The 57,671-nt window shown below is 42.2% G+C and carries 48 protein-coding genes and 1 CRISPR repeat array (1 of these 49 running past the window's edge); of the genes, 29 read left to right on the top strand and 19 right to left on the bottom strand.

The window, feature by feature from the left end; all coding sequences use genetic code 11:
- Both ACEW80_RS18515 and ACEW80_RS18510 read left to right on the top strand, forming a co-directional pair.
- Positions 1-595: the 3' portion of a pirin family protein gene (locus tag ACEW80_RS18515; protein ID WP_373527997.1), read on the top strand. It extends 281 nt beyond the left edge of the window; 595 of the gene's 876 nt are visible here — the last part of the coding sequence; its start codon lies off the left edge, out of view; the stop codon is at positions 593-595.
- A 121-nt stretch (positions 596-716) separates the two neighbouring features.
- On the top strand, positions 717-1,148 hold the full coding sequence (locus ACEW80_RS18510; RefSeq protein WP_373527996.1) for a hypothetical protein: 432 nt from the start codon (positions 717-719) through the stop codon (positions 1,146-1,148).
- A 296-nt stretch (positions 1,149-1,444) separates the two neighbouring features.
- Here the strand turns inward: ACEW80_RS18510 and ACEW80_RS18505 are convergent, their stop codons facing one another.
- Entirely contained in the window at positions 1,445-2,611 is a 1,167-nt protein-coding gene (locus tag ACEW80_RS18505; RefSeq protein WP_373527995.1) for an AI-2E family transporter, read from the bottom strand.
- A gap of 199 nt (positions 2,612-2,810) precedes the next feature.
- Between ACEW80_RS18505 and ACEW80_RS18500 the strand changes: the two genes are divergently transcribed.
- From ACEW80_RS18500 to ACEW80_RS18490, 3 genes are all read left to right on the top strand, one after another.
- Positions 2,811-3,152 carry a hypothetical protein gene (locus tag ACEW80_RS18500; RefSeq protein ID WP_373528005.1) on the top strand — a complete coding sequence of 114 codons (342 nt, stop codon included), beginning with the start codon at positions 2,811-2,813 and terminating at the stop codon, positions 3,150-3,152.
- Between the two features lie 284 nt (positions 3,153-3,436).
- Positions 3,437-4,858, top strand: a complete 1,422-nt coding sequence (locus ACEW80_RS18495; RefSeq protein ID WP_373527994.1) for an LCP family protein — start codon at positions 3,437-3,439, stop codon at positions 4,856-4,858.
- 297 nt (positions 4,859-5,155) lie between these two features.
- Entirely contained in the window at positions 5,156-6,775 is a 1,620-nt protein-coding gene (locus ACEW80_RS18490) for an MHYT domain-containing protein (RefSeq protein ID WP_373527993.1), read from the top strand.
- Positions 6,776-6,807: 32 nt separating this feature from the next.
- Here the strand turns inward: ACEW80_RS18490 and ACEW80_RS18485 are convergent, their stop codons facing one another.
- The 7 genes from ACEW80_RS18485 to ACEW80_RS18455 all read right to left on the bottom strand — a co-directional run bounded on the left by ACEW80_RS18485 (position 6,808) and on the right by ACEW80_RS18455 (position 12,839).
- The gene (locus ACEW80_RS18485) at positions 6,808-7,860 is read right to left on the bottom strand and encodes an anthranilate phosphoribosyltransferase family protein (protein WP_373527992.1); all 1,053 of its coding nucleotides are present in this window, start codon (positions 7,858-7,860) and stop codon (positions 6,808-6,810) included.
- 412 nt (positions 7,861-8,272) lie between these two features.
- Entirely contained in the window at positions 8,273-9,220 is a 948-nt protein-coding gene (locus tag ACEW80_RS18480) for a LysR family transcriptional regulator (protein WP_373527991.1), read from the bottom strand.
- A gap of 506 nt (positions 9,221-9,726) precedes the next feature.
- Positions 9,727-9,945, bottom strand: a complete 219-nt coding sequence (locus ACEW80_RS18475; RefSeq protein WP_373527990.1) for a hypothetical protein — start codon at positions 9,943-9,945, stop codon at positions 9,727-9,729.
- A gap of 118 nt (positions 9,946-10,063) precedes the next feature.
- Complete coding sequence (locus ACEW80_RS18470) at positions 10,064-10,273, bottom strand: hypothetical protein (RefSeq protein WP_373527989.1); 210 nt, start codon at positions 10,271-10,273, stop codon at positions 10,064-10,066.
- A gap of 100 nt (positions 10,274-10,373) precedes the next feature.
- The gene (locus ACEW80_RS18465; RefSeq protein WP_373527988.1) at positions 10,374-10,991 is read right to left on the bottom strand and encodes a hypothetical protein; all 618 of its coding nucleotides are present in this window, start codon (positions 10,989-10,991) and stop codon (positions 10,374-10,376) included.
- Between the two features lie 100 nt (positions 10,992-11,091).
- A complete protein-coding gene (locus ACEW80_RS18460; RefSeq protein WP_373528004.1) occupies positions 11,092-12,393 on the bottom strand; it encodes a HEAT repeat domain-containing protein in 1,302 nt (433 codons plus the stop codon).
- A gap of 32 nt (positions 12,394-12,425) precedes the next feature.
- Positions 12,426-12,839, bottom strand: coding sequence for a ubiquinol-cytochrome c reductase iron-sulfur subunit (locus tag ACEW80_RS18455; RefSeq protein ID WP_373527987.1), 414 nt, complete (start codon positions 12,837-12,839; stop codon positions 12,426-12,428).
- Between the two features lie 442 nt (positions 12,840-13,281).
- Between ACEW80_RS18455 and ACEW80_RS18450 the strand changes: the two genes are divergently transcribed.
- The 7 genes from ACEW80_RS18450 to ACEW80_RS18420 all read left to right on the top strand — a co-directional run bounded on the left by ACEW80_RS18450 (position 13,282) and on the right by ACEW80_RS18420 (position 23,025).
- Positions 13,282-14,889, top strand: coding sequence for a ferredoxin--nitrite reductase (locus ACEW80_RS18450; RefSeq protein WP_373527986.1), 1,608 nt, complete (start codon positions 13,282-13,284; stop codon positions 14,887-14,889).
- A gap of 273 nt (positions 14,890-15,162) precedes the next feature.
- Complete coding sequence (locus ACEW80_RS18445; protein WP_373527985.1) at positions 15,163-16,665, top strand: NarK family nitrate/nitrite MFS transporter; 1,503 nt, start codon at positions 15,163-15,165, stop codon at positions 16,663-16,665.
- 132 nt (positions 16,666-16,797) lie between these two features.
- Positions 16,798-19,002, top strand: a complete 2,205-nt coding sequence (locus ACEW80_RS18440) for a molybdopterin oxidoreductase family protein (RefSeq protein ID WP_373527984.1) — start codon at positions 16,798-16,800, stop codon at positions 19,000-19,002.
- A gap of 283 nt (positions 19,003-19,285) precedes the next feature.
- On the top strand, positions 19,286-19,744 hold the full coding sequence (locus ACEW80_RS18435) for a phosphate-starvation-inducible PsiE family protein (RefSeq protein ID WP_373527983.1): 459 nt from the start codon (positions 19,286-19,288) through the stop codon (positions 19,742-19,744).
- 48 nt (positions 19,745-19,792) lie between these two features.
- Positions 19,793-20,245, top strand: a complete 453-nt coding sequence (locus ACEW80_RS18430; RefSeq protein WP_373527982.1) for a nitrate reductase associated protein — start codon at positions 19,793-19,795, stop codon at positions 20,243-20,245.
- 320 nt (positions 20,246-20,565) lie between these two features.
- Entirely contained in the window at positions 20,566-21,168 is a 603-nt protein-coding gene (locus tag ACEW80_RS18425) for a DJ-1/PfpI family protein (RefSeq protein ID WP_373527981.1), read from the top strand.
- 474 nt (positions 21,169-21,642) lie between these two features.
- Entirely contained in the window at positions 21,643-23,025 is a 1,383-nt protein-coding gene (locus ACEW80_RS18420) for a PrsW family glutamic-type intramembrane protease (protein WP_373527980.1), read from the top strand.
- A 220-nt stretch (positions 23,026-23,245) separates the two neighbouring features.
- Here the strand turns inward: ACEW80_RS18420 and ACEW80_RS18415 are convergent, their stop codons facing one another.
- From ACEW80_RS18415 to ACEW80_RS18400, 4 genes are all read right to left on the bottom strand, one after another.
- The gene (locus ACEW80_RS18415) at positions 23,246-23,875 is read right to left on the bottom strand and encodes a hypothetical protein (RefSeq protein ID WP_373527979.1); all 630 of its coding nucleotides are present in this window, start codon (positions 23,873-23,875) and stop codon (positions 23,246-23,248) included.
- Positions 23,876-24,131: 256 nt separating this feature from the next.
- Entirely contained in the window at positions 24,132-25,706 is a 1,575-nt protein-coding gene (locus tag ACEW80_RS18410) for a CHAT domain-containing protein (RefSeq protein ID WP_373527978.1), read from the bottom strand.
- Between the two features lie 645 nt (positions 25,707-26,351).
- Entirely contained in the window at positions 26,352-28,631 is a 2,280-nt protein-coding gene (locus ACEW80_RS18405) for a protein phosphatase 2C domain-containing protein (protein WP_373527977.1), read from the bottom strand.
- Positions 28,632-29,518: 887 nt separating this feature from the next.
- A complete protein-coding gene (locus tag ACEW80_RS18400) occupies positions 29,519-29,902 on the bottom strand; it encodes an NAD(P)H-quinone oxidoreductase subunit M (protein WP_373527976.1) in 384 nt (127 codons plus the stop codon).
- A gap of 890 nt (positions 29,903-30,792) precedes the next feature.
- Here ACEW80_RS18400 and ACEW80_RS18395 point away from each other — a divergent pair.
- On the top strand, positions 30,793-31,077 hold the full coding sequence (locus tag ACEW80_RS18395) for an Npun_R1517 family heterocyst differentiation transcriptional regulator (RefSeq protein WP_373527975.1): 285 nt from the start codon (positions 30,793-30,795) through the stop codon (positions 31,075-31,077).
- A gap of 916 nt (positions 31,078-31,993) precedes the next feature.
- The gene (locus tag ACEW80_RS18390; RefSeq protein ID WP_373527974.1) at positions 31,994-32,437 is read left to right on the top strand and encodes a molybdopterin-binding protein; all 444 of its coding nucleotides are present in this window, start codon (positions 31,994-31,996) and stop codon (positions 32,435-32,437) included.
- Between the two features lie 221 nt (positions 32,438-32,658).
- Here ACEW80_RS18390 and ACEW80_RS18385 read toward each other — a convergent pair whose 3' ends face one another.
- From ACEW80_RS18385 to ACEW80_RS18370, 4 genes are all read right to left on the bottom strand, one after another.
- Positions 32,659-33,096, bottom strand: a complete 438-nt coding sequence (locus ACEW80_RS18385; RefSeq protein WP_373528003.1) for an Rrf2 family transcriptional regulator — start codon at positions 33,094-33,096, stop codon at positions 32,659-32,661.
- 214 nt (positions 33,097-33,310) lie between these two features.
- Positions 33,311-36,253 (bottom strand): beta-phosphoglucomutase, encoded by a 2,943-nt coding sequence (pgmB, locus tag ACEW80_RS18380; protein WP_373527973.1) that lies wholly within the window; start codon positions 36,251-36,253, stop codon positions 33,311-33,313.
- Between the two features lie 314 nt (positions 36,254-36,567).
- Complete coding sequence (locus tag ACEW80_RS18375; RefSeq protein ID WP_373527972.1) at positions 36,568-38,979, bottom strand: sucrose synthase; 2,412 nt, start codon at positions 38,977-38,979, stop codon at positions 36,568-36,570.
- Between the two features lie 367 nt (positions 38,980-39,346).
- On the bottom strand, positions 39,347-39,568 hold the full coding sequence (locus tag ACEW80_RS18370) for a DUF4327 family protein (protein WP_373527971.1): 222 nt from the start codon (positions 39,566-39,568) through the stop codon (positions 39,347-39,349).
- Positions 39,569-39,907: 339 nt separating this feature from the next.
- Here ACEW80_RS18370 and ACEW80_RS18365 point away from each other — a divergent pair, with 339 nt between their 5' ends.
- A complete protein-coding gene (locus tag ACEW80_RS18365) occupies positions 39,908-41,140 on the top strand; it encodes a cysteine desulfurase-like protein (RefSeq protein ID WP_373527970.1) in 1,233 nt (410 codons plus the stop codon).
- On the opposite strand, the gene glp is transcribed toward ACEW80_RS18365, so the two are convergent.
- The 3 genes from glp to ACEW80_RS18350 all read right to left on the bottom strand — a co-directional run bounded on the left by glp (position 41,137) and on the right by ACEW80_RS18350 (position 43,535).
- On the bottom strand, positions 41,137-42,378 hold the full coding sequence (gene glp, locus ACEW80_RS18360) for a gephyrin-like molybdotransferase Glp (RefSeq protein ID WP_373527969.1): 1,242 nt from the start codon (positions 42,376-42,378) through the stop codon (positions 41,137-41,139). The two genes, ACEW80_RS18365 and glp, sit on opposite strands and share 4 nt — an antisense overlap.
- A 97-nt stretch (positions 42,379-42,475) precedes the next feature.
- Positions 42,476-43,093, bottom strand: a complete 618-nt coding sequence (locus ACEW80_RS18355; protein WP_373527968.1) for a cation transporter — start codon at positions 43,091-43,093, stop codon at positions 42,476-42,478.
- 76 nt (positions 43,094-43,169) lie between these two features.
- Entirely contained in the window at positions 43,170-43,535 is a 366-nt protein-coding gene (locus tag ACEW80_RS18350) for an ArsR/SmtB family transcription factor (protein WP_373527967.1), read from the bottom strand.
- Between the two features lie 179 nt (positions 43,536-43,714).
- On the opposite strand from ACEW80_RS18350, the gene ACEW80_RS18345 reads away from it, so the two are divergent.
- From ACEW80_RS18345 to ACEW80_RS18280, 14 genes are all read left to right on the top strand, one after another.
- Positions 43,715-44,272 carry an RDD family protein gene (locus ACEW80_RS18345; RefSeq protein WP_373527966.1) on the top strand — a complete coding sequence of 186 codons (558 nt, stop codon included), beginning with the start codon at positions 43,715-43,717 and terminating at the stop codon, positions 44,270-44,272.
- A 43-nt stretch (positions 44,273-44,315) separates the two neighbouring features.
- Positions 44,316-44,510: a 50S ribosomal protein L33 gene (gene rpmG, locus ACEW80_RS18340; RefSeq protein ID WP_335215440.1), complete on the top strand. Its 195-nt coding sequence runs from the start codon at positions 44,316-44,318 to the stop codon at positions 44,508-44,510.
- A 2-nt stretch (positions 44,511-44,512) separates the two neighbouring features.
- Positions 44,513-44,728 (top strand): 30S ribosomal protein S18, encoded by a 216-nt coding sequence (gene rpsR, locus ACEW80_RS18335; protein ID WP_094333177.1) that lies wholly within the window; start codon positions 44,513-44,515, stop codon positions 44,726-44,728.
- Positions 44,729-44,864: 136 nt separating this feature from the next.
- A complete protein-coding gene (locus tag ACEW80_RS18330; protein WP_373527965.1) occupies positions 44,865-46,925 on the top strand; it encodes a ribonuclease catalytic domain-containing protein in 2,061 nt (686 codons plus the stop codon).
- A gap of 56 nt (positions 46,926-46,981) precedes the next feature.
- Entirely contained in the window at positions 46,982-47,266 is a 285-nt protein-coding gene (locus ACEW80_RS18325) for a type II toxin-antitoxin system ParD family antitoxin (protein ID WP_373527964.1), read from the top strand.
- On the top strand, positions 47,266-47,571 hold the full coding sequence (locus tag ACEW80_RS18320) for a type II toxin-antitoxin system RelE/ParE family toxin (protein ID WP_373527963.1): 306 nt from the start codon (positions 47,266-47,268) through the stop codon (positions 47,569-47,571). Before ACEW80_RS18325 ends, ACEW80_RS18320 begins: the two co-directional genes overlap by 1 nt.
- Positions 47,572-47,610: 39 nt before the next feature.
- Positions 47,611-48,453, top strand: a complete 843-nt coding sequence (locus tag ACEW80_RS18315; protein WP_373527962.1) for a 2-isopropylmalate synthase — start codon at positions 47,611-47,613, stop codon at positions 48,451-48,453.
- Positions 48,454-48,540: 87 nt separating this feature from the next.
- A complete protein-coding gene (locus ACEW80_RS18310; protein ID WP_373527961.1) occupies positions 48,541-49,629 on the top strand; it encodes a hypothetical protein in 1,089 nt (362 codons plus the stop codon).
- A 369-nt stretch (positions 49,630-49,998) separates the two neighbouring features.
- Positions 49,999-50,919: direct repeats of the CRISPR family, unit length 36 nt; unit sequence CTGCCCAAACCTTTGATGCCAATAGGCGTTGAGCAC.
- A 219-nt stretch (positions 50,920-51,138) separates the two neighbouring features.
- Positions 51,139-51,804: a type I-MYXAN CRISPR-associated protein Cas6/Cmx6 gene (gene cas6 / locus ACEW80_RS18305; protein ID WP_373527960.1), complete on the top strand. Its 666-nt coding sequence runs from the start codon at positions 51,139-51,141 to the stop codon at positions 51,802-51,804.
- Positions 51,797-54,217 carry a CRISPR-associated helicase Cas3' gene (gene cas3, locus ACEW80_RS18300; RefSeq protein ID WP_373527959.1) on the top strand — a complete coding sequence of 807 codons (2,421 nt, stop codon included), beginning with the start codon at positions 51,797-51,799 and terminating at the stop codon, positions 54,215-54,217. The genes cas6 and cas3 overlap by 8 nt, the downstream gene beginning before the upstream one ends.
- On the top strand, positions 54,214-55,743 hold the full coding sequence (gene cas8a1 / locus ACEW80_RS18295; protein WP_373527958.1) for a type I-MYXAN CRISPR-associated Cas8a1/Cmx1: 1,530 nt from the start codon (positions 54,214-54,216) through the stop codon (positions 55,741-55,743). The genes cas3 and cas8a1 overlap by 4 nt, the downstream gene beginning before the upstream one ends.
- Before the next feature lie 89 nt (positions 55,744-55,832).
- Positions 55,833-56,753, top strand: coding sequence for a type I-B CRISPR-associated protein Cas7/Cst2/DevR (gene cas7i, locus ACEW80_RS18290; RefSeq protein WP_373527957.1), 921 nt, complete (start codon positions 55,833-55,835; stop codon positions 56,751-56,753).
- Entirely contained in the window at positions 56,750-57,427 is a 678-nt protein-coding gene (gene cas5 / locus ACEW80_RS18285; RefSeq protein ID WP_373527956.1) for a type I-MYXAN CRISPR-associated protein Cas5/Cmx5/DevS, read from the top strand. The genes cas7i and cas5 overlap by 4 nt, the downstream gene beginning before the upstream one ends.
- A gap of 13 nt (positions 57,428-57,440) precedes the next feature.
- Positions 57,441-57,548: a hypothetical protein gene (locus ACEW80_RS18280; protein WP_373527955.1), complete on the top strand. Its 108-nt coding sequence runs from the start codon at positions 57,441-57,443 to the stop codon at positions 57,546-57,548.
- The last annotated feature ends 123 nt before the right edge of the window (positions 57,549-57,671 follow it).

The raw sequence follows: 57,671 nt of genomic DNA, 5'->3' as shown, positions 1-57,671 counted from the left end.
GGGCAAGCAAGGTATTCTTCCACAAGGAGGTGTTGAGTGGATGCGTGCTGGCGGAGGTGTATGGCACAGGGGGGAAGCTGCTCCCGGACTCATGCAGGGCTTTCAACTTTGGATCGCGTTACCCCCTGAGCAAGAGCTTGCTCCTGCACAAAGCGTCTATCTGGCTCCGCATCAGGTAGAAGAATCTGGGGCGGTGCGTGTGGTGTTGGGTCGATACGGTACTGCAAAAAGCCCTATTGCTGCACCGCCATCCATAAACTACCTTGTTGTGCAACTTAAGGATAAGGAACATTGGCACTTTGAACCAGATATGGGTAACACCGTGTGCTGGGTTGCCGTACAGGCTGGAATGCTGCATACCGATGATAATACATTGGCATCTGGGGAGCTTGTGGTTTTTGAGGAATCAGATGCTGCCATTGATTTCTATGCCGAAGGTGACACCACCTTCATGCTTGGTTCCGCCATCAAGCACCCACACGATCTGGTGTTGGGCTACTACTCGGTTCACACCAGCCCAGATGCCTTATATAAAGGCGAAACTGAGATTAAACGCCTCGCTAACAAGCTTCGGAATGAAGGTCGGTTGCACTGAGTATATCCCCCATCTCGTATAAACTGCTCCTGGCTACTTCATTAAGTCAGGAGTTTCTGACGCTTCATGGTAAATTTTTAACAGTGCTGTCTGCTCGCCCCATCTCTTCAATATCCACACTATGAAAATCGACCGATTGCAGGAACTAAAACAAAAACTGACCCATGTTGCAGACTTGTCCCATATCTGGTTATTTTATATGGATCATTTTGCGGATCAGCCGGAATTTACTGAACTGGGTGAGCCTGCCTATAATGAATACCTAAATGCTGCCCTCTACAAAACTTGTCAGCAGATGTTTGGCGGGGAAATAAAGATTACTGACTTTTTGCTGATATACATAGCTCCGGATCATTTATTTCATGGAGCTTTCCAAGTTGGAGGACGTATTGGGGGTGTGATTTATTTCGAGGATATAAAAATTGGGTTACTTGCAGTGTCGGCGGATTATCCGCCTACCGATGCCGTTATGTATTCACGTTTTTCTCAGATGATTCAACTATCGGCACCTAATCGTAACGATGTCTACGACGGGCTACGCCTACGCAATTGAGAGAAGCACGGTATCAATCAAGTGTTGAAACTTCGCACTACAATATCTGGTAATTTATAGAAGATATTAATTTTTGAGTATTATCTAGAAACATTAATTGAGGGATGGTTGAGAGATTTAGCCGACAACTGGAAAACAGATAATCCACCTAAATATCAAGAATTAATACAGATAGGTTTTGTGGTATACCAGTAGTTCAAAATCTATCTCTCGGTTATGCACTGACATAACCGAAGAGTTTTTGGGCGATCGCATGACTCTCCGGGATGGAGTCGCCTAACACCCAACTTGGGTTATTAGGGTAATGTCGCTTCCGAAATATTCAGAGTGTTCTTAGCGTCAGGTTTTAGGGACTCGTTTGCTGCAACGGGTGCAGTTATCTCCCCAGTGGTGCTGTCATTTGTCTCCCTACCAGGACGTAGGGCACTTAAAGCAGTCTTAATCACAACAGCTGTGGGTACTGCCACAATTACACCTAACAGTCCGCCAATTCTTGCCCCTGTCAAGACCGAAATTAAAATCCAAACTGGATTTAAACCAGTAAAGCTGCCTAAAATTCGGGGAGCAATTAAGTTTTCGAGAATTTGCTGTACGATTACTGCTGCTATCAAAACTCTCACACCCATTGAGAAATCTTGCAACGCTACCAGTAGGGTAGTCAGGGCGATGCCCACAGAACCACCAAAGGGAACGAGAGCCATGAGGCCAATAGTTAAACCAAATAGCAGCCCAAATGGCACTTTTAGCCACAAAAAGGTAGGAATAAGAGCTGAGGCCATACAAGTAGATAAAATTAGTTGGGTGATGAAGAAATTTTGGAAGCTCAGGCGGACTGTTTTGGAGAAAGGATCGCGAAATTTATTAGGTAGCCATTCCACTAAACTTTGCCAGAGTTCACCCCCATGCTGTAAAAGATAGAAAGTCAAAACCATCGTCAAGAGAATATCTAGCAGACTGGTAACTGTAACTACCGCCAGATTTAGAACTTGTCCAGCGATCGCTTGCAATTCTCCTTTGACGCGATCGTTTATTTGCACTACCAAAGCATCAAGGTTAATCGGTAAGCCAAAAGTCTCAGCTTTTTCGTTTAATATCATTAACTGAGAGCGTCCAGAGTCGATCAACTCTGGCAAACGAGCTACCAGTTGTTGCGCTTGGGTAAGAGCCAGGGGAATGAGTGTAACACCCAACGCCAATAAAATCGATAAAGCCAAGAGAAATACTAGGATAGCTACTTGCTCTCGCCTAGCACCATGATGCTCCATCCAGCTCACGGGGTAGTTGAGCAGAAATGCTAGTACTGAGGCTCCGACCAGAATGACTATGAGAGAATGGAAATAATTAAAAAATAGCGAAAGTGCCCAACCATTGAGAACTAGCAGCGGAACGAAGAGCGCGATCGCCCCGATTCGCACTATTGGCGTAAATGTTTGCCACCAGTCGAGTAGCTTGCGTGTCTGCATTTTGAGCTGATTGCGGGATACAACTAAATTAAATCTTTCTTTACAGATTATTATCTCTAACTATATGAATCTCATTCATCCTTCTAGTTTAGGAGTTAAACTAACCCCAATGGATAATTTTGAACCAAAACAGACTAGGAAGCAGGGGAGCAAGGGAGTAGGGGAGCAAGGGGACAACAATAATGATGCCCAATGCCCAATGCCCAAAACACAGTTACTTCTATATGTGATTCCGATCATCGGCTTTTTTCCATCCTTGTGGATTCTCTATCGGGGTCAGGGTAGTAGGGAACAACTTGCTATTAGTCGGCTGTCTATTACTTTGGCACTTAGTTGGATGTTTGGATATCTATTATTAGCTAGTACAGCAGCAACTTCAGATTTTTTTACACTACGTCTATTTATCCTCAATAGCTTTCTCACATCGGGTTACTTTTTAGTAAGTATCTGGTTGATTTTGCGCGTGATACAGGGCAAGTCTGGGCGTTTACCAGGGTTTAGTACTTTAGCAGAACGAGTGTTAGGCAAGTACTTATCTTAATTTTTCGGGTGATAAATTATCGGTATTTTTACTTATTTTCTCAAAGATAACGATTGATTCATCTATATATCTAGTCAAATCCAGTTTATTATTGCCATACTTCAATAAAACATCTTCAGATTAGCCAAAACCAGGAAAAAGGCTGCTATAAATGTTGTGGTTGACACTAACTTAAAAAGGTTAGCACTGATAATTAAGAGTTAGCTATTATGGCTTGATTTGTTTCCATATTTTTAGTCTGCAAATTTATCGAATTTGATTAGTGAGTAAGTGTGAGGAAGTCTGTGACCATTCAAAGAAGTTCGGCGGAAGAAAACCAGTCAGGAAAAGCCTCAAAGTCTAGTAACAAAATTTCCCAAAGCTCAAAATCAGGACGTTGGCTGTGGTTTTGGGTGGGTATGAGTGGGATTGCAATGGTGTCAGCAACAGCGGGGGCGCTTTTGGCGGTGTCTTTGACCAGTACCTCTTTGCAACAAGCCCAGCTAAGTGCAAAGGATAAAGCGGTCTTTGATAGCGATCGCATCTCTGGAGGTGGGCTACAATTTTCAGAATTAACTCGCCCTGTCAATCTCTTAGTTTTGGGGATGAGCGTACTGCCGCCAGATGTCCAAAATCCTCCCACCAAAACCCAAAATCTGGGATATTTGCCCCAAGTCAACTCCTTTGATGGTCTTGCCGATGTGATGCTCTTGGTCAAATTTGATCCAGAGACGAAAAAAATGGTCATGCTTTCTATTCCCAGAGACACCCGTACAGAAATAGAGGGGTATGGAATAAAAAAAATTAATGCCGCTAATGTTCAGGGTGGTCCGGCTTTAACTGCCAAGACTGTCAGTAATCTCTTGGGTGGAGCGGGAATTGATCGCTATGTCCGAATTAACGTTCTCGGAGTTGAAAAGCTAGTTGATGCCTTAGGTGGGGTAACAGTTTACGTCCCCAAAGATATGAAGTATAAAGATGAGTCCCAGCACCTGTACATCAATCTTAAAGCTGGTAAGCATCATCTCAACGGCAATCAAGCACTGCAATTGCTGCGCTTTCGCCGTGACGAACTAGGAGATATTGGTCGAATTCAGCGCCAGCAAATGGTCATGCGGGCTTTGATGGAACAAGCCCTGAATTTAGGTACATTGAAGCAATTACCTGAAATTTTCAATGTAGTAAAAGAAAATATCGACACTAACATGACTGGTGAAGAGTTAGCGGCTTTATTACGTTTTGCAAATAACGCTAATCAATCCAAAAAGATTCAGCAGTTACTACTGCCGGGTACCTTTGGCGACCCAAGGAAGTCTAATGCTAGCTACTGGTTGCCTAACCCAGATGGCATTGCCAAGCTGATGGCGCAGCATTTTGATTTGGAATCAGAACAAGGACAGCAAATTGCCGACCCTGCCTCTTTACGTGTAGCAATTCAAGATAGTACGGGTGGCGATCGCTCTAACCTCCAACCATTAATTAGAGCCTTGGAAAAATCTGGATATCGCAACATCTATATCGCCAAGGCATGGGGTGAACCTCTAGAGGTAACTCACATTGTCGCCCAGCAAGGAGATAGTGACACTGCCGAATCAATTCGCAACACTTTGGGATTTGGAGAAGTGCGTGTGGAAAGTACTGGCAACATTGGTTCTGATATCAGTATCCAAGTTGGTCAGGATTGGTTGCAGCAAAAATCTATTTTGGAGGAGTGGCTGAGGAAATAATTCGTAATTAATTAGAAATTACAGCGAATTTCAAGTTGTTTACACCGTTGAAGAGGCAGGTAAACGCCCACAAGCCTAATTTATTTTCATTTGCTAAGAGTAGGTATCCAGAAAAAATCGGTTTAATAATTAGTTAGACCGCCAGAGAGTTTGGGAATACTGAGCTTAATATCCCGAAAATCAGGATACATAAGAGCCTGTCTGATCTGAGCCTGCACCTGTAGGAAAAGATTTGACAATGGCGAACTAGGAGTAGAGATCACCTAAACCTCACCAGCAAATGTAGATTGATAAACTATGCCTGTTTCTTACGATCTAAATTTAGTAGCTCTCTCGGTTATAATCGCTGTTCTCTCGGCTTATACATCTGTAGATCTAACAGAACGAATTGCAGCGGCTAAAGGGTGGGCTTGGATTGGTTGGTTGATTGGTGGTGCAACTTCCTTTGGAATTGGTATCTGGTCGATGCATTTCGTTGGTATGTTGGCGTTTCATCTAACCGTACCAGTTAGTTATAACTTTTTGATTGTTTTAATTTCTGTCTTGCCTGCAATTTTGTCGTCAGGGTTTGCCCTATGGATTACTAGCCGCAAAATACTTCAGATTCCTAGCTTGCTAGGTGCAAGCCTGCTAATGGGAATGGGCATCACTACGATGCATTATACAGGCATAGCTGCAATGCAACTACCAGCGATCGCCCACTATGATCTGAAATTGGTAACGCTTTCTGTTGGAATTGCAGTGATGGTATCACTAGTTGCCTTGTGGTTAACGCACTATTTACACAATCAAATAGCAGTGATTTGGTGGCAGAAAATTGGTGCAGCAGCATTAATGGGAATGGCCGTGCCGATGATGCACTATACAGGTATGGCTGCGGTTTGTTTTAGTCCAATTGAATCATTTTCTGGGGAGTTTCCTGCACCCAACACGACTTGGCTCTCATCCCTGATTAGTGCCATAACATTTTTTATTTTAGGTTTGGCACTGGTGACTTCTTCTGAAACAAAAGTTATTGATCGGACAAAAGAACTTTCCTTGGCTTTGAAGGAGCTTCAGCAATCCCAACTTCAACTCATTCAAACTGAGAAAATGTCAAGTCTAGGTGAACTTGTCGCCGGAATCGCTCATGAGATCAATAATCCAGTCAACTTTATTTGTGCCAATCTGCACTATATGCAAGAAAATAGCCAACATTTGTTGGAACTTGTGCAGCTTTACCAAAATTACCATCCTGACTCAGGATCTCAAATTCAAGCGAAGATAAACGAAATCGACTTGGTGTTTGTGCAGGAAGATTTACCCAAGGTACTAGACTCCATGAAGATCGGAAGCAATCGCATTATTCAGATTGTGCGATCGCTTCGCAATTTTTCCCGATTCGATGAAGTCGAAGACAAGGCGGTAGATATTCACGATGGAATTGACAGTACTTTGTTGATTTTGCAACACCGCCTCAAGGGTAATGGCGATCGTCCCCGGATTGAAGTTATTAAAAATTATGGAGTATTGCCAGAAGTAAACTGTTATCTAGGTCAGATGAATCAAGTATTTATGAACCTTCTGGCAAACGCAATTGATGCCCTCAATGAAGGCACAACACAAGGCAAAATCCCCAATCGAATTCCTCAAATTCAAATTGCAACAGAAATAAATTCTAAACATTGGCTTGTAATTCGGATTGCTGACAATGGCATTGGTATTCCTGAGCGGATCAAACAACGGCTATTTGAACCGTTGTTTACCACGAAGCCCGTTGGTAAAGGCACTGGACTTGGCTTGTCAATAGCCCATCAAATTGTAGTGCAAAAACACAATGGCACATTGGAAGTGAATTCTCAGCCAGGTATCGGAACCGAATTTACGATCGCAATTCCAATCATAAGTAAGTCTGCAGAAAAACTTATCAGTGTGTAATGAAAATTTAACCAAAGCGATGAGAGCTAAATTTAAAATGAATTTACTAACTGGCTGAGTTGTTGGAGTTTAGCTGCTACTACACCATTAGTTAATAATTTTTCTGCCTTAGCTAAACCCTCTAGCATATCTAGACAAATACCACTCCGCCATAGGTAAAATCCACCATTCCACAAGGCTGTTTGCATTAGTTCGCTTGGTTTACCTGCCAAAACCTCCTGAATATCCGTCACCAATTCTTCAGTAGTTTCAAGAGGTACGTTCTTGGTAGTAAAGCCGTAATCACGCGGTACGAGGAGTAATCGTTCTATCTCTAGGGATGCTACGGATGAAGATAACCCAATGATCGCAGTGCGATCGCGCGGTAAGTCGCAACTCCCTTCCAATCCTTTCACTAATGTAAATTTTGTTACTCCCCGCAGTCCCAGGGCTATCTGAAACATTCCTTCTGTGGGCGGATGAACAAACCCAGCAATTACGTGAGCATCCCCAGCATAAGGACACCAGATTAGCTCCATTGTCGCCAAGGGCGGACGCTTGCCGAGTTGGTCACGGTACTCCCAAATACTTGTAGTTAAGGGAAAATGCTGAGGTAGATAAATAAAGCCAATTCCCGTTTGCTCAAACACTTGCTGGGTTTTTGCAAGTGGGAGGGTAGTCCAATCGACTCCTAAACCCTGCCAAATATCTATCAGGGGTAAGCCGTACTTAGTTGGTAGGCGATCGCCACCGTGCACTATTACTGGTTGTCCAACTGCGGCGAGTAGTAAAGCTGTTACCGCACTAATTGGGGCTGTGCGTGTTCTGCCATCATAAGGTATGCCAAGAGCGATCGCAGGTCGTGCAGAGGGGATTGGTTGCAGTTTTGGCCCCAGTTCCTCATAAGCATCCAACATTCCCGCCAACTCTTCACCCGTAGGACGCTTGATTCGATGAGCAATCAAAAACGCTCCGATTTGGGCTGGTGTAGCTTCACCCAACAGCATCATTTTAATAGCGGTGGCTGCTTGGGCACGAGTTAAATTCTCGGCTGTGTGGTTTCCACTGCCTACTTTTTGTAGTAATTCCCTAAATATATTGCTCATTTGTCCTTTGTAAATAACCGAAATAGACCTCCCAACCCCTAAGACCCAATGCCCAATCGCTGCTACAATACCTCCAGCGCACCGAAAGAACATCGGCAGTCATACAGGAGATACAGCCAAACTTTATAGCAGTTGCTTTAAGTCGGCAGAGCCGCTTTGCTCCCGCACTCTTGTCAGACCATATGGAGGAAACGAACTCTTTTTCTGGTAGAATTGTACATCTTGACCATCAATGCCGTAAGCGAAAACCAAGCTAACAGGTATATGTCCCAAGAGAAAGATTTGGGTCTTGGGAATCAGGACTCCTGCCCTTGGAGGGAATGTAAGACCAATAAGACTACGGAGTTCTAGAGGCTTTCCCGATGAATTGGGAAGCCCACACCATAACGCCTAGCGGTTGGTGTGTGGTAGTTCACGAAGCCGATCGCTGCTGATTAATTTGTAAGGGTATATTTTTCCGCACAAGTTCCCAAAAGTGTTTGATGGGGGGAATTTGGAGCCTGTCTTGAGTTGTTACCATAACTACCCGACGAGTCAAACTGGAACCATCTGCTAAACCACTAGTATTATTACTGGCTAAGGAACGAATCGCCAGGGTAGGGTCTTGGCGAGCTTCGACTAATGCTGATTGAGGTAGCAAAGCTATTAGTTCTCCTTGGCGTACCACTCCCCGGAAAGCATCTAGGGTATTTACCTCTAAAGCTGCCTGGAGTTTAGCTTCCATTCGGTCAAATCTATCTTGTATTAAGCGCTGCATTCCATAACCATCTTTAAAAACCACTTGAGGATAACGAATTAGCTCCGACCAAGGGACGAATTCATATTGGGCTAGGGGATGATTGGCTGCTGTTAGAACTTCTATTGGTTCATCATAAAGTACTTCTACCACCATTTCTCTACCACTGATTAAAAAGCGATTATTCATTACAATTGCTAAATCTACCAATCCATCTTTGAGGACTTTCAAGGCGCGATCGCTTCCCAATGAAGTCACCCGCAATTGTACATTTGGATAATCATGACAAAATTTTTGCAACACTGGTGGCAGATAAGATCCGCATAGCGAATGAATCGCGGCAATGCAGAGTTCTGGCTGCTTTCCGGCGATTAAATCGGCTAATTCTTCTGTAGCTGTCTGCCATTCTTGGCAAATTTTGCGGACGCGGGGGAGTAAACATTCACCTCCCAGTGTCAATTTAGCGTGACTTGTTCTGTGAAACAGTTCTACATTCAAATCAGCTTCTAATGCCTGAATTTGGCGACTAATCGTCGATTGGGTGACACCACATTTTCGCGCTGCTTGTTGAAAGCTGCCGGTTTGGGCGATCGCTAAAAAGGCTTGCAACTGCTCTAAGCGCATTTTTATGTAGCCTGAATTACATTTATCGGTTTCATTAAACTAACGGATTTTTGATCGCAATTTGGTAGGGTTTGTTACAAGCCTTTAACTTAGATTTACATTTGTGTTAAACAGGTTTTACTCTCTTCATCGTCAATTATCGGCTTTGTACAGGATTTTTAGGGAAAATTGCCAAAAAAACTTGACTATTTTCTGCTGAAATGTATGAATTTTTAGATAAGATTTTTAAATTGTATTGCTATAACTGAGAGAGCAATATGTCATACTCTGCGTGTGAGCCAACCCAAAACCAAATGACTGTATCACCTTCTAACTGTCCAACTGCCCGATAACTTTTGCTAATCCGAGCAGAGTAGATTGGTAATTCTGGATGTACTTTTATTGAAGCGTAGGCTTGGATGTCCAGTATCTTGCTTGAATTGCCGATATGCTTTGCGTGTCTGCTTGGTGAACTTATTCAGGTAGATCAGCAAACGCTTTACGGAATTGGGTAGTTGTGCGTGACTTCACAACGTTTCTGAGTCTAACTCTTGTGTTTTCCCTGCGTGATACTCAGCCATTGCTTCGGCTGCAAGTTTAGCAAGGCTATCCTTAGAACCTGCGAATGCTTCATCCCATCGGATTTCGTCTTCGAGTTCTTCCAGAATCATTGCAGCAATCGCATTTTGCTCACTGGCAGGTAAAGATTTCAACTTGGCGATCGCCTTTTCAAGTAACTCGGTCATCACTACCGAACTCCCACAAACATAGTACTACAATATTATCGTTCACTGCATTGTTACGAGATAGATCCTTTGTTTGACTCAAGGTGGATGTTAACCTGAATCGTTAGATGGCATCATCTCATGACTCCGAACCGTTGCGAACCCGTTCAAGAAATTCAGGATAATTTTCCAAATCATCTGGAGATTGTAAGGCTGGCATTTCGACCCAGTTAGCCTCTGTATGTAGCTTATCAAGATATACATAAAATGCTTCTTGATCATCTCGATGAGCTAAAACATAGGCTTGCGATTCTTTTTGACTCATCACCTGAAAATTAGGTTTGGTCATTGCACGTACTCCATTTGCCACAGGTGGTTTTTCGGGTGCTGATAATTCGTACTTTTTATTCTACTGGCTCTACTTGCTTGCTTGTAATGTATATACAATTTCAAGATTTACGCTCAACAATTCCAACTAAAACTTTCATTAAATCTTCTAAATCATCTGGTAATGAATAAATTTTTATGTCTTCTATAATTTGTTGGGCTTTAACATCAAGTCTTCCAAATCGCCAGACATCACCAATGGTAACGGCTCCATACTGAAAAGGTTGTTCTTCAATTTGGGATAAAGCAATTAATTCAGCCGCTAGTTGTGTAAATCCTCTGGTAATATCATCATTTTTTGCTTCCACTACTAAAAGGTTCTGATCTGCACGAAGAAGATAATCAAGATTTCCTTTGAGCCATTTACTTACCGCAAGTGGGTACTCAATTCGTAGCTGACAGTCACAATAATATGTAGCAACTTCTAATAAAATTGGTGCAACCAAAGTTTCTCGACGGGCTGTTTCACTTGTCAAACTAACCCGTGGAAGAGTCCGTTCTATACGGTCTCTTAATTCTTCTAATCTGTCTAAAGGCTTTTGGGTTTTTGGTAGCGATAACCTTGACCGTACCAAAGCATAACCAAGCTCTGCTAAGATTTCTTCTGGCTCATAAGTCATTTCAAAATATGAGCGAAAGGTATATTCGCGGTCTTCTTGAAGGATTTTAGGTTTTGCCATAGTTCACTACAATCCCGCATGATTAATTCTTATTCTGAATTGTGGCTTATTTACGATGAATTAACCGATTAACCGCTAATTGAATACAAATACGCCAAAGTTACCACTCAGCCAAAGCGATCGCTATTCCTTGTTGCAAATCTGGTGTGAGTGTGGCATTATTTGCTAACTGCTGCAATTGTTGATGTGTGGCTTTTTCATCTAGATTTTTCAGTGCCGCGATCGCGTGCAGTCTCACCGATGCGTTAGAATCGGCTAGCAGTGAAATCAATGGTTCAATAGCTGGCATTTTACCTAACTGTCCTAAAGACAAAGCGATCGCACAATTGAAGTTAGCAATCTCTGTGGCTGGATGTTGCGATCGCATTATTTGTAGTAAGATTTCTGCGGCTGGTGTAGTTAACTGCGGGTTTTGCACTCGCCCCAAAACTGTGACAATTTCTTGCCAAAGTGTCTCGGATGTGGTTTGGTTAAATGCTGTTTGTAAATATTCCAAACTAGATAACGTCCCCACCCAACTTAAAGCGCGGATGGTTTCTAATTGCAATGGTAGAAGTGTATTGGGTGATATTAGCACCTGAAATAATTGCTGGGCAGCGTCATCACAACCCATGCAAGAAAGGCAAACTGCGGCTGCACAACAAACTTCAAGGTTAAAGTCGTAAAGCTTGGGTTGTAATCTTGTCACCAAATCTAATACTTTGCGTAAGTCGGGGCGAAAACTTAAACCAAGGACTGCTGCACGCCTGACTGTGGCAGCTACATCATCCAAAGCGTTTAATAATACTGGCGGTACACGTTCGTCATGAAAGCTGCTGAGGGCTTCAATTGCGGCGGCGCGGATGGCTGCTTGGGGATCTTGTACTACACTCAACAATGGTGCAATGGTTTTTGGTTGACGAATACAAGAGAGCGATCGCACTGCTAAAAGTCGTGTATCTTCATTTAATAGAAGTTCAGAGAGGGCAGCGATCGCAACAGTACCCATTTGCCCCAGTGCTGTAGCTGCGATCGCTTTAAGTTCTTCATCCTCATCGGTTTTCAACAATTCTACCATTGGCAAAATTGCATCTGGGTGCTGAAATTCGCTCAAAATTCGTGCTGCATACCAGCGCAATTCTTCTTCTGCGTCTTTATCTTTCAAGATGTCAATGAGTGGTGGGATGGCAATATTTCCCAAGTAAGTTAACACCTTGGTTATTTCCCAGCGTTGTTGAAAATCCCCCATCTCTAACATTGAAAGTGATAATGTCAGTAGATATTCTCGATTTTTAACTATCTCTGGATGTTCAGAGTCTACCCCTAAGATTAATTGTTGCAAATCTTGAATTAGCGATGACCAATTAGCTGCATCGTGTGCTGCCTGTATTTGCACCAAAAGCTGGTTGATGTTACTCACAATATCCTGCTTTAATTATCAATCTTTTGCCTCCACTAGGTTGGCTTGACTACAACTGAATTACCCTCAATCTTGGCGGCATAAGTTTTAAGCGGATTTGTTGCTGGGCCTTTTTGCACTTTACCATCAACCCCGTATTCTGAACCATGACAGGGACATAAGAAAGTTTTTGTTGGGGGTTCCCACGCCACGGTGCAACCTGCATGAGTACAGGTGGGGTCAACAGCAGTTAGATTTTCGCCTTTAGATGTGCCGACTACCAACACAGTCCCAACGGGTGAATCTTTCGCCAGCAATTGACCTGTTTTGTCTAATTCTGCCGAAGTACCCACTGTTTGCCAACCTCCAGATGTTGAAGTTGTGTCAGAAGAACAGGCTGCGATCGCTACCGGTAGAGAACTCGCTATCCAACCCAAACCTACCCAATTAATAAAATCACGACGTTTCATAGCTGCTGAATATCTAAGTTTTAGCTAACACAAGTTATCTCAAATACCTTTATCAAGCCCTTTGCGTCGCTTATTGATGACTTTAATGCAAAAAACGCATAGTATTCATGCATTTTCAGCGATTTTACCAAAAAAACGTAACAATTTATACGATTTTAACAGAAATTTCCCTTTAACTTAGTGAGTATCGAAATCGTTACATGAACAGTATCTAAACCTGCTTGACAAATTCTCAAGATGTAAATGGCGACAAGTTTTCCTTAACTAACCACGGATTTGGAGTTTCGCTTTGGAATGCTCTTAAGTAAAAATAATCAGCCTTAAGCAAATATTAAGTTTTTATTCCTTAACCCTCCTAGATACAACACCTGATGTAACTACGGGTTGATTGATATTGGGTAATTATCACCATATTCAGTAATTTGTAACGAGAGTCAACCTCATGACAGATACAGCAACTACCACCGCCAGCCTGAATAAGTTCGAGAAATTCAAAGCAGCCAAAGATGGACTCGCCATCAAGAGCGAGATAGAGAAATTTGCTGCCCTCGGTTGGGAAGCAATGGACGAAATAGATCGTGACCATCGACTCAAGTGGGTGGGTGTGTTTTTTCGCCCTGTTACCCCAGGCAAGTTTATGATGCGGTTGCGGATGCCTAACGGTATTCTCACCAGCAGTCAAATGGGTGTTTTAGCGGCAGTGGTGCAGCGTTACGGAGATGAAGGCTGCGCTGATATTACTACGAGACAGAATATTCAATTACGGGGGATCAGGATTGAAGATTTACCAGATATCTTTAATAGATTTCACGCAGTTGGTTTAACCAGCATTCAATCTGGGATGGATAATGTTCGCAATATCACAGGCGATCCCGTGGCGGGGTTGGATGCAGATGAGTTGTACGACACGCGAGAGTTAGTACAACAAATTCAAGATATGCTGACCAACAAAGGAGAAGGGAACCCAGAGTTTAGCAACTTACCACGGAAATTTAACATTGCGATCGCTGGGGGAAGAGACAATTCAGTTCACGCCGAAATCAATGATTTGGCTTTTGTTCCAGCATTTAAAGAGGTTACAGGGGACAGGGGACAGGGGATAGAACAAGAATTTTCCCAATCACCAATATTTGGGTTTAACGTCCTCGTGGGTGGCTTTTTCTCAGCTAAACGTTGTGAGGCGGCGATTCCTCTAAATGCTTGGGTGGCTCCAGAAGATGTGGTAGCTGTATGTAGAGCCGTTTTGGAAGTTTATCGTGACCACGGCTTACGCGCTAATCGTCAAAAATCTCGCTTGATGTGGCTAATTGATCAATGGGGTTTAGAAAAGTTTCGAGCCGAAGTAGAAACCCGTTTGGGTAAATCATTGTTACCCGCAGCAGCTAAAGACGAAATGGACTGGGAAAAACGCGACCACATCGGGCTTTATAAACAAAAACAACCGGGATTAAACTATGTAGGCTTGAACATCCCCGTTGGGCGGCTGTATGCCGAAGATATGTTTGAAATTGCTCGGATAGCAGAAGTTTACGGCAGTAGCGAAATCCGTTTTACAGTTGAGCAAAATATCGTCATCCCCAACATTTCTGACTCGCGTTTAGCAACATTTTTAATAGAACCGTTGCTAGAAAGGTTTTCCATTAACCCTGGTTTACTGACGCGATCGCTAGTATCCTGCACAGGCGCACAATTTTGCAACTTTGCCCTCATCGAAACCAAAAACCGCGCCCTGGCAATGATTAAAGCCTTAGAAGAAGACTTAACCTTCACCAACCCGGTGCGAATTCACTGGACAGGTTGCCCCAATTCCTGTGCACAGCCTCAAGTTGCAGACATCGGCTTGATGGGAACAAAGACTCGCAAAAATGGCAAAACCTTGGAAGGCGTTGACATATATATGGGTGGCAAAGTTGGCAAAGATGCCCATTTAGGAACTTGCGTCATCAAAGGCATACCCTGCGAAGACTTGCAGCCAGTATTACAAGATTTACTCATCAAAAACTTTGGCGCAAAACTCAAGCACGAAGCCTTAGTAGTTAGTAACTTCTAGTGGGCATGGGGCATGGGACAGCAAAACTCATACTTCAACCTTAAAGGCTAAATGTTCAGTCTCAAAGGTGCAACTTCCGAGTTCAAAGGTGCAACGTTCGAGTTAAAAGGCTCAACCTCCGAGTTCAAAAGCTCAACCTCCGAGTTAAAAGGCTCAATCTCCGAGTTCAAAGGCTCAACCTTCGAGTTCAAAGGCTCAACCTTCGAGTTAAAAGGCTCAATCTCCGAGTTCAGAAGCTCAACTTCCGTGTTTTATTCAATTAGAAAGATTAGAATGCTTAAAAACTTATTTTCATTCAGCGATCGCTACCGCATCTTACATCAGACTTGGTTCGCTTTCTTTCTCACCTTTGTTTGTTGGTTTAACTTTGCTCCCTTCGCAACAACCATTGGCAAAGAGCTAGATTTAGCGCCTGAGCAAATTAAAACGTTGGGCATCTGTAACCTCGCCCTCACAATTCCCGCACGAATAATTATTGGGATGCTTCTGGATCGTTTTGGCCCCAGAATCACCTACTCAATCCTGCTGATGTTTGCTGTTGTTCCATGTTTAGCGACGGCGTTGGCGCAAGATTTTAATCAATTAGTCATCAGTCGTTTGCTGATGGGAATTGTCGGCTCTGGGTTTGTTGTCGGTATTCGCATGGTATCCGAATGGTTTCAGCCGAAGGAAATGGGTATTGCTCAAGGCATTTATGGCGGTTGGGGCAACTTTGGGGCTTTTGGTGCAGAGTTTGCCTTGCCGATACTTGCAGTTTCTACTAGCTTTTTCGGTGGTGGTACTTCTAACTGGCGATTTGCGATCGCACTCACAGGGATCATTGCAGCCATCTACGGGGTAATTTATTACAATAGCGTCCAAGATACACCCGCAGGCAAAGTCTACAAGAAACCTAAGAAAAATGGTTCTCTAGAAGTGACTAGTATTAAAAGCTTCTGGGCGATGATTGTCTCAAATTTTGGTTTAATTTTCGCTCTCGGTTTATTAGCTTGGCGCTTGGAACAAAAGAATATTCACTTCCTGACTCTGAGCCAAATGTATTTTACTTGGTTACTATTAGCAGGATTATTTGCTTACCAAAGTTACAAAGCTTGGGAAGTAAACCGAGAACTTCTAATTGGCAAAAAAACTTATGCTCCATCAGAACGCTTCCAATTTGGTCAAGTAGCCTTACTCGAATTCACTTACGTAACCAACTTTGGCAGTGAATTGGCAGTTGTTTCTATGCTGCCGGCATTTTTTGAAAAAACCTTTGCCTTAGAACACGTTGTAGCTGGGATGATTGCCGCTACCTATCCCTTCTTAAATTTGATTTCTCGTCCTAGTGGTGGCTTAATTTCTGATAAATTTGGCTCCCGGAAATGGACAATGACAATACTTAGTGCTGGCATTGGTGTTGGCTATTTGATGGCACATTTTATTAATAGTAACTGGCCGATTCCGCTAGCGATCGCAGTTACAATGTTTGCCGCTTATTTTGCCCAAGCTGGCTGCGGCGCAACCTACAGCATCGTACCCCTAATTAAGAAAGAAGCCACTGGACAAATTGCCGGGAACGTGGGAGCTTACGGTAATTTTGGTGCCGTGGTTTACCTGACAATTTTTAGCTTAACCGACGCATCTACACTATTTACCACAATGGGTATAGCAGCTTTAGTTTGCGCTTTTATGTGTGCCTTCTTCCTCAAAGAACCAAAAGATTCCTTTGCGGCTGCTTATGAAGGTGAGTTACCAGAAACGGCAACTAAAAACCCTATCTTCTTAACTGAAGAATAATGAAGTAGGAAATATGGATTTGTATCACGCAGAGGCGCAGAGTCGCAGAGAGGAAGAGTTAATCAACGCCCATCTCTCTTAATCTCTTCTCCGCGCCTCTGCGTCTCTGCGTGAAATTCTTTATCAAACACCATGACTGAATTTACCAAAACCCTCTGTCCCTACTGTGGTGTTGGTTGTGGACTAGAAGTTTCACCCCCAGCCCAACAAGGCAAAGCAACTAATCGAGATAGCCAAGGAAATCCAATTTGGCGAGTCCGGGGCGATAAATCCCACCCATCTAGTCAAGGAATGCTTTGCGTCAAAGGCGCAACGATCGCAGAATCTTTAGATAAGAATAGATTACATTATCCAATGGTGCGAGACTCTTTGAATCAAGAGTTTCGGCGGGTTAGTTGGGATGAAGCTTTTGATCTCATCACCAAACGCATTCAAACTGTACGTTTCACCCAAGGGGCAGAAGCCTTATGTATGTATGGTTCCGGTCAGTTTCAAACCGAGGATTATTATATAGCCCAGAAACTCATGAAAGGCTGTCTGGGTACTAATAATTTTGATGCCAACTCACGTTTATGTATGTCTAGTGCTGTGGCGGGGTACATTCAAAGCTTTGGCGCAGATGGTCCGCCATGTTGTTATGAAGACTTGGAGTTAACTGACTGTGCGTTTTTAATTGGCACTAATACGGCTGAATGTCACCCCATCGTTTTTAATCGGCTGGAGAAGTACCACAAAAAGAACCGCAAAGTCAAAATGATTGTAGTTGATCCTCGGCGCACACCAACCGCAGAAGCCGCTGACTTGCATTTAGCGATTCGCCCCGGTACAGATATCGACTTGTTGAACGGCATCGCTCATTTATTGATGCGCTGGAACTACATTAATACGATGTTCATGGACGACTGCACCAGCAATTTCCCCGCTTATGCTGAAGTGATTCGCCATTATCCCCCAGAAATAGTAGCTCATCAATGTGGAATCAGCATTGAAGATTTAGAAACAGCAGCTCGCTATTGGGGTCAATCTGAGCGGGTATTGTCTTTGTGGTCAATGGGTGTGAATCAATCCTCAGAAGGGACGGCTAAAGTAAGAACTATCATTAATCTGCACCTGATGACTGGACAGATTGGCAAACCTGGGGCTGGCCCTTTTTCCCTCACGGGTCAACCGAACGCGATGGGAGGACGGGAAGCCGGGGGTTTATCACATTTATTACCGGGCTATCGGGCGCTCAAAAATCCCCAGCACCGCGCAGAAGTTGAGGAGTGTTGGGGACTCAAGCCGGGACAGATTTCGTCTATTCCCGGTCGGAGTGTTTGGGATATGATTACTGGCTTGGAAAATGGCGCTGTAGAGTTACTATGGATTGCAGCTACTAATCCCGCTGTAAGTATGCCAGATTTAGAGCGGACTAAAAAGGCGTTATTGCGATCGCCTTTTACTATTTACCAAGATGCATATTATCCCACAGAAACCTCCGCCTACGCTCACGTTCTGCTCCCTGCTGCCCAATGGGGTGAAAAAACTGGTGTGATGACAAATTCCGAACGAGTGGTAACTTTATGTCAAGCATTCCGCCAACCGCCAAGAGAAGCTAAAGCAGATTGGGAAATTTTTGCCGAAGTCGGACGTAGATTAGGTTTTGAGAAAGAATTTGCCTTTGCTAACTCTGCTGAAGTTTATGCTGAGTTTGTCAAACTTACTAAAACTCGCCCCTGCGATATGACAGGTATCAGTCACGCGCAATTACAAGCAGAAGGCGCGACTCAATGGCCTCATCCTGAAGAGAGTCCTAATTGTACAGACGCGATTAATCGCGTCTCTCCCAAACGCCTCTACACCAATCTTCGCTTCCACACCCCTGATGGACGCGCCCGATTTGGAGCATATTACTCAAAGGGACTGGCAGAACCACCAGACCCAGATTATCCTTTTGTGCTTACTAATGGGCGACTTTACGGACATTGGCATACGCAGACACGCACCGGACGGATTGAAAAAATTTGCAAAATGCATCCCGAACCGTTTATCGAAATTCATCCCCGTGATGCTGCTAAGTTAGGTATTGTAGATAATATGTCTGTGGAAGTGCGATCGCGTCGCGGTAAAGCAAAGTTTCCTGCTAAAGTGACAAAAGCGATCGCACCTGGTACAGTTTTTGTCCCTATGCACTGGGGTTCACTATGGGCAGACAACGCCGAAGCTAACGCCCTCACTCATCCAGAATCTTGCCCCGATTCCCTGCAACCAGAATTAAAAGCCTGTGCAGTGCAGCTAACACCAATTTCTGTGGAAGTTACAATCAAAGACTATCAACTCCAGTCCTCGCAATGGTAAGCTGCTAAGTGGTAATTTAAAAGCACTAATAGGTAATTTCATCAATAATCAATAGTCAATAGTTACTATCATTTTTTATAACTCTCTAATTTTGACTGTTACCGATTACCATATTTAAAGAGGATACATCCTAGTCACTAAAGGTTTGACTAGCGCCAATTTTAGCTAAGGGTAAAGAATAAAAAACAGATAGAAAAGTTATAAAACATCAGCAAGTAATCTTTTTTTAATCCTCTAGATTTATCTATAGGATTTAATTTTATTTTAGAATGGGGTGCAGCAGATGAAAAGGTTACTGAAGCTAATTGTCGGAGCTACCAAAGATGAGAACTTCATGCACGTTATTGAAAATATAGAGGTGCTAGTTTCTAAGGCTCTATCTATTTTTATGGTAATTGTGATTTTGGTAGCGATCGTAGATTTAGGAGTCTTTCTTGTTAAAGAGTTATTTACAACACCTTACGGTACATTTAACACAACATTATTCAAGATTTTCGGTTTATTTTTGAATGTTTTAATTGCTTTAGAAATTTTAGAAAATATTACAGGTTATCTGCGGAAACACGTTTTCCAAGTCGAATTAGTTATTGGCACTTCTTTAATTGCTGTTGCCAGAAAAATTATTATTCTTGACCTAGAAAAAGTCTCAGGTATTGATATAATTGGTTTAGGAATTGCTATTCTCGCCCTATCAATTAGTTATTTGATAATTCGTTCCAGTAATTCCAAAAATACACATTAAATCTTCAATTTCACAAATAAACGAGTTTTCAATAATTGAATTTTGAATATGGCAGATTTCTTTCAATTTGAAGCAGACTTTGTTGATTCCCTACGTTGCATCCCCATGCAAGTACGTTGCAAATTAGATACCTGTGGCATCAAGCTAAAATTGTCTGATTGGAATCAAATGACTACAGCAAAGCGTCAAGCTTTAGTCGAATTACCTTGCACTACAGAAACAGAAATTCAGTCTTACGGCGAGCATATTCAGCAATTAGTTGTACAACGCACGGGTATACCAGCGACAAAATTGCCCATCGAGCCTCATCCCGCATGGCTAGACTCTGCCACTCTACCAGCCAATCTCCAGGAAAAAGCTCAAGAAATAGGTGTAACCCTGACACAGCAACATTGGGCAACTTTAACGCCCTTGCAGCGTTTTGCCTTGATTAAACTCAGCCACCCAGGACATGAAAACGAAAACTTTAAGAGAGCGATCGCCGAATTTAATCTGCTTTAATTAATCAATAACAGAACAAATCTGTAAGGTACGTTACACTTTGTTAACTCGCTAGCTTCAAATGGTGTATTGCACCACAGTTAATGCTTTAATGTATCGAAAATTCACACTTATGCTGATGCCTAACTTAGCTGACTCTAAATTAATATTTACTTTATAAACAACTATTAAGTATTGACTTTATAGCGTTTCCTAATCACATGACGTACATCATAGCCCCCTCATCGCTTGCGGGGAGGGGGTTGGGAGTGGGGTCCTTGTACCTCACTCAACTGAGAACCGCTATAGACTATTGACTAATAGGTGAGGATAACAAAAATATGGCAGCAAAAAAACTTTTAATGCTCGTTGGGGACTATGTAGAAGACTATGAAGTAATGGTTCCTTTCCAGGCGTTGCAAATGGTAGGACATACTGTCCATGCGGTTTGTCCCGATAAAAAAGCTGGTGATAAAGTGCGAACAGCAGTTCACGACTTTGAAGGAGACCAGACTTACAGCGAAAAACCCGGTCACAATTTCACTCTAAATGCTACATTTGCAGAAGTAAAAGCCGAAACCTACGATGCCTTAATCATCCCCGGCGGAAGGGCACCAGAATATATCCGCTTGAATCAACAGGTATTAGAAATTACCCGTCATTTTGCCCAAAAGAATAAACCCATTGCTGCCATCTGTCACGGGTTACAATTATTGGCGGCGGCTGATGTACTGCAAGGTAAGAGATGTACTGGCTATCCTACTTGTAGCCCAGATGTCAAAAGTGCTGGAGGTATCTACGTCGATATCCCTGTTGATGAGGCAATAGTTGATGGTAACTTGGTGACGGCACCAGCTTGGCCTGCTCATCCCCGTTGGTTAGTAGAATTCCTCACAGTACTTGGAACCAAAATTGAACACCCAGAACTGGCTAGAGTTGTTTGAAAGCAAAGCATCAGAAACCTTTTGGTTCATCAATGAATTTAACTGACGCTGTGTTTCTATGATGTACTGCTTTTATTGATACATAAGTAGCTTATCCCAACTTACAAGTGTACAAATCCCCAGTAGTCAGTGGTCAATCATCAGTGGCAAAAATAGCTGAAAACAGACCACCGAGAATTATATATTTTTTTAATGTAACTAAATGCAGTAAAAAGTACTATTTTTTGATAAATTGCCGTGCATTTAATTTGCAGTTAGGATGTCAAGAGTGCATCACCCAGACAATCTGATTCATACACCTGGAATACTTATTAACATTAGGTAAAACAATTTGAAATTTTGCATTTGGAATTTTAAATTTCTTAGCAGTAAGTGAAGCTATAGTGGATTTAGCAATGCTGCTGTTGATGTGGCTAAGGTTAGTCCTGCTGCCAAATTATTTGAATAATTAGTTTAGAAACGCACTTCTTATCGATGACAGGCAAAAACGCAAGACATAATGCATTTCTACAGCTAGTGTCTGGTAATGGAGCAGCTATTGGATCAGAATCTCGCTACTCGCTGCCCCCCAGTAAAGAGATGGTAATTGGACGCGACCCCAGCTGCCAAGTTGTCTTAGATGCCATGACGTACCGGATGGTATCTCGCCGCCATGCGGTAGTTCGTCCCCTCTCTTTATCCCCAGATAGCAAATTCAGCTGGGTGCTTTGTGATTTGAATAGTGCTAATGGTACTTATTTGAATGGACAACGCTTGTATGAATGTCAAGAATTGCACCCAGGCGATCGCATTTCTCTAGGTGCTGATGGGCCGCAATACGTTTTTGAGTACGAGTTTACCTCAGTCAGTCCGGCAACGACAGTTAACCAAATTACACCACTGCCTTCCGCAACAAACTACCACAACCATACGCAATTAAAGCGGCCAGATTCCGTTAGCTTCACCCAGCTTTTTCCAATTATTTCCACTGGTAAAGATTTAACTCGTAAAGCTTACCTCGTACCGGGAATACTGACCGTAATATTTGTAGTCCTAATGTTTGCTACAGTCGGTCGGCCTCAAGCTAATCAAGTGATCGTCGCAACATACATCGCCTTCGCCGCCTACTATTTTGTTTACCAACTTTGCGGTAAACAGAAGCCTTGGTGGGTGTTAATGGCTGCATCACTAAGTACGCCGCTGATTTTGCTCAGTCCAGTCTTGAATCTATTTATCTTCGTGTTTCGCGGCATCTTGCCTGGAAACTTGTCCTCAGCTCAAGAATCTATTACCTTTACAGAGTTGCTGGTGCGGATGTTTTTTGGCGCTGGATTAATGGAGGAATTACTCAAAGCATTGCCTGTATTAGGAGCGTTTGCTATCGGTAGAATGTTGTCTTCACCTTGGCGGGAACGCATAGGCGTTTGGGAACCTCTAGATGGGATTCTTCTGGGAACGGCTTCGGCTGTAGGCTTCACTCTCTTGGAAACTCTCGGACAATATGTGCCGGATATCACTCAAAATGTCGCGCAACAGGTGGGTATAGGCGCTGCTGGTCAACTAGCGGGTTTACAACTGCTAATTCCGCGAATTTTAGGCTCTGTAGCCGGACACATGGCTTATAGTGGCTACCTGGGCTATTTTATCGGGCTGGCTGTCCTCAAACCCAGCAGAAGTTGGCAAATTCTCTCTATTGGTTATCTTAGTGCTGCTGCCCTTCACGCTCTGTGGAATGCTACAGGATCAATCAATACCTTGCTGTTGGTAGTTGTTGGGGTGTTATCTTACGCCTTTTTGATGGCGGCAATTCTCAAGGCACGGGCGCTGTCACCGACGCGATCGCAAAATTTTGCTACCCGATTTCTGGAACCCAGATGAGGCAGCAGGGGAGAGTAGGAAAATAAGTCTTAAATATTTATGTCTTAGGATGGATGGCCTAATTTGATAATCTGTTTATCATCATATTATTTTAGGCCACCCATACCTAAAAACTAAAAACTAGTGGATGTTTGAAACTGCAACATAAGCTTTATTAGCAGATAAATTTCTCTGCCTTATTTAGATTAAAATATTAGGAAAAAGAAATAGTAAACTTAGTTTATGGTTCAGGCTGAGAGTTATTGAGTTGAGTAAAAGCATAGTAAGCGATCGCTAAAGTAACCTTTGCCTGCTCTACTTCTGATAAAGCTGTCCACTCGCTATTTTTAAGATTAGTGAGGGCAGATGCCGCGTTTTGCGATTCGCTACTTCGCATAGCGTAAGCAAAAGGACGAGCTAAGACTAAAAGATCCTCTGTTCCCCAAGTTGGTAGTACTGTCTGAACGCACTCAACCAGTTGTTCACCCATTGATTGGCGAGAAGAAAACATCTCAGCAGCTTTGGTGGCGATGGCATTGAGCAATGCTTGAGGTACACAAGCAGAGAAAGTAGTACGTAATGTTTCTTGAAGATTAAGCACTACTGCTTGTTGTGGATTGTGATCATAGCTTGACCAAAGTGTGTCTAGATGGCTATAAAAATCTTGCGATCGCGTCGTTAGTTCTGACTCTAACAAATCTGGCATTATGAACTGTTGTTCTAGTTCGTGAAAATATGCTTCTGATTCATTATCAACTGGATTCCAGGGATAGGTAGCATCGTCTGGTTCTAGTAACGCTTCTAAAAACTCTAAATCTAGTTGAGAGGGCAAAGAACAGAAAGTGTCTGAGTCGTTAATTTTTTTAGCCATTTTTTCTTAACTCCCGATTAGTTGGTGGTATTGACAGCTACAATTCCTAAGAAGAGATTTCCGCAAAAACAGTTGATTTTCTCTAGTAAAAATAGATTGTAAAAGCTGATGCTCAACATCAAAATCTATTTATTAACAAGGGGAAAAGCTTCGGCGTGAGCGCTCAATTAAACGGTAAAAAGCCGTGCAGGTATTGCGTATGACATAATTCATCCCTTTTCCTTTGCCCTTTACCTCTTTTTATGCAATAACTCTGCTACGAGTCTTTAATAATAAACTCCCAAATATCACCTCTAGCACTTCCAAACTTTAACTGCATTCCCGATTTCAAGGGGACTTCCTCTCGGAGGATTTGTTGCCAACCATTAGGACTTAAAAACCAGGTTGTCCCGTAGGTTGAAAAATCTTGCAAGTAATAAGTTCGCATGAGTGTAGCATCAGTAAGAGTATTGCGGCAGAAGATTTCGGCGTGGCGTTTAGAAACAGATGGTTCTGGGATGACAATATCATTGTCTTTCGTGCGACCGATGCGGGTGACTCCATAACGCAATAACCAGGTTTTACCTGAGGAGAGCGATCGCAAAGAGGCAGTAAAGGGAGAACCTATATCAGGAATGGCTGTATCTGGGAGTTCCGTAATTCCTTCATCAACAGCCTTGATCAGTTCGCCATTAAAATCTGGATGCAGATAAAGAACAGGCAAAGTCCAAGCAGGTTGATTAAATTTATACAGTGTTAATAACTCTTGCCTAGCCAGTGCTACGGCTTCATCAATTGGTTTGTGCGATCGCAGAGCTTCGGTAAAGGCTTGAATAAAACTGTGGCTTTCGTGGTCAGCGATTTTATCGCGCATCCCCAAAACCGCAGGCACACCATGACGAATCAGCACTTCTGCTAAACTGCTAGCAGCTATAGCTTGATGATTGCTAAAAGCTGGTTGTGCGCCCCAACAGGCGTTAAAAACCGCTAATTTCACACCTGTACGGGTCAATACTTGCGCCAATTCTATCCCATTCAGGGCGCATTCTGGTTGCAAAAACAGTAAGCCGCCGTCTGGGTCTGGCAAACCATGTCCAGCATAAAAGAAAACATTGTATGCTTTGGTTTCTAGTTCTTGAATCAACTCCTGTGGAGTTGGTTGTATGAGTTGATTCACTGTACAAGGTGCATATATTTGGGAATTGCCACCCACAGGCGGATCGGCAAGAGTTTGCTGTAGGATAGCGGCTTCTTGTTTTAGTTGCAGGTTTTGATCATGACCTAAGACCAGCAGGATACTTAAAGCCTGGTCAGTTCGCAAATAGGGCAAGGGGTCAACTTCAGTGCTGGTGCGACTAAACAGTAAATCTGGGGAGAGAGACATAGCCGATTGACCAGGCTCACGCTGCATAATTTCCCAAGGGAAAGCGATGAGATCCGGGTCACGAATTTCTAGTCGAAAGCGCAAACGTGTATGCTGACCCATAGCAATACCACGACTGCGTTCTAGACTACCGAGAATTTGTCCGTCGAATACCCAACGCCATAAATTCATTCCTAAGTATTGCATCAGACGACTGCTGTAGGGGCTAGTGGTCTGAGATGAAGGGGGTGAAATCGAATCTATGGGCAATGGGTTGATCTTTTGAGATGTTAAGTTTGGGGAAGTATCTAGGTGACTATGATCGGCAAACATCTGTTGCCATTCTTGCCAGACTTGAGTAAGTTCAACAGGCCATACACAGTCACGTAAAACATAGCCACTGGGATAGGGAGCCTTGACCACCCAAATGGCGAAGTTGTCAGTGCCAGTGTTTAAAAGACGGGCGATCGCCAAATTCAGGGATGGCATGGATTTATAAAACTAAAAGCTAAAAACAAATAATTTCAAATAAAGAAGAATTCAGAAGCCAGAATTCAGAAGTCAGAATAAATTAGTGGGGTATTCAAACCCAGCACTAGTTATTTTGCACCAAATTAGAGATTTGATGGGGTCTTAAACCCGGTTATGTTCAGACGCAACGCTTGAATACTCGCTACATCTGCGCTATTGCGGACTCGCTCTAAGCGAATTTATGCCCTTGGCGTTCTTCGCGCAGCGTGTCGCAGACAAGCCTCTCGAACGCGAACAGTGTCTCTCCTTCTCCCAAAGGGAGAGGCTAGCGCCAAGGGAGAAGAGAAGGCTGCCGCGCTATCTACCAGTCATATCATGTCCGTCAAATTACCCATAATAAAAGAACCCCACCCCTAACCCCTCCCTGCCTGCGGGGAGGGGAGACAAAGCACAACTTTGGCGGGGAGGGGTTCTCCGGGTTTAACTAAGTAATCAAGCGGACATGATATCATACATAATTCATTCTGACTCCTGACTTCTGAATTCTATTTTGATAACAATTCTCGAAGGTGAAAATTTTTTACTTTTTTATCTTGCTTCGTTTTTTACTCTGGTTGTTACCTGTTATTATTCCAGGTTTTTACTAGTTTATCGAGTATTTAACTAAGTTGGACTGGTGTCAGGTGGTTGAGTAACTGGCGGTTGCGTGACAACTCTACATGGACTTGGTACATCTGATTGTAAAACAGAGACTTTAAAACGGTTCATCTGAGAAAATTTAATCGATACCTTTTCCTCTGGTTTCAATCCAGGTTTTGATTTGGACGGTGCTTGAGAGGATGCTGGTGAATTTGTGGTATTTGCTGGAGTTGGTGTAGTTTTATTGGTACAGACTCGCATATATACTGAAAAATCCCCAGAAGCTGGTTTGGGATTTGGTTTTGTGTCGAGAACTTCTAAAAAACTTTCCGGGGGAAGCAATTTGTTGTTTCCCAAGGATATTTCGTTGTTGGTTTTAATTACCCAACCACGAGAAAGGTTAGCAAGCGATCGCGGTGCGGGTATCGCTTCGATGGTAGGGGTTGGTGTTGGTGTGGGATTGGACAAAATTGGAGACGAGGTTGATGGCGATCGCAGTTGCATGACGAAGAATCCTAAAGTGCCTGCTGCGGTCACAAATATTAACGGGACTATCCAGTGTAGTGGTAAACTAGAAGTCTTGGCAGGCGGATTTTCTGGAAGTACTTGAGTTTTGTGCTTTGGACTATCTAAAAGTGTCGTATCTGCCACTTTGGACGCCAAATCAACAGTTTTGGCAGAATAACCCTCTGGAATGACTGCTTTTATCGTGATCTCTGGTTCCCAATATTGGACTTGATAGTGTACTAAAGCAACGGTGACATTATCGTGTCCATTTTTAGTATTAGCAATTTCTACTAATCTATCGGCAACATTTGTTATATTTGTTTCTCCAAGCAGAATCGGCAATATTTCTGTTTCCCAGTACTCTTCCACCCGATCAAAATCACTCAAACCATCGGATGTGAGCAGAAAAACGGCATCTTCGTCGAGCATAAACCGTCCAGATGTCGGATGCAATGAGCTACTTGACCCCATTCCCAAAGCTTGAACAAGAGATCCAGCAGCACTTTGTTGCACAGCCTCGCGGTAAATGGCATAGCCTAGCCGCACCTCACGGGAAGCAACATCATCGTCGAGGGTAACTTGATAACAGCCGTGGCGTGTAATCCAATAGGCACGACTATCGCCGACGTGGGTAATGTACATTTCGTGGGCAACAGGCAATGCCATGACTAACGTTGTACCCATACGTTGTCGCCCTTGACGATTTTCAGCGTCATTGCGCTGACTGATTTTGTCATTGGCAATTGCCACGGCGTTTTCTAGGTCATTAAGCAGCAGTGAAGGGTCTATGTGGTCGTAGGGAACTTTTGTTAATTGCTGTACCTGTTGCTGGATTGTTTCAATGGCTAAATTTGAGGCGACATTGCCGCCCTCGTGTCCACCGATGCCATCACAGACAATTGCTAAGGCTGTTGGCTGGGGTGGTTTGCTTACCAGAGTGCCACTGGGGGGGCTACAGGCATCTTCGTTACGTTGGCGACTTGGCCCAGTATCGGTTTTGGTGATAATTTTGATCGTGGGTGTTTGCGATCGCCCTAATTGTGCCAGTCCATGATCTAAAACTGTGATTAATTGTTCGGATGAGTGAATCTTTCCCTGAATTAAAGAAAGGCTAACGTGCTCAACAAATTCAGCTACGGCTGGTTTGGCATCACTGAGCAACTGCTGCCAAAATTCACCCAATTGAGGCAATTCTAGTAATGTTGTAGCGTCGAAACGCAATTCCAACAAACGTACTAGTGATCCTTCTACCCGTAATACATAGGAGTCAAGTAAGCTAGAGGCGACACCTTCACTCGCAAGAGGTTGCCACAGATGAGCTATTTGCCATAACCAATTGAGTTGGCGCATCGATGTAGCATCACGCCAAGCGGTAATTAACTCGCTGCCCAAATGCACTTGTTGGATCGTCTCATCTACTAATAGTGGCGGTTTTTCTAAAAGTAATATTTCTTGCTGGGAGGGATCGTCAGCCAGAAAAAGCACTCCATATACCTGTGGTACGTGTAAGCGGTAGGGAATAAGTCTCAGGTAAGCTCTGGGGATCTGTAAATTATCTAACTCAGGCGTTACCGTTAATAAACCAGGCTTCGTATCTAAAAGAACAAATTTATCAATAACTAAATAGCGATCGGCTAATATTTGTCCAGGGCTACCCACACTCGGATTATCTACCACAGCCCACAGATAATTTTTGGGTAGGGGCGTGGAACATCGCTGGCAAAACTTGTGGGTCAGAGGGTTGGCAGCCTGACAATTTTCATTTGGACAGTGGAGCGTTGCCGCATCATTTTCCATAGTTTTCGCACCGATCAGCGATTAGCAATTTCTTTAATAACATTAGTAGGGACAATCTAGACCGCTCATCTTTCTGAAACTTGACATACCCAGACTTTAGATGATGATTTTAGTTGGCGGATATCAGCAGGTGCTAATACTTAACTTAGCCAAAGAATACGCTCCTAAGTCAACCCTACAGCCTCATCATAGCTTCTATTGCTCTGTGACTCTTCATCGCCAAAGCAACTAACTCCAACCCTGTTACCAAAGCATAACCCAAGCATAACTCCGCTATTTGCTTTTGCTGAATTACCCCATCATCAAGAGGCAGATTAATGTTGGTGTTTATTTAGTTTATAAGTAGGATAGCAATAATTAACTTTAATTAAGAATTAAGATAATTAAATATACTTTTGGCAAAAATACCTGACGAATGATGTAATTTTCAAAATCTCTTCAGAATTGCTGAGTAACCAAAGCAGCTAAACAGGAGTACTGATTCAGGACTCAGCATTGTTTCGGTAATCTCGTTTCCAGGTTCTAAGAGGATGAATGAACAAGTCCTCTTCTTGGTAGCAAATACTTTGAGATCCCCCTCAATCGCCTTTGAAGAAGGGGGACTTTGAGAGAGGTTGCCCCCCTTTTTTTAAGGGAGCCAGTGCGTTGGGCGGCTCCGCCGACTTGTACCCCTTCGGGGAAGCAAGCTACGCGCAGCGTCTCCGGCAAGGAGAAGGATCTGGCGTGGGTTAGGGGGGATCTAGAAGTGCCTAAAATCACAGCCAACCACTTGTTCATTCATCCTCTAAGAAGGAAATGCTCTTTGGGGAGGCAGCAAAGCCTCACAGAGGGCATTCCCACTCAGTACTCATCTGAAAATAGCTGGAAGTTGACACAGAAGGGTTCAGCTAGCCCTCTATCAACTCTTTAGCTGATTGTTTGTCGTCAATTACAACTTGAGGGACTCCCATGCTGTAGTTGGTAACGCGAGCAGAGAGATTATAGCTGAGTTCACCGAGTTGCAGGAGCGATCGCAGATAATGCTCTAAGTCTGACCCAACACGGCGTAAATTATAGTCTGTCAGATCTGCGCCACTAGATGCTTCTACTAGTTCGTCAAATTTGCGATAAACCTTTTGCAGCGCATCTTCATTCCAGTTAAATTCGTTGTCTGGGTCAACATCTAACGTTAAAACTTGTTGACTAGGAACCAGTTCGCCATCCCGGTCAATTTCACCTGCAAAAATGCGGACATGCCGGGTTGTGGACTTGAGTAGCATCGGGTTATCCATAAAAAGGTGTAAGATTTGGGTGGATTACACTGAAATTATTGTAGACGCTATATCCGAGCTTGAATGCTCTCAATTTACAAGCTTTGAACCCAGTTTCAAAAGGGTATATTGAATGGGCATAAGTAAAAATATCACCTGTACTGATTAGCTTGCTACTTTTATTAGGAGTTGAAGCCGGATCTACTTACTACTAGTACTGACAGTAGTCCAATTATTTATCTGCAAAAATTACTTGGTAGAGTGTTTTCATTTGGGCATACAAACAAGTCTGAGTGGTCTGCTAATCTTACCTACTGCGAGACTTTTTTTACTATCAAGCCCAGAAGACAGTAGGGTGAAGGGCTTGGCTGGAACATTTTGACCTGTGTATATTTTTTTAGGGAGAACAAAAATTTTTCCTTAATAACTATGTTCAGAAATCTCTTTTGAATTTACTGCTGAAAAAAACGTACATCTAGTAATTTTACGGAATAGCGCTACATCGACCTCTGGCTTTAATAAAATGAAAAAAGTTAAGCGCTTTTACTTACGTATAAACACCAAAGTTAGAGTAACAAGTCAAACTGTTATTGACGTTCAGATAAAGTTGATGTAAAAACCTTTAAAAAGGTAGAACAATTTCTTACAGAAACTTTATTGTGTAGAATCTTAAAAACTGAATAATAGTTATGGCTTACCATAAGCTACATCTAGCACAGGAACATCAAAATCTAGATAGTGAAAATTTAGGTTGAAAATAAAACACAGGAGAGGAAAATGGAATACAAAGGTGATGGATGAAGAAAAATTCTTAATTCAAGCACTTTGGATTCAAAAGAGATATAAAGAATTTTTGCTGGACATCTACCTCCTTACCCTCATGACCACCAAGTAAAGGAATCTCAATAGCTATGAACTCCAAAGCATTACCACGCCAGATAAATAATCTCGAAGTAGGTGTTTATGAGTGCGAAATACATCTCAAATTCCGGTTGATTGAGGAAAAGAGTTTATTAAGCGATCGCGAACAACTCTTACAGGTGCTACTTGATGCTTTAACCGAGGGTTCTGACGACTTTTTAGAGACGCTGCAAGCATCAGTTAAAGCACAGGAAGTATCTGAGTTTAAAGCCTCACATCAAATGCGACGCCAGCTAATGCGCTTGCGTAACGTTGCTGATAATCCCCAAACTTAAAGGTGTAATTTAAGTAGAGGTAAATTGTGAATTGGGTATCAAAAAAAATGTTGTTCCCATGCCCCGTTGCAATAAAAACTAAGCAGTAAGTAGAATTCATAAAATATTGTGATTTCTACTTTGTGAAAGTCTTATTTAGCAGCACAAAATCCCAGGAACAGTTTCCTCTATTAAAAACTTTGTAGCAAAGGGTACTGGTAGAATCTGAAAGCAAATTCAGCCGGGTGTATTTTACCGAGTTTTTATTAAAACATTGCATGAAAAACAAAATTCTCTGTATTTACAGATGGGGAATTAAACAATAGGCGCAAATAAAATGAAAATCTAAAAGACTAAAGTAAAAATAAATAACTTTTCTTTTAGCTTTTTGCTTTAGCTAAGTGCCTGATCGCTAAATATAGCAACCGCTAAGGCGGTTTGAGCATGATCGGTTACTATATTTCCCAAATTGTGGCAGACTGACCATAAGTATCGGCGATCGCCTGCTTATGGTCAGTCACTGTTTAGAGTTGATTATCCCATACCAAATTTTGATTACCTACTAAGTAAGTAGGTGAGAAGAAATCAAAGTAGATTAAGTCAGAACTTACGCACTGTACAAATTAATCATGGTATGCTTTTGCCAAAATCGGTCGTTTCAGGCTTTGATTAATCATTACTTTGATGGTAAATAGATCCGCGCTGTAGGGGTTTAGCAATGCTAAACCCTTACGACAGATGCGGTTTTTTCCATTACACACATTTGGTATTTTCTGTCAATGCGTAAGTTCTATATTTATCTAGTTAAGCTATATAAGATTAATTAATTTTCTAGAAAAACCCAGAAAATCCTTCAATAAAAATTTTTTGAGTAAAACTACACATCGAATTGATACTTGGTAGAATCGTACCAACGATCGCCAAAATTGATAATATTATGCCAAGAAAAGAACAAGGATGGGTCACATTTCAAACTTCAGAGGAGGAACGGAAGATTCTGGAGGAGTTCTGTGAACAGTATCAACGCACCAAGACTGAGATTTTGCGGGAACTGGTGCGTAGTCTTAATCAGCACTCGCCACTACCAATATCACTGCCAACTAAGCAGGAAAAACAGGAAGATATTTATATTCAAAAGCTTGAGATAGAAAGTAGTATTCAAAAAAAATCACTAAAAGTTAGCTCTCGCAATATTCTTAAAGGTGTCGTTAAACGAGTTATCTTAGGGGCTGTTAATAGTGAAGTGACACTGGAGATTATTCAGAAAGTAGAGTTAACCTCGATTATTACCAGAGCTTCCGCAGAAGAGTTGGAACTATCTGAGGGAAAAGAAGCTTATGCAGTCATCAAGTCCAACGATATTGTTATTGCCAGAGAATAAACCAGAATTCAGGAGTCAGAAGTCAGAATACTCCAGCCATGTACCCCTGAGGGGAAGCAAGCTACGCGCAGCGTCCCGTAGAAAAGAGATAGAGTATTAAGTCTTGAAAAATCTTTTAATTTTGTTTCGCCCACAATTCAGCTTGGTTTTAAACCAATATTCATTATTCAGTCCTACAGAATCCAATTCTGAATTCTTCTTATAAAAATGGCATTAATATCCTAAATATAATACATAAGTTCCTTCTGTACTCGGACTGCTCTTTTTTCACAAAGGTCTTGGAGTGTATATTTTTCCAAAACGGAGTTAGCAGCCTGACGTGCTTCCTGCCAGACTTCTTGAATTAGCTCACCTTCTACCGTGTTGGGAGTTGGCTCACAAGCAGAGTCAACAGCATCTGACCCTTCCATGCAGCTAAAAGCATCTAGTACTGTGATCTTCTGAGGATCTCGTGCTAGAACGTAGCCACCTTTGGCTCCACGTATACTTTTAATCAAACCTCCGCGCCTTAATGTTGCCAGAAGTTGTTCCAAATAGCGGTTTGGTATGTCTTGTAATACCGCTATCTCTCGAATTTGCAGGGCTTCACCGTTAGGGTAGCAGGTTGCCAACTCTAACAGGGCTAGAAGTGCGTATTCTGATTTATTAGAGATTATCACCACAGACGTAATATTTCAAACTCACATCTAAACATCCAAAGCCACTGAGTCTGTTTGCTTAACTTACTGCTAAGAAAAACTCTACAATCTACTTTTTGTTGAGTGGCTAACCTTACTTTAAAGACTTTCAAGGATAGAAGCAATTACTTTTTTTGTTTTTTTCAATAAATTAAAGTGATTAATCGGTGTACGGTCTTCTGGAGTTTAAACTAAGTTATTGTCTGGCAATATTGCTTAATTTGGCTCTTAAATCTGCCCATTTGATGCCTGCTAGGCTGGGCAAGACAACATGAGCGGCTCCAACTCGTTCATTGGGTCCGAGTCCTACTGCCCACATCCCTGCGGCTAGAGCGGCATCAATTCCGGCTGCGGCATCTTCTACAACCACAGATTGCCCTGGTTCGAGTCCTAGCTGCTTGGCTGCGTACAGAAATAGGTCGGGTGCTGGCTTTGGTAGCTGCACACTATAACCGTCAGCGATCGCATCTACTTTATCAGCAATGCCCAATAGCTCGATCACTGTCTGGGCATTTTTGCTAGCTGAACCAATACCAATTTTAATCCCAGCTTGCCGCAGTTCATCCAAGAGGGCGATCGCTCCTGGTAACAAATCCTTGGGTGTCATATTTTGGATCAAATCTACGTAGTACCCGTTTTTACGCTCCATCATCTCCTGGATTTGGGCTTCCGAATACGGTTTATCCCCGATAATTAGCATCAGAGATTCACGACGAGATACACCCCGTAGTGCTTCGTTAGCTTGCCGATTAAACGGTATCCCCTCTTCATCTGCTAGCTTTTTCCAAGCTAAATAGTGAATTTCTGCTGTGTCTGTTAACACACCATCTAGATCGAAAATAAATCCTTGGATGTTAGGCATTGGGTATTGAGTACTTGTACTGAGGGTTCGCGTAGCGTCTCGTAGAGAAGTATTGGTTATTCCTCCTGTCTGAACTCCCGGACGCAAATCGAAGTCATGCCATTGACCGCGCCAGTGTAGTTTAAACTTCAGGCGCGTCCAGCCAGGGGGAAGGTGGGGGTTTGCTACAGGGCCATTTTCGGTTATTTGGATGCCGCCGAATCCAAAAATTACAGCTTGCCAAATGCCACCAGCACTAGCGCCGTGAATTCCATCACTGGTGTTATTTCGGTTATCTTCAAGATCAACCATTAACGCTTGCATAAACTGTTCGTAAGCTTGAGTTGATTTGCCTAAATCTGAAGCTAAAATGGCATGAACTGCTGGGCCAAGGGACGAACCATAGGTAATATCGGTGCGGGGTGCGTAATAGTCCCAGTTTGCTTGCAATGCTTTTTTGTTGTAGGGAAAATCTGCTGATTCCCGCATTAAATATAGGAGCATTAATACATCTGGCTGCTTGAGTACTTGATATTTGTTAGTTTTCTCAATGCCTAATATCGGTTGCATGGAGCGATCGCGTGGTTCATAGTCTGCTAAATTGATATCTTCCAATTGAAAAAATCCCTCGATCTGCTCAATTAGTTCTGTTGATGGGTCATAGAGAAACAATATTTTGGCAATGATATCTTGCCAATGCGATCGCTCTTCTGGAGTGAGTTTTAATTTCTCTTCTAGTTCGGTAGCTCGTTCGGGGAATTTGTCAGCCAACCAATCGTAGACTGCGATCGCTTTCTCTAGATGCCATTGCGCCATGCGGTTTGTAAAGGCGTTGTTGTGGACGAATTCATGGTATTCATCCGCTCCGATGACTCCCCGAATTTCATACTTTTGGCGCTCAGGATTGAATTCGACCCGGCTACCCCAAAAGATGGCTGCATCTAAGATCACCTCTGCGCCACGCTTTTGCATCCAGTCATCATCACCAGTGGCTTGCCAATAGTTCCAAATGGCGTAGGGGATATCTGCATTGATATGAATTTCGCGATCGCGGCACCAAATTCGCACGTCTTCACCATAAAAATCACTACCGATAGCCCAACGTGGTGTAACTTCATCTCCGGTAATCGCACTTTCCCAGGAAAACATTGCCCCTCTATAACCATAATGGGCTGCCTTGCGTCTAGCTCCATTCAAAGTGTGCCAACGGTAACTGAGTAAGTTACGAGCGATCGCTGGTTGGGTAAACAGAAACATGGGCTGCATAAAAATTTCTGTATCCCAAAAGATATGACCGCGATAGCCAAACCCCGAAAGAGTTTTCGCCGGAATGCTGACTCTATCCTCATGCCGTGGAGCAGCAATCAGCAGTTGAAAGAGATTGTAGCGAACCGCAAAAGCCGCTGTACCATCCCCCTCAATGAGGATATCACTTTGTTGCCAAACCTCATCCCATGCCTGTTCATTGGCTTTTAGTAATGTTACGTAGTCTGGCAGGTGCGCGAGTTTTTCTTGAGCTGCTGGGACTGGTGTTTCACTCTCCCGCGAGGTAAAAACTGTGACTAGTTTTTCTATTGTTACGGTCTGTTCCGCTTTAGCTAAGAAGGTCGTACTTAAGGTCGGATAACCAGGTGCGGTACTGACTTGCAAAGATGCTTCAATGCCTGATATTGTCACCTTAGCTGCCATACCGAGTTCAATTCGGGAGTTGCGGGTGCGGCGTTGTAACCAGATTCCTTGGTCAGTCTTGCCTTGGTCTAGTCCTTCCCAGTGATTGAAACCTTGATTTTCTGGATAGCCGTTGATACTAGCTTGAATTTCGATTAGCCCATCAAAATCTACTGGCGTTAAATAGCAGCGTAGCGCCAATACGTGCGGATCTGCAAGACTAGCAAAGCGTTCAAAGCTGATGTCTATAGTATTCCCACTGGGAGAGCGCCAACGCAAAGAGCGGCTGAGAAGTCCTTGGCGCAAATCAAGCTGCCGATTATAGCGCAATATCTCACCTTGATCGAGACGGAAGCGATCGCCATTCACAATCACTACCAAGGGCAACCAGTCAGGGCAATTTACCAGTTCAGTGTACACCACCGGCACATCATCGTAGACACCGTGGATAAAAGTAGCTGGCATTGCATGAGGATACCCTTCTTCAAAACTGCCTCTTGTTCCCAGGTATCCATTACCGATAGTAAAAACGGTTTCTTTGGAGTGCAATTTTTCAGAGTCAAACAGGGTTTCGGTTAATATCCAGTCTGTGTAAATAAAATGGGGAGTGGGGAGTGGGGCATTAGACATAGGGATTAGGGATTAACGACTTTGAGAGAGATGAATGGAGTTCCGAGGTGGATGAACGAGTCTTTGAGAGAAATGAACGGAGTTCCAAGGTGGATGAACGAGTCTTTGAGAGAGATGAACGGAGTTCCAAGGTGGATGAATGAGTCTCTAATTCAATACGCTTGGGTTAGTAATATTTAGTGTTCGGAGATCCCCCAACCCCCCTCAAAAAGGGGGGCTAATATCTCTTTTACCCCTTTTTTAAGGGGGTCGCCGGAGGCGGGGGGATCTTAACCCAAGCGTAGTCTCTAATTCTCCTTGTCCCCCTCGTCCCCTCATCCACCCATATGCTTTTCTAAAATCTTTTCGGCTCTGGGTTTATAAATGAGATGAAATAACGCTTCCATGTAGCGATCTCTGGCTTCGTTATTTTCCGGAGCAACAAAGTTCCAAAAACTAAACATTTTAGCAAGCAGTAGTAATTGATTGCTATGTAAATGCCAATTATATTTGTTATGAATTCGCTGGCTCATCCATTCTGATACTTCGTGCCAGTATTCTGCATGAGCATCACATTTTTCCAGGAAGTCTAAAATTTTCTTTGCTGTTCCTTCCAAGTCTGTAGGATTAACATTAAATTCGTTTTCTTGATTCTCAATAATTTCTAAAGAACCGCCAAATTGAGTAGTGAAAGTAGGCAAGCCAGAAATCATGGCTTCCAAAATACTCCGCCCGAAGGATTCAAAGTGGGCAAAATGAACATAAATTCCCTGAGAATCTGCAACTACTCGGTAGGCTTCGCCGAGTTCACTGCTAGGGATACGCATCCCCAACCAGCGAATCTTGCCATAGAGATGATATTGATTAATAATGTTGTGGAGTTTTTGAATTTCTTCCGTTTCTTCTGAGTTTATACCTTCATGTGGATACAGCTTACTACTTAAAAGTATTAGGTTACAACGCTCTTGCAACGCCTGACTTTTACCAAAGCATTCTGCTAAACCAGTCAGGTTCTCGATGGAAGTAATGGTATCAACGGCAAAGATTGGTAGCTTTTTAGGGTGATCTAGATTACCAAATATTTGGGGATCTTCGTGGCTAAAGAGTAGGTCGTGAATTTGTGTGCGAAGGTTAGAATCTCGGTCTTCTTTTTGGCTATAAGAAAAGAAAACATTCTCATTTACTCCCGGCGGCACTAAGTTGAATTTAGGACTAAACAAATCAATCCCATCAACCACATGATACAACTGCGGCATCGTAAAGCACTTATACGACTCGTATTGACCCATGCTGTCCGGTGTGCCGACAATTTCCTGATAGGACGACGTGATGATGAATTCGGCTGCATTCATGCTAATCAAATCGGCAGTGAATTGTACCGAGAAGTGATATTGATCTTCTAAATCTTGCCAATATAAATTGCTAAATAGATGTTTCGGCTTTTCTAAAGAATGGGCAATGTTGCACTGGGTAACTTTCATCCGACGAGATAGGAGAAAAGCTACTAAATTACCGTCGCTGTAATTACCAATGAGGAGATCGGGTTTCCCTTGGAATTGAGCTAGTAATTCTTTTTTTGCATCTAAAGCAAATTGTTCTAAATAAGGCCAAACCTCAAATTTAGAGATCCAATTGTTAGTGATTTCTGGATTAAATTCCCCAAAGGGAACGCGTAATATCCAAGCATTTTCAGTATCTTGGACTTTTTCTAAACGCAGGTTGCAAAGTGTCCCTTCACAATTAGGGATTAGTCGGGTAAGAATAATTACGTGGGGTTTAATGCCCAACAAATCAAGTCCAGCGAGTTTGATTTGTTCACGCAGTTCGTTTTCTAAGCTGCGAGCTTGTTCGAGAACATAGATAACTTGACCGAGTGTTTCATCTCTTCCTAAAACATCTTGTTGTCCTACCCAGCCGTGAACGGAAACGAGGACGACGCGGAAGACGGCGGGGACACGGGCTACAAATGCTTCTAAGATGCCCGGTTCTGGGGAGTAAATGAGTCGGTCGAGAAGTTCTAGGGTTCCCCTGACTCGCGCCGCAGTGTTACCCCAACCCGGTTCAAAGCCGAGTTTTTGGAGGTCAGAGCGGAATTTTTCATCAGGTTCATCAGGCTCAAGCTCACTCAAGAATTTGAGTGCTTGCTTAATTTGTTTAGCTAACTGAATACCTGAGGGAATGCGATCGCTCAACAACAGGCTAATACCATCGTATTGCAGCCCATGTAATGCTTTAAATAACATTTCTACCCAATATTCAGGGTCAGCCAACAACTGATTGCACAGGTAACGATTGAGGAAGGCTAAACCTTGACCGATATTTCTCGCGTCGTCGATTCTTAAAGAACTCTCATAAAAGGGGTGGAGGTCGATTTCGAGGATGTGGTTTTGGTAGCGGTTAACTAAGCGATCTCTCACATCTAGCAGCGCTTGCGGCGTCATCTGCTCGAACCGATCAAAATCGGCTGTCAGTTGCCAAACTTCTTGGTTAGCAATCCTGGGTCGAACCACGAACCAAGTACTTTCATCTTCAAGAATTATTTCGTGGGTGTACTGTATCAGTTTCCCAACATAAGAAGAGTGGTAAAAATAGGCTGGCTTTTGGAATTGATGACAGTAGTCGGCAAAACCTTGCAATATCTCATTTCTCAGAAAGTAACGCTTATCTGAAGCACTCAACGCATAAATAAACTGACGCAGAGCAGTTTTTTCATCACCGTTGAAGACAGCTTGAACTAGTTCATGCATGATGACGAATTCCAGAAATTTAGCTAGGTCACGACCTCATTTTTCTCTCCGGCTCTGTGAGGTACATTTCCCCCACGATGCTAAATTACTATAAAAATCTTTGCGTCTAGCTCTGGTATGAAAAGCTGCTAGAACTTCAAATCTATGGGATGAGAGAGCAACGGCTTCAGTGTTAGTTGAAAGGCAGGGCTATTTCATTTTCATCTAGCCCGCCTCAGAATGAATTCTGAGCCTAATAGCAAAAGTCGTCTAAAGACGACTGAAAAAAGGTTATAGTCTAGTCCGTTTTAACGGACTTTAGCTATTAGCCTGAAACTTTAGTTTTGGGCGGTTTATGCCTAAAATGAAATAGCCCTTAAAGACAGCCTCATTCTTCTTCCCAAGATTCGTGATTCAGCAGGTCGATAATTCTATCTCTGAGTAGAAATTCATTTTTTTCTAGCTCCAGTTCAAAATTAATCCAGTCACGATGAGGAATATATTTGCAGAGGGTGTAAATTGGCTGCTGACGGTTAATAAGCCCCTTTTTCACAAGTTGAAGTGCTTCTACCTTGATAACCTCTATGTCGTATTTAATCGTAGTATTCATAAATCGTTCCTTTGTTCTCAATCACGGAATTGAGAACTAAAACAATAGTTGCTTTGACTCTACCTTAAAATTATCAAAAAAATTGGCGAAAATTGTGAAGAATCAAGACATTAATGCTTGCTGGAAGTCAGATATGCCAGTAAGACACTTTTTATGTTCCCAAGTATACCTTTTTTAGAGAGATTTTTACAGAGTAAGAAGGGCGGCACAACAAGCTGTAGACAAAAATAGAGCCACTATTCAAAGACGCTGCGCGTAGAGAAGCAGTACTAAATGCTCTCTGTGAGAGTTGCCAAAGGGTAGGCTAGGGTAAAGAACATTCTCTAAAGGACTTCTACCATGCTCTTGAATCTTGATAAAGTTCGCCAATATTTTCCCGCTTTAGCTGGTGAATGGACTTTTTTTGATAATGCTGGCGGCTCACAAACCCTGAAAAAAGTAGCAGATAGAATTAGCGAATTTCTGCTGACTTCTGATGTCCAGTTAGGAGCTTCTTATGCGGTTTCTCAACTTGCAGGAGAACGATTGGCTTTAGCAACTAGGGGAATGGCTACTTTCATTAACGCCAATTCTCCTAAAGAAGTGGTCATGGGGCCATCTACTACAATGATGTTGAAAGTTCTCTCAATCTGTCTGGCTCAAACTTTCATGCCTGGTGATGAAATTATTGTTACTAATTGCGATCATGAATCGAATATTGGTGCTTGGGTTGCTCTTGAAAAACAAGGGATGAAGATTAAAGTATGGCAAATTCGCCCAGACAGTTTGGAACTTCATTTAGCAGATTTAGAACCATTGATGAGTCCGCGTACAAAACTGGTAGCTTTGACTCACGCTTCTAATGTTTTGGGAACCATCAACCCGATCAAAGAAATCGCTGCATTTGTACACGATCGCAAGGCGATGATTTGTGTAGATGGTGTAGCTTATGCACCACACAGATTAGTTGATGTCCAAGATTTAGATGTTGATTTCTATGCTTTGAGTTGTTATAAAGTTTATGGACCACATCATGCTTTACTCTATGGCAAAGAAGAACATTTATTAAGATTGCCTGGTCTGAACCATTATTTTATTGCTCAGACAGATATACCTTATAAATTTCAGTTAGGGAATGTCAATTTTGAATTAAGTTATGGAATGTTAGGTTTATGTGATTATTTAAGTGAATTAGCACAGTTGCACTATGGCAATCAAACTGCACTTGATTTGAGAAATCAAATGGTGCAAGCATTTGATTTAATTAGCATACATGAAGAACATATTAGCGATCGCCTCCTAAATTACCTCAACAACAAGTCTAATGTGCAAGTGATTGGTAAATCAAAGGCTGATCGGCAATTACGTGTGCCAACCATATCCTTTGTAGTAAATGGAATGAATAGCTCAACCATTCCGGCAAAAATTGACCAACATTACATTGGGATTCGTTATGGTGACTTTTATGCTAAACGGCTGATTGAATATCTGGGGCTAGCGTCGCAAGGTGGAATAGTCCGGGTGAGTATGGTACATTACAACACCCTTGAGGAAGTTAACAGCTTGATTGAGGCTTTTGAGCAAGTATTTTAATCCTTACCAAGCTGCAAAACTTGCACCTCTTCTTGTGGGTAAATTAATGTTTTACCCACTGGTAGAACAGCTAAGGCATTGGTTTGAGCTAAATTAATTAAATTGCCGGAACTGTGACTACCACCAGCTTTGTAAAATTCGTAAACACCATCAATTAAATGCAATTTACCCCAAAGGTAAGTTTCATTCTTGCCGTCCGATCGCAATTCATCATGTGATCGCACTTTCAAAAAAACTGCTTCCCAACCTCCAGTAATTCCCGAAAGTTTCTTGATTGCTGGTAGTACAAACCGCCAAAATGTCACCAACACAGCCGCAGGGTTTCCTGGTAAACCAAAGTAGAGTGGGGAGTTTTGAGTTGGGAAAGTGGCTACAGTAAGGGGTTTTCCGGGCTTTATCTGTACAGCCCGAATGTGGATTTTTGCTTTTAATGACTCTAGAACTTTGTCAATATAATCATAATCTCCCACTGAGACACCACCAGAAGAGATAACTATATCAGCGATCGCAACGGCATGAGCAATGACTTTCTCCAGAGCAACTGGATCATCCTTAACAATACCTAAAATTAACGGTTCTGCCCCACTCTGCTTTACTAAAGCTGCGATCGCATACTGATTAGAATCCACAATTTGCCCTGGTTGCAGCAGTTTGTCAATTGGTACTAACTCATCACCAGTAGAAAAAATTGCCACACGCGGACGACGATAAACACTTAATTGCTGACATTGTGCAACTGCTAATACGGCAATTTCTGGAGCATTTAACTTAATTCCTGCTGGTAATAGTTGTGTCCCAGCTTCGTAAAAAGATGCTTTGTGTCTGACAAATTCTTGCGGTTTTGGCGCATCCAAAATAAACACGCGGTTTTCCTCCCGACGTGTCCTCTCTTGCATAACTACAGTATCCGCACCGACTGGCATCACGGCACCTGTGAAAATCCGCGCGGCTTGCCCTGGTTGAATCGGAGACTTGGGCTGATACCCCGCCGGAATCTCTTCAACAATTTCTAAAACGGCTGGTTGTTCGGCGCTAGAGTGCTGCACATCTTCGTAGCGAACTGCGTAACCATCCATTGCCGAATTATCCCAATGGGGAAAATCTAGCGGACTGGTGACAGGTGTTGCCAAAATCCGACTATCTGATGTGAATAAATCTACAACTTCTGTATCCCGTTGCTCATCCAACGGTTGTACTAAATTTAAAATAATTGCTTGTGCATCGCTGACTGATAACATAGCGATCGCGCCTCCGACTTTTTACATTTATCCCCGTAAAGTAACACTGACCACTCAATTAAGAAAGTATATAATCTTAGAAATCATTCTCATTGACTTAAGCTCTTTCTAATTCTCTCCAAGACTTAGAGAGGACTGATCCTGCTGACTTCGCAAAAATAAACGTGAGCATAAGTCCCGCTAACAAATCCGGCAAAGATGATTTTGTTAGAAACACTAATCCAGCCGCCACAAGTACAGATGTGTTGGCGATAATATCGTTACGAGAACAAAGCCACACAGAAGACATATTGATGTTATCGTCTTTATGCCTTGTCAAAAGATAAAGACAGAACAAGTTGCTACAAAGGGCAAGAAATCCAACTGTACTCATGATTTGCAGGTCAGGAGTTGTGTTAAAAAACACCTGATGTGTAGCCCTAGCAAAGACCACTACAGCACACAAAAACATAATAGCTCCTTTGAGCATGGCGGATTTTGCCTGTGATTTTGCTCCCTTATTGATTACGTAAAGACTGCTTCCATAGGCGATCGCATCCCCTAGCATATCCAGAGAATCCCCCGTCAGAGAAAGGGATTTAGACTGAATACCAGACAGGAGTTCTACAACGAACATCACTGCGTTTACGCCCAGAACAATCCACAAAACCTTGCTCTGGCGCTTGGTCATTTTTTCAAGTTCAGATGATTTCTTTTGGCAGCAGTGGTCAGACATGATTTAGTTCCTTAGTTACTTGCCTATTCATTCCAACATTCAAAAGAATATCATAATGATAAGATAAAAAAAGAGACTACTGAACAATCTTTTGCAACACAAGATCCAAAATCTCACCTACGAATTGATCTCGCAGCGAGTAATAAACGAGTTTCCCATCATTTCTATACTTGAGTACCTTCAGATCACGGAGCTTCCGTAAATGGTGTGATGCCACAGATACCTGCACACCAAGAACCTCCGCAAGATCACAGACACACAATTCCTGGCGATCCTTTAAGGCATGGAGTATCTTTAGCCGAGATTTGTCAGCAAGAGCAGTAAAGAGTGTTTTAGCTTCTTCAAAGGTGTCGTCCATCGGCATTGCGTCACGGACGTGAACTACTAACTCGTCATTGAAACAGCGCACTTGACAAATGTCATCCGGTTTCACTTTCGGCACAAGAACTTCCTACAAATCATCTAAAAGCCAGTCTAGCAGTGATTTAGGGTGGTTACTGTATACTTCAATCGCGATCAAAGTTATGTTGAAAGTGCAGCAAGTGCCCAAGTCACCACCTTAATATTAAAAACAGGAACAATAATTATTTCCCAACTCCTAAATAAAAATACCTATTTTGTATGACAATCGAACGAGTTCCCCAAAAACACTATCCCAAAGCTGAAATTGGGCGGCGAGGTATGGCATTGGGGCTTGATTTCCTTGGTGTATGGTTAGTCAGTTCCTTACTCGGAGGCGGCGATATCGGGATTCAATTTGTGCAAATCCTAGTTTTTGTGATATTTTGGCTGGTTTTGCGGGTACTGGTGGTATACAACAATCAAGGGCAAAGTTTAGGGCGTTGGGCGTTCGATTTAAAGGTGTTGGAGGTCGAAGATGGGGAAGTAATGGGCAGAATTCCAGATTTGCTCTCACTGGTGAAGCGAGAGGCGATCGTCGGCTTGGGTGCGCTTTTAGTATCAATTGCCCTGAGCAATATTAGAGCCAATCCCACTGCTATACTGCTAGTACTTCCTCTAGCAATTGATTGTGCGACTGCCTTCTCTGATACCCAGATGCGGCAGGCTTTACACGATCGCTATTGTGGAACTTTCATTGTTTCGTCGCGTCGTGGCTACTCGCTGGATATAAAAGTCAAAAGATTAGTTGAAAATATACGGCGGAATGTGAGAAGATAGTCGTTTGTGTTAATTCTCTTCAGGCTTCACTGTTTGCAAGATTATGGCTAAGAGTAAAGGTGCCCGCATAATTGTGACACTAGAGTGTACCGAGTGTCGGACAAATTCAAACAAGCGATCTCCTGGTGTTTCACGTTATACCAGTACTAAGAATCGCCGCAACACCACTAATCGATTAGAACTGAAAAAGTTCTGCACCCACTGCAATAAACATACCGTTCACAAGGAAATTAAGTAGAGATGAGTTATTTCCGTCGTCGCCTTTCTCCAATTAAGCCAGGAGATCCAATCGATTATAAAGATGTTGATTTGTTGCGTAAGTTTGTTACCGAGCGGGGCAAGATACTGCCACGTCGGATTACTGGGCTTACGTCTCAGCAACAGCGAGAGTTGACATTAGCAATTAAACGTTCGCGGATTGTGGCTTTGTTGCCATTTATCAATGCAGAAGGCTAAGAGAAGTGATGAGTTATGAGTGATGAGTGATGAGCGATGCCCTGAGCCTGCCGAAGGGTTAAAAATCAAAACTCCTAACTCCTAACTTCAAACTTCAAACTATTTAAACTGTTCACCAAATTAAAGTGCGAGAGTTGTGGAGAAGGGGACGCTAGTTGAATTTAGGGTTCAAGGCGATCGCCGTCTGGGCATCGTAGAACGTCCAGATGGTAAAACCCGCTGGTTTGTGGTAGACGAACGTGGTCAATCCCACAGCCTCGCGCCTAAACAAATAAGCTATACAGTTACCGGACAGACTTACAAAACCTCTGAGATTGCTACCTTTTTAGAGCAGGTTAAGCCTTATTTAGATCCATCTAGCTTGGAAGTAGCTTGGGAATTGCTGATTGAAGATGGGGAAACAGTCACCCCAGACCAAATGGCGAATCTGCTATTTTCGGAATTAGCCGCGCCTTATTGTTACGCCGCCTATTGCTTGTTATCAGACGACAAACTTTATTTCAAGCAAAAAGGAGACGCTTACGAGCCGCGGACTGCTGCTCAAGTTGCAGAACGCCAGCACCAGATGGAAGTAGAGGCACAAAAAGCCAAGGGACAGCAGGAATTTTTAACTCGTCTAGAGCAGGCGCTCAAAGGTGAAGCAGTAGAGTGGGGACGCCACGATCGCCAGCGCATAGAAGGACTAGAAAAATACGCAGCGCTGCTTGCTGATACCGTGCGGACGGGGGTCAATCATGACTCTTTGGCTCGCGCTTATCCTCCCCCAGCTCCAGTTTTAGAAACTATGACCATGCTGGGACGACCCACAACACCCCAAGGAGCCTTTCAACTGTTGGTGGATTTGGGTTGCTGGAGTCCTTATGAAAACTTGTTCCTGCGTCGTTCTTCAATTCCGATTCAGTTTCCTAATAAGGTATTAGAAGTGGCGCAACAGCGTTTGGATTTCCCGCCGATTGACTCAGATACAAACCGCTTGGATCTGACTCACTTGAAGGTGTACACCATTGATGATGAAACTACTACAGAGATCGATGATGGTCTGAGTTGGGAAGTACTCGCCGATGGCCGGGAACGCCTATGGGTGCATATCGCCGATCCCACTAGATGGTTAGTCCCGGAAGATGATTTAGATTTGGAAGCTAGAAAGCGGGGTAGTACAGTCTATCTACCTACGGGGATGATTCCCATGTTCCCAGAGGTATTGGCAACTGGGCCAATGAGTCTGATCCAGGGACAAGTTTGTTGCGCCCTCAGTTTCGGGATTGTTTTAGATACAACTGGGGCAGTAGAAGATTACAGCATTCATACCAGCTTAATTAAGCCGACTTATCGCCTCACCTACGAAGATGTGGATGAAATGCTGCAATTAAGGGTACAAGCAGAACCGGAAATTGAAGCGATCGCTACTTGGGCACGGCGGCGCAAAACTTGGCGTTATGCCCAAGGAGCAATTAGCATCACTATGCCCGAAGCGATGATCAAAGTCAAAGGTGATGAGATCAACATTGACATTTTGGACGATTCCCCATCCCGGCAAGTGGTAGCGGAAATGATGATTCTTGCCGGTGAAGTTGCGGCTCGTTATGGTAAAGCTCACAACATACCTTTGCCTTTTCGTGGTCAACCGCAACCAGAATTACCTCCAGATGAGGAATTGCTCCTACTTCCGGCTGGATTTGTTCGTGCTTGCGCTATGCGTCGTTGTATGCCCAAGAGTGAAATGAGCATTACGCCTTTGCGTCATGCTGGTTTGGGTTTGGATACCTATACCCAAGCAACCTCTCCGATCCGCCGCTACAGTGACTTACTTACCCACTTTCAACTTAAAGCCCATTTGCGGGGTGAAGCTCTGCCATTTTCCGCAGAACAACTTAAAGAAGTGATGATAAATGTTACCAGCATCACCCAAGAGGTAACGATGGTGGAACGGCAAACTAATAGATATTATGCTTTAGAGTATTTACGCCGTCATCCAGAGGAAACTTGGGATGTGACAGTGTTGATGTGGCTGCGAGAAGACAGCAACTTGGCACTAATTTTGTTAGAAGATTTGGGCTTGCAGTTACCAATGGTTTTCAAGCGTTCTGTGAACTTGGGCGAACAGATATTGGTGAAAGTTAGCCACGCCGATCCTCAAAAAGATATGATTCAGTTTCAAGAAATAATTTATCAAGAAGCCCAAACAGCAGTGAATTAACCTTGCTCCAACCCCTTTCGGTTAGCATATAGAGTAAATGGAATCAGGTAATAGTTATGAATATATCTTTGACTCCAGAACTTGAGCAGCTGGTTAAGGATAAAGTTAATAGTGGTCGATATCACTCAGTTAGTGAGGTGATGGGTGAGGCATTGAGATTGCTAGATGAACGCGATCGCCTTCGAGAGCAGCGTCTAGCAGAATTAAAAGCTAAAATCCAAGTTGGTATCGAAGCTTTAGACCGAGGTGAAGTAGTCGATGGTGAAGAGGTATTTGCAGAAATTGAAGAAGATATCCGACGTGCTGAAGCTCAAATGCGACAAGCAGAGGCTACTAAATAATGAGTCGGTATGTTTTAACAATTCCAGCCAAGGAAGACCTCAAGGAGATTAATCGTTATGTTAACCGCTTTAATCCTGGTACGGCTCAAAGACTTAATGAAAAAATTAGACGGCAGTGTAAGCTGTTAGCTGATTTTCCTAATATGGGGCAAAGTTACGATAATTTTGCAAGTGGTTTAAGGAGTTTCCCGGTAGAAGATTACTTAATATTTTATCGTCCCATTGATGGCGGTGTGGCAATTGTGCGTGTTATCAGTGGTTATCGGGATTTAGAGACAGTTTTTTCAAGTGAGGATATTCTTTAAAGTTATATTTGATGTAAGCGATCGCTTTCTCTAGCTAATATGTCAATAAATAATAACAAAGTACTTATTTTTGATACTACCATGCGTGATGGAGAACTGATGCCTGGTATCAAAATGAATCTCCAACAAAAAATCACTATCTCCCAGTTGCTCGAAGAAATGGGAGTAGATATTATTGAAGTTGGTTATCCAGGAAGCTCTCAAAAAGATTTTGATGAAGTCTTTAATATTTCTAAAATAATTAAAAATTCTATCGTTTGTGGGCTAGCGAGTTCCAATTTAAATGAAATAAACACTCTTGCTGAAGCAATTAAACCAGCTATAAAAGGTAGAATTCACACTTATACTCTAGTAAATATTAAAAATCAATCAAAAGTAAACAAAGCAGAAGTATTAGCAACAATTAAAGAAAGCGTTTCTCTGGCACGCAATTACTGTGATGATGTAGAATGGAGTGCTTTTGATGCTCCCAGAAGTGAGCCAGATTTTTTGTGTAAATCTATTGAAACTGCAATCAAGAGTGGTGCTAATACTATTAGTATTCCTGATAGCTTAGGTTTGGCATTACCAGAAGATTTTTCGCAACTTCTGCAAATGATTTTTAATCGAGTCCCAAATATTGATCAAGCTGTTGTTTCAGTACACTGTCATGATGATTTAGGCATGGCGGTAGATAATTCACTCATTGCTTTAAGTTGTGGCGTGAGGCAAATTGAATGTGCAATTAATGGTTTGGGTGCGAGAAAAGGTAATGCAGATTTTAGTAAAGTTGTGACTGAGATTTTAAAACAGGGAAATTATCAAATTGAGATTGACACTTTGTTAATGAGTAAAGCAGCAGAGCTAATTTTTCAAATAACTGGGATTGGAAAAGTAAAATAGCTAATATAAATACACATAAATAAACATAAATATAATTTTGAAGAATAATTAGAAAAAAGAGATAGCATATTATTTTTCATAAATAGTATGGAAGGCAAAGACTTTTATCGTGCTGATCCTATAGCCAGTTGGTTAATTGAGAAATGCCATTTGACACCTGTAACTTTAGGAATGCTTTCAATCTTCATTACATCGGGTTTTTATTTAATTGCTGCTACGGTAACTAAGACGTTGATTTTGCATGAAGAACACTTAGGATTGCTACAAGATTGGTTTGCCTGGGTGTGGATCTGCTTGCTCAATCCAATTATCTTTGGCTACTACTTGTGGTCATTTAAGGCAATATATCGGCTAATTGAGTACCTTGAAAAATCAGATAGTGTTGATACTACCGAAGCAGAAATTAACTCGGTATTATTGCCCTACCAAAAGTCGTGGCGGCAATTTTTGGCGTTAGGAGCAGCGATCGCTTTTGGAATATGGTATTTTTCTCTACAGCAAGATGTTTACAACTGGACAGGATCTGATGGATCAATTCCTGCTCTGACGGGGGCAATTAACGCTGTTGCAATATTTTACGCAGGAAGTATATTAGTTTTGAACCTAACAACTAATGTTTGGTTACTGCATGAACTTTTAGGTAAGGATAATAAGCGACTTAATATCAATCCACTCCATCCTGATCGCTGTGGTGGGTTGAGTCCGTTGAGTCAATATTCTCTAAATACAGCTTACCTAGCGGCTATAATTGGTACGATGATAACACTAAGTAAGTATCAATTTATTAGTCAAGGAATAGCGCAGGAGTACTGGTATTTTAATTTAACGATTCTGCTTTATATTCCCATATCGTTAATATGCTTTTTTGGCCCTCTCCTTACCGCTCGTAGAGGTATGAGAAAAGCTAAAGAAGAATTACTAAGCGAGATTGCGAGGCAGTTTCAAGAAGATTATAAACGTATTCACACAAGCTTGAAGAGCGATGGAGAAATTTTGAAGAAAGAAGCTGTTAAACTTCAAGAGTTGCGTTCTCTCTATACGTTGACTAATGAATTTCCTGTATGGCCTTTTGATGTTACAACCTTGCGTCAATACTTGCTTTCTGTAGTTACACCACTTCTTCCCCTGCTACTCAAGTTTGGAGAGTACTATTTTAAGCGCATGGTCGTAAAGTAATTTAAACTCACATTAGGAAGTCCCGATAGTTTGGGCGATTGGCTGCGGTATTGATTGAGAGAGCGATCGCACTTGTGAACAAGTTGATATGTAGATTTTTACATGGATCTCCGACTGTGAAGCCTACGATAGAGAAACATAAGCAGAAAACCCTTGCTGGACTGGCTTTTCAAAGTTTTTAGGCTATCTGTAGGTGCTTGTATTTTCTTTTAATGGCTTGGAAGTTACACAGCACAAGGGTTTCAAATTTCTCTGCTATTGTTAAAGATAAGATTTGGGTAAATATTTGCTCAATGTGTTCCTTTATTTAACGAGGTGCTTGTAATATTGAATCTCAGAGGAGTTCTGATATAGGTTTTAGCGATCGCACTGCCCAAACCTTTGATGCCAATAGGCGTTGAGCACTACAGTTTCAGAAAGGCTAAATTTCTGTTATTTTCTGCCCAAACCTTTGATGCCAATAGGCGTTGAGCACTAGATATGCGACTCGCTCCAATCAACATCACCCCACTGCCCAAACCTTTGATGCCAATAGGCGTTGAGCACAAACTCAAACAGTTGTTGGGCAGCTCACTCTCGCAACTGCCCAAACCTTTGATGCCAATAGGCGTTGAGCACAAAGATTGGCGTTTCTGTGGTGCTGTTGGGTTCTACTGCCCAAACCTTTGATGCCAATAGGCGTTGAGCACATGCTGATGATGGTAAAGGTTGGGAGAAAAAAGTCTGCCCAAACCTTTGATGCCAATAGGCGTTGAGCACACCTTCACCTCCAACACTCCTGTCACTGGACAAACCTGCCCAAACCTTTGATGCCAATAGGCGTTGAGCACTGAATGATAAAATCAGAAGCGGCGACAATAATTTCTGCCCAAACCTTTGATGCCAATAGGCGTTGAGCACAATGCTTTGCTGAATTACTTTGATGAAGAACCCACCTGCCCAAACCTTTGATGCCAGTAGGCGTTGAGCACAGCCGCAATGGTGTGCCGCTCAGAACAATTCAAGAACTGCCCAAACCTTTGATGCCAGTAGGCGTTGAGCACGTATTGGGACAGTAAAAAATCCTTTTGGTTTCGTGACTGCCCAAACCTTTGATGCCAGTAGGCGTTGAGCACACGATTGAGGAGATCAGTTTTATTTTAGGTATGGGTACTGCCCAAACCTTTGATGCCAATAGGCGTTGAGCACTTTCACGATTTAAAGGTTTGATACTTTTGAGTGCTGTAGAGCAGCTGGGACTAACATAACCCTGCTTGCTTTAAACCTATGATGCCGTCAGGCGTTGAGCATATTAGTAAATAACTTGACATCATCCTAAATTTCTGTTAGTCATGATTTATTCTGATGTTTCAAGATATAAAGGTATATTCCTTCAGTTTTTCGTTGAAACACAGTTTAATACTGGCTCTAAGCCCTATGTGCTGCTAGTTCTCAATCGCTACCTCAGATGCCGTAAGGTTTTGAACATTTTAAATATTTAAAATTTTGTCATTTCGGGGGATTCCTAAAGTGATTGCATCTGTAGGTTTTTCTGCATATCAAAATGCAGGTAATCAACTTGAGCCATTTGTTGAGCTTTGCTTTCCAGTCCGAGGGAAATGTTTGCCTGCGGATCATAACTATGCTCTTTTTGCAGCGTGTGTTCATATAATTCCAGAGATACGTCAGCAAACAGCAATCAGTATTCTGACAATTCCTGGTTTTGCTGATAAACAAGGCAAAATTCTTCTGACAGAACAATCTTGCTTGCGAATTCGCGTACCGATTCCTCAAATTTCGTTGATTTATAAATTGGCAGGAAAGAGTATTCGATTAGGAATACATGAGATTCAAATTGGTATCCCAGAAATATTTACGCTTAAACCAGCAAAGACGCTTAGATCAAGAATTGTTGTTATCAAGGGATATAGCGAACCAGAGCCTTTTTTAAATGCAGTCAAGCGTCAGCTTGATGATTTAGAAATCTCAGGGCAAATTTCTATTCCGATAAATAAAAAAGGTGAACTTAGTCGCAAAACGCTGAAAGTCAAACGATATACCATTGTTGGTTTTACAACTGAGATTTCCGAATTAAGTGATGATGATTCTTTAAAGTTACAGCAGTGGGGAATTGGTGGCAAAAGACACCTTGGCTGTGGATATTTTCTGCCTTTTAAGGGAGGTAGGAATGTTTAAGGTATTATTGGCGAAATCCTTATCAGCAGAAGAGCAAAAAGATGATAGAGCGCGAGGTTCTGCAAAATATACAGGACATATCAGCTTTGTGATGCAAGCTGCTGATGTTTTGGTGGATAAATTGGGTAAGTCCATTCTCCAGCAATTAGGAATAAAACATATTGATTTAAATTACTTTGCAACAACAGTTAGATTAGGTGCATATTTGCACGATTGGGGTAAAGCAAATCAACATTTTCAGGAGATGGTTTACCTAAAAACTCTTGACTCTAAATCATCAGATCCGAAACTTCTTAAGTATCGCCAAGAGTTGTTGAAGTCATCAAAAAAGCATTCAGACAGACAAATGCTGCGTCATGAAGTCATTAGCGGCATTTTGGCGTGGCAAGTACCTAGCTTTAGAGAATGGTTGGAACAATGCCAGAATGCAAACTTGATGATTGCTGTTTGGGCAGCAATGGGGCATCATCTCAAAATCGGGCTAAATCAAAATAATCAAGCTGCGGAATTTATAGCCGAAATTCCTTCAGGCATTGGAGATGAATTAAAAATTTATACCCATCATTCAGATTTTAAAACAGTCTTGAAAATGGGTCATCAAGCTTTAGGATTACCTGAAAACTTACCAGAACTCCCTCCAGAGATTTGGTCAAAGTCGCAGTTACAAAAAGCTTTAATAAATCTACGCAACGAATTTATTCAGTTTGAATCGCAACTAGACTGGGAGCAGCAAAAATTCATTGCTGCGGTGAAAGCAACAGTAATTGCAGCAGATTTGGCTGGTTCTGCGTTACCTCTAGCTGAAGAAAACTTTAAGGTATGGATTGAAGAAGTATTATCATTACAACTCTCAAAAGAAGATATTGCAAAATTAGTCAATCAACGTCTAAAAGGTCAAAAACTACGTCCATTTCAAGAGTTAATTGCCAAATCAGATCGTCGAATAACGCTCGTCAAAGCAGGTTGTGGAACAGGTAAAACCATTGGTGCGTATGCCTGGGGAGAAAAATGGGCAGTAGGACGTAAATTATTTTTCTCCTATCCAACTACAGGTACAGCTTCCCAAGGATATATTGACTACGCACATGGTACAGAAATCGAAGCTGATTTAATGCACTCTCGTTCTGATTTAGATAGAGAATTACTATTCTCTGGTGACTCGGATAATTCAGAGAGTATCAATATTCGATTAATGGCTTTTCAGGCATGGCGGAAGAAACTGATTGTTTGTACAGTTGATTCTGTGTTAGGTTTAATTCAAAACAATCGCAAACCACTTTACTCTTGGGCTGCGATCGCACAATCCGCTTTTGTTTTTGATGAAGTTCATGCCTACGATGCACGTCTTTTCGGGGCGCTGTTGAAATTTATCAGGGCATTTCGCGGTGCGCCCATTCTCTTGATGAGTGCTAGCTTTACTCCCGAACAATTACAAGCTATTCGTCAAGTTGTTGTAGAACAAGGTGAAGAACTAGATGAACCCATCGAAGGGCCAAAGGAACTAGAAGAACTTAAGCGTTACGACATTAAATATATTTCTGAAGTCACTGACTTTGATGAACTCAAGGAAATTTGGCAACCTGCAATACAAGCTCTCAGAAATAACCAGAAAGTGTTATGGGTGACTAATTCTGTAAAAACCTGCATCGAAATTTATCGCACAGCAAAAATTAAGCTTGCTGAACATTTACCAAAATTAGATATTAAACCATTAATTTATCACAGTCGCTATCGTTACAAAGATAGGCTCGACAAGCATAAAGCTGTAATTGAAGCCTTTGGGAAAGATGAACCAGCCTTTGCTGTCACTACGCAAGTTTGTGAAATGTCCCTAGATTTAAGTGCTGATTTACTGATATCTGCAATGGCTCCCGCAGCATCTTTAATTCAACGTTTGGGAAGATTGAACCGCAGGATGACTAGACAGGAAGAAGAAGCAAGACTGGCAATTATTTATCCTTGGGATAATAAGCGACCCTATGATTCGGCAGAACTTGCGACAGGAGAGCAACTAATTCAAGAATTTTCCTGCAAAAAAGGTATTTCTCAACTAGATTTAGCTGAAGTTGCTGCCCGTCTTCACTCAGAGAAAGTCGAGCAAGTTAAATCAAGTTGGTTGGAAGATAACTGGTGTAATCGCCCAGATTTTTTACGTGAAGGAGGATACACAATTACTGTGTTATTGGGTGAAGATGAGACAGTAATTTGGGATATTGCCGAACAGCGCAGACAAGAATTACTCAAACAAGGTAAGAATGAATCCCGAATGAAATTGTTCAAACAGGAAGCACAAGCTTGGTCAGTACCTATCCGAATTGAACCAGACTATCGGGAATGGCAACGTCGGGGATTCTATCCCATCACTCCAATTAACAGAATTCGCTACAGCGAAGACGTAGGAGCAGAGCAGTGAAATTAGAATTTGATTTAGGCAATCCTAGTTTTACTTTGTTGCATTGTGCTGGGTTAGCTGGGTTATGGATGACTTTAAAGCAGTTAGAAATAGAAAAAGTGGCTCGTCCAAAGGGATTAAATTGGGAGCGTTCCAAACGAAAAGTCATCTTAAATTGGCAAGGTAGTGATAAAACAGTTTTGGAATGGCTATTAAAAGAATCATTTCAAATAAATGATGGACTAATTGCCCTTCGCGGTTTAGATTCGCAAACTATGCGTAAGGATGCTCAGGTGATTGTACACCAGGGAATTTTGGGTACTTTTCTACAACATAACAGCACTCATAAATCGGCTGGAACACAAACCGAGTCTCTATCATTAGGTGAGGGTGAAAAAGAGATTCAAATTACATATAAAGCCTTACAAAGCTATGCTTATCAAGATTTTGCCAGTAACCTTTGTGATAAAAATGAACAATTGCTGATAAAACCCATTAGTGTTGCTGGGTGGTTAAATCCCGGTGCAGTAGTACGTCATGTTGCCTTCAGTTCTGATACTTCTTTTGAAGAACTTCCAGAAAATGCATTCCTTCTATTATTTGCTCCCGTTGCTTGTTATTACTATATTCTCCGCTCCAAATTGCGAGATAAACGTGCTCAATACGCATTGGTAGTTCCAGAAATCACAGATTTAGAAAAATATGCTCAATATCGTCAAAATCAACACTTGAGATATGCCACTTACAAAGATTTTCATGCTTCAGGTTTGGGTGATGCCGGACTAAAATTTTTGACTTTAGAAGCAACAATAAATATTACTAAAGACTTTGGTGTACCGCGCTGTCAAGTTTTAACTTTGGGAACCGTTGCATGGTCAACTCAACAAAAAACTCGGACAGATATGTATGTGGTAGAAGCCAGTGACGAGGTTTGTCATAACTATCAGGTTTGTGATAGTCACTTGCAACATAAGCCAATGGAAGGTAAAGAAGGTGGATTTTTAATAACTAGCTTTGCTAGGGAATTAATTGCTGAAAATTTGGCAAGAAATCAACCTTGGTATTCTGGTATTTCAGAAAAAGTAAACAGTAACGAACTGTTCAAAAAGTTATCTTATGAAAGGGAAGGACTATATCAAGTGATTCAGAAAGTTCAATCAGATGAACGCGAAAAACTATTTGTTAAAGCTTGTCATGAGGCAATAAATTATACCTATGGTCAAGTTGCCGATAAAACTAAGCTTGGTGAGATTCCTAATTTTGAACGTGTCACTGTAAAAATCAGAACCGGATTAAGCAGATGTAAAAATTCGGATACATTTCGAGAATTTATTACTGATTTTTGGTCACGAGCAGGAAGAATTCCTACTTTACAGCAACATTGGGAAGAGTTAATGGATTTTGTGATGGTTGATAAGAACTGGAAAAAATCGAGAGATTTAGCTTTGCTGGCATTAGCCAGTTATAAAGGCAAAGGTATTTCTCATGAAGATAATGCTGATGAAGGTAGTTTGAATGAAGAAAATGTGATTGATATTGGCCTTTAACAGTTCGGCTCCGCTCACTGTTAAAACTTCGGCTCCGCTCAGTTTTAACAGTTTTGGGAATGTTTATAATTTTTAAGGAGATTTTAAAAATGTCATTTCATTTATTTGGAAATGTGTTAACAGGGTATGGTACTGCCGCTAATAATCGTGGAGAAAATGAAGGTAATATAACTACTCTACAAAAAATTCTTTGGAAAGGAGAAGTTCATACTACAGTTTCGGCTGAGGCAATTCGTTGGGCATTACGCTACTACTGGCAAACTGCTGGTAACGATTATCAAGTTAATCGTCGTTGGAATGATGATACAAACGATAATATTTGGCAAAATGAAAATTTTGATGACACGATTTTTATTGATGATGACGTGTTAGGTTTTATGCGTGCAGAGGGTGCAAAAGTTGAAGCTTCAGATGAACCTAAACAAAAAGGAAAAAAAGCACCTAAAGGTACAACAACAGCTAAACGAGGAGTTTTAGAAGTAACTCGTGCTGTTTCTACAACACCTTTTAGTGGTGATTTAACCTTCAATGCTGCAAGCGGTAAAAAGGGAAGGACTTCGCTTTATGGAACTGAAGTTCATGCAACTTGCTATCAATATGGATTCGCCTTAACCCCAGAACGCTTGAAAGATAAATCTCGTGTCATAGCAGTTCTCGATGGTTTAAGTTCTCTAGGAGAAGTAGCAGGTAATCACTCTCGTTTTCTTTACGACTTTTCTCCCGAAAGTTTGATTTTACGATGGACGCATGATTTTTCGCCCCGAATTCTTTACTGCTTTGAAGAAAAAGAGAGAGAAATATCAATTGAGGAATTGCTTAGAAAAGTCAAAAATCAAGATATTGAACCACGGGAGTTGTGGATAGCAGGAGCAATTACAGAATCTAAAGAAGTGGAAGAATTAGAAGAATTGGGAGTAAATATTTTCCCAGGGATTAAATTAGCTGTGCAAAGTATGAAACAAGTAATCACCAGAGATTTGCAGTTACCTCAACTGGAGTTGATTCGATGACAAAAACAACTGAGAAAATGTTAGCTTTGGAAGTAGAAGTTCCCATAGCTAGCTTTCGTCAATCTCGTGCAAGAGAGTACGCTGAAAGTTATCCAGTCCCTCCACCATCCACTATTTATGGTATGCTGCTTTCAATGGTGGGGGAGATGGATAGATACAAACATTGTGGAACTCGTTTAGCGATCGCTCTTCTCACTCAACCACAAAAATCAACTACCATCCGCACATTTCGCCGCTTTAAAAAGAAAGATATCCACGATCCCAGCAACGCTAGACCAGATTATCAGGAACTATTAACTGATGTTCGATTTATTGCTTGGGTTGATGCCGGAACAGATAATTCACAACTAACGCTACCAGAACGCCTAGAGATTGCATTTGCTAACCCTGCTGCTATCAATCGTTTTGGTGGTCTATGCTTGGGAGAAAGTCGAGATTTGGTCAATGCTGTTACTTTGTTACCAAAAAACCATCAAGTTAAATTGCTGCGGTGGCTGGTACGAGATGAAAATGGGTTCTTAACTTTACCCTATTGGGTAGATCATGTCGGTTCCAAAGGTACTGCTTGGCAGAGATATCTAATACTTGAACCTTCTGAATTATCTTATCCTCCTGAAACTGCTTGGACAGTAATTCAAGCAAGTCTCTACCCAAGCACTGCATTTTTGTGCTGACCAAGGTATAGGAGTGCATTTTATTTCGGGAGGTGGACGCTACCTTGGTAGTTTTGATACTCGCCAAGGTAGTATTCAACGCCGTATCCGCCAGTATACTGCTTTAACTAGGGCTTGCTGAATAAGTCTCCAGAGCGAATCTAGAAGCCACACAGCTTACAAAATAGTAGTTTCGTCGCTTAGTTTCCCAATTTGCCCGGCGCTCGCCGACGAAAGTGCAAGGTTTTTGAACCTCTGGATGCTA

The organism is Nostoc sp. (assembly GCF_041747015.1).
Lineage (GTDB): Bacteria > Cyanobacteriota > Cyanobacteriia > Cyanobacteriales > Nostocaceae > Nostoc.
This window is presented reverse-complemented; position numbering and strand designations above follow the sequence as displayed.

Excerpts from the sequence above, each read along its gene's own strand:
- ACEW80_RS18415 (WP_373527979.1), bottom strand. The coding sequence starts at position 23,875 with ATGGCTAAAAAAATTAACGACTCAGACACTTTCTGTTCTTTGCCCTCT.
- ACEW80_RS18315 (WP_373527962.1), top strand. The coding sequence starts at position 47,611 with ATGTCAATAAATAATAACAAAGTACTTATTTTTGATACTACCATGCGT.
- ACEW80_RS18505 (WP_373527995.1), bottom strand. The coding sequence starts at position 2,611 with ATGCAGACACGCAAGCTACTCGACTGGTGGCAAACATTTACGCCAATA.
- ACEW80_RS18445 (WP_373527985.1), top strand. The coding sequence starts at position 15,163 with ATGCTTAAAAACTTATTTTCATTCAGCGATCGCTACCGCATCTTACAT.
- ACEW80_RS18320 (WP_373527963.1), top strand. The coding sequence starts at position 47,266 with ATGAGTCGGTATGTTTTAACAATTCCAGCCAAGGAAGACCTCAAGGAG.
- pgmB (WP_373527973.1), bottom strand. The coding sequence starts at position 36,253 with ATGTCTAATGCCCCACTCCCCACTCCCCATTTTATTTACACAGACTGG.
- ACEW80_RS18405 (WP_373527977.1), bottom strand. The coding sequence starts at position 28,631 with ATGGAAAATGATGCGGCAACGCTCCACTGTCCAAATGAAAATTGTCAG.
- ACEW80_RS18345 (WP_373527966.1), top strand. The coding sequence starts at position 43,715 with ATGACAATCGAACGAGTTCCCCAAAAACACTATCCCAAAGCTGAAATT.
- ACEW80_RS18400 (WP_373527976.1), bottom strand. The coding sequence starts at position 29,902 with ATGGATAACCCGATGCTACTCAAGTCCACAACCCGGCATGTCCGCATT.
- ACEW80_RS18355 (WP_373527968.1), bottom strand. The coding sequence starts at position 43,093 with ATGTCTGACCACTGCTGCCAAAAGAAATCATCTGAACTTGAAAAAATG.
- ACEW80_RS18390 (WP_373527974.1), top strand. The coding sequence starts at position 31,994 with ATGCCAAGAAAAGAACAAGGATGGGTCACATTTCAAACTTCAGAGGAG.
- ACEW80_RS18500 (WP_373528005.1), top strand. The coding sequence starts at position 2,811 with ATGCCCAAAACACAGTTACTTCTATATGTGATTCCGATCATCGGCTTT.
- ACEW80_RS18310 (WP_373527961.1), top strand. The coding sequence starts at position 48,541 with ATGGAAGGCAAAGACTTTTATCGTGCTGATCCTATAGCCAGTTGGTTA.
- ACEW80_RS18425 (WP_373527981.1), top strand. The coding sequence starts at position 20,566 with ATGGCAGCAAAAAAACTTTTAATGCTCGTTGGGGACTATGTAGAAGAC.
- cas3 (WP_373527959.1), top strand. The coding sequence starts at position 51,797 with ATGTTTAAGGTATTATTGGCGAAATCCTTATCAGCAGAAGAGCAAAAA.
- glp (WP_373527969.1), bottom strand. The coding sequence starts at position 42,378 with ATGTTATCAGTCAGCGATGCACAAGCAATTATTTTAAATTTAGTACAA.
- ACEW80_RS18365 (WP_373527970.1), top strand. The coding sequence starts at position 39,908 with ATGCTCTTGAATCTTGATAAAGTTCGCCAATATTTTCCCGCTTTAGCT.
- ACEW80_RS18430 (WP_373527982.1), top strand. The coding sequence starts at position 19,793 with ATGGCAGATTTCTTTCAATTTGAAGCAGACTTTGTTGATTCCCTACGT.
- rpmG (WP_335215440.1), top strand. The coding sequence starts at position 44,316 with ATGGCTAAGAGTAAAGGTGCCCGCATAATTGTGACACTAGAGTGTACC.
- ACEW80_RS18490 (WP_373527993.1), top strand. The coding sequence starts at position 5,156 with ATGCCTGTTTCTTACGATCTAAATTTAGTAGCTCTCTCGGTTATAATC.
- ACEW80_RS18450 (WP_373527986.1), top strand. The coding sequence starts at position 13,282 with ATGACAGATACAGCAACTACCACCGCCAGCCTGAATAAGTTCGAGAAA.
- ACEW80_RS18465 (WP_373527988.1), bottom strand. The coding sequence starts at position 10,991 with ATGGCAAAACCTAAAATCCTTCAAGAAGACCGCGAATATACCTTTCGC.
- ACEW80_RS18375 (WP_373527972.1), bottom strand. The coding sequence starts at position 38,979 with ATGCATGAACTAGTTCAAGCTGTCTTCAACGGTGATGAAAAAACTGCT.
- cas7i (WP_373527957.1), top strand. The coding sequence starts at position 55,833 with ATGTCATTTCATTTATTTGGAAATGTGTTAACAGGGTATGGTACTGCC.
- ACEW80_RS18420 (WP_373527980.1), top strand. The coding sequence starts at position 21,643 with ATGACAGGCAAAAACGCAAGACATAATGCATTTCTACAGCTAGTGTCT.
- ACEW80_RS18370 (WP_373527971.1), bottom strand. The coding sequence starts at position 39,568 with ATGAATACTACGATTAAATACGACATAGAGGTTATCAAGGTAGAAGCA.
- ACEW80_RS18475 (WP_373527990.1), bottom strand. The coding sequence starts at position 9,945 with ATGACCGAGTTACTTGAAAAGGCGATCGCCAAGTTGAAATCTTTACCT.
- ACEW80_RS18410 (WP_373527978.1), bottom strand. The coding sequence starts at position 25,706 with ATGCCATCCCTGAATTTGGCGATCGCCCGTCTTTTAAACACTGGCACT.
- rpsR (WP_094333177.1), top strand. The coding sequence starts at position 44,513 with ATGAGTTATTTCCGTCGTCGCCTTTCTCCAATTAAGCCAGGAGATCCA.
- ACEW80_RS18455 (WP_373527987.1), bottom strand. The coding sequence starts at position 12,839 with ATGAAACGTCGTGATTTTATTAATTGGGTAGGTTTGGGTTGGATAGCG.
- ACEW80_RS18480 (WP_373527991.1), bottom strand. The coding sequence starts at position 9,220 with ATGCGCTTAGAGCAGTTGCAAGCCTTTTTAGCGATCGCCCAAACCGGC.
- ACEW80_RS18395 (WP_373527975.1), top strand. The coding sequence starts at position 30,793 with ATGAACTCCAAAGCATTACCACGCCAGATAAATAATCTCGAAGTAGGT.
- ACEW80_RS18440 (WP_373527984.1), top strand. The coding sequence starts at position 16,798 with ATGACTGAATTTACCAAAACCCTCTGTCCCTACTGTGGTGTTGGTTGT.
- ACEW80_RS18435 (WP_373527983.1), top strand. The coding sequence starts at position 19,286 with ATGAAAAGGTTACTGAAGCTAATTGTCGGAGCTACCAAAGATGAGAAC.
- ACEW80_RS18510 (WP_373527996.1), top strand. The coding sequence starts at position 717 with ATGAAAATCGACCGATTGCAGGAACTAAAACAAAAACTGACCCATGTT.
- ACEW80_RS18470 (WP_373527989.1), bottom strand. The coding sequence starts at position 10,273 with ATGACCAAACCTAATTTTCAGGTGATGAGTCAAAAAGAATCGCAAGCC.
- ACEW80_RS18485 (WP_373527992.1), bottom strand. The coding sequence starts at position 7,860 with ATGAGCAATATATTTAGGGAATTACTACAAAAAGTAGGCAGTGGAAAC.
- ACEW80_RS18325 (WP_373527964.1), top strand. The coding sequence starts at position 46,982 with ATGAATATATCTTTGACTCCAGAACTTGAGCAGCTGGTTAAGGATAAA.
- cas5 (WP_373527956.1), top strand. The coding sequence starts at position 56,750 with ATGACAAAAACAACTGAGAAAATGTTAGCTTTGGAAGTAGAAGTTCCC.